This is a genomic window from Mycolicibacterium nivoides, assembly GCF_003855255.1.
GTDB classification, from domain to species: Bacteria; Actinomycetota; Actinomycetes; order Mycobacteriales; family Mycobacteriaceae; genus Mycobacterium; species Mycobacterium nivoides.
Genome location: NZ_CP034072.1, coordinates 3,510,298 through 3,564,770 on the forward strand (window position 1 = coordinate 3,510,298; position 54,473 = coordinate 3,564,770).

The 54,473-nt window shown below is 67.2% G+C and carries 60 protein-coding genes and 1 pseudogene (1 of these 61 running past the window's edge); 30 read left to right on the forward strand and 31 right to left on the reverse strand.

Going from position 1 to position 54,473, the window contains the following annotated elements:
- The 4 genes from EH231_RS16865 to EH231_RS16880 form a co-directional block, all read left to right on the forward strand.
- A partial coding sequence (locus tag EH231_RS16865) for a WYL domain-containing protein (protein ID WP_164480923.1) occupies positions 1–230 on the forward strand: 230 nt, incomplete at its 5' end.
- Between the two features lie 85 nt (positions 231–315).
- Complete coding sequence (locus EH231_RS16870; RefSeq protein ID WP_206429665.1) at positions 316–1,743, forward strand: alpha/beta hydrolase; 1,428 nt, start codon at positions 316–318, stop codon at positions 1,741–1,743.
- A 104-nt stretch (positions 1,744–1,847) separates the two neighbouring features.
- Positions 1,848–3,497, forward strand: a complete 1,650-nt coding sequence (locus EH231_RS16875) for a DNA repair helicase XPB (protein WP_090426839.1) — start codon at positions 1,848–1,850, stop codon at positions 3,495–3,497.
- Positions 3,494–3,844, forward strand: coding sequence for a VOC family protein (locus EH231_RS16880; RefSeq protein WP_124712825.1), 351 nt, complete (start codon positions 3,494–3,496; stop codon positions 3,842–3,844). The genes EH231_RS16875 and EH231_RS16880 overlap by 4 nt, the downstream gene beginning before the upstream one ends.
- Here the strand turns inward: EH231_RS16880 and EH231_RS16885 are convergent.
- The 4 genes from EH231_RS16885 to EH231_RS16900 form a co-directional block, all read right to left on the reverse strand.
- On the reverse strand, positions 3,828–5,351 hold the full coding sequence (locus EH231_RS16885; protein WP_124712826.1) for a cytochrome P450: 1,524 nt from the start codon (positions 5,349–5,351) through the stop codon (positions 3,828–3,830). The genes EH231_RS16880 and EH231_RS16885 overlap by 17 nt on opposite strands.
- An 88-nt stretch (positions 5,352–5,439) precedes the next feature.
- Positions 5,440–5,784 (reverse strand): cupin domain-containing protein, encoded by a 345-nt coding sequence (locus EH231_RS16890; RefSeq protein WP_090428738.1) that lies wholly within the window; start codon positions 5,782–5,784, stop codon positions 5,440–5,442.
- Between the two features lie 90 nt (positions 5,785–5,874).
- On the reverse strand, positions 5,875–6,174 hold the full coding sequence (locus tag EH231_RS16895; protein ID WP_205867274.1) for a hypothetical protein: 300 nt from the start codon (positions 6,172–6,174) through the stop codon (positions 5,875–5,877).
- A 74-nt stretch (positions 6,175–6,248) separates the two neighbouring features.
- Positions 6,249–7,055: a helix-turn-helix domain-containing protein gene (locus EH231_RS16900; RefSeq protein WP_090426834.1), complete on the reverse strand. Its 807-nt coding sequence runs from the start codon at positions 7,053–7,055 to the stop codon at positions 6,249–6,251.
- Between the two features lie 83 nt (positions 7,056–7,138).
- Here EH231_RS16900 and EH231_RS16905 point away from each other — a divergent pair, with 83 nt between their 5' ends.
- Genes EH231_RS16905 through EH231_RS16930 form a run of 6 tightly spaced genes read left to right on the forward strand, consistent with a single transcriptional unit; the run spans position 7,139 to position 12,340 of the window.
- Positions 7,139–8,047, forward strand: coding sequence for an alpha/beta hydrolase (locus tag EH231_RS16905; protein ID WP_124712827.1), 909 nt, complete (start codon positions 7,139–7,141; stop codon positions 8,045–8,047).
- An 11-nt stretch (positions 8,048–8,058) separates the two neighbouring features.
- The gene (locus EH231_RS16910; protein WP_170856286.1) at positions 8,059–8,898 is read left to right on the forward strand and encodes an MBL fold metallo-hydrolase; all 840 of its coding nucleotides are present in this window, start codon (positions 8,059–8,061) and stop codon (positions 8,896–8,898) included.
- Between the two features lie 13 nt (positions 8,899–8,911).
- Entirely contained in the window at positions 8,912–9,634 is a 723-nt protein-coding gene (locus tag EH231_RS16915) for a flavin reductase family protein (RefSeq protein ID WP_124712828.1), read from the forward strand.
- A complete protein-coding gene (locus tag EH231_RS34310; RefSeq protein ID WP_234940015.1) occupies positions 9,631–10,761 on the forward strand; it encodes an alpha/beta fold hydrolase in 1,131 nt (376 codons plus the stop codon). Before EH231_RS16915 ends, EH231_RS34310 begins: the two co-directional genes overlap by 4 nt.
- Positions 10,758–11,609 (forward strand): MBL fold metallo-hydrolase, encoded by an 852-nt coding sequence (locus EH231_RS16925; RefSeq protein ID WP_090426828.1) that lies wholly within the window; start codon positions 10,758–10,760, stop codon positions 11,607–11,609. The genes EH231_RS34310 and EH231_RS16925 overlap by 4 nt, the downstream gene beginning before the upstream one ends.
- A gap of 11 nt (positions 11,610–11,620) precedes the next feature.
- Positions 11,621–12,340: a hypothetical protein gene (locus EH231_RS16930; protein ID WP_124712829.1), complete on the forward strand. Its 720-nt coding sequence runs from the start codon at positions 11,621–11,623 to the stop codon at positions 12,338–12,340.
- Positions 12,341–12,343: 3 nt separating this feature from the next.
- Here the strand turns inward: EH231_RS16930 and EH231_RS16935 are convergent, their stop codons facing one another.
- Positions 12,344–13,582, reverse strand: a complete 1,239-nt coding sequence (locus tag EH231_RS16935) for a thiolase family protein (RefSeq protein WP_124712830.1) — start codon at positions 13,580–13,582, stop codon at positions 12,344–12,346.
- Positions 13,583–13,815: 233 nt separating this feature from the next.
- Between EH231_RS16935 and EH231_RS16940 the strand changes: the two are divergent.
- A pseudogene (locus EH231_RS16940) lies at positions 13,816–14,751 on the forward strand (YbfB/YjiJ family MFS transporter); the annotation flags it as partial.
- 42 nt (positions 14,752–14,793) lie between these two features.
- On the opposite strand, the gene EH231_RS34720 reads toward EH231_RS16940, so the two are convergent.
- Positions 14,794–15,726: a LysR family transcriptional regulator gene (locus EH231_RS34720; protein WP_090426822.1), complete on the reverse strand. Its 933-nt coding sequence runs from the start codon at positions 15,724–15,726 to the stop codon at positions 14,794–14,796.
- 116 nt (positions 15,727–15,842) lie between these two features.
- On the opposite strand from EH231_RS34720, the gene EH231_RS16950 reads away from it, so the two are divergent.
- Together EH231_RS16950 and EH231_RS16955 are read left to right on the forward strand one after the other, a co-directional pair.
- Entirely contained in the window at positions 15,843–16,556 is a 714-nt protein-coding gene (locus EH231_RS16950; protein ID WP_124712831.1) for an SDR family NAD(P)-dependent oxidoreductase, read from the forward strand.
- On the forward strand, positions 16,543–16,917 hold the full coding sequence (locus EH231_RS16955) for a YybH family protein (protein WP_241177750.1): 375 nt from the start codon (positions 16,543–16,545) through the stop codon (positions 16,915–16,917). The genes EH231_RS16950 and EH231_RS16955 overlap by 14 nt, the downstream gene beginning before the upstream one ends.
- 66 nt (positions 16,918–16,983) lie before the next feature.
- Here EH231_RS16955 and EH231_RS16960 read toward each other — a convergent pair whose 3' ends face one another.
- Positions 16,984–17,370: a hypothetical protein gene (locus EH231_RS16960; protein ID WP_124712833.1), complete on the reverse strand. Its 387-nt coding sequence runs from the start codon at positions 17,368–17,370 to the stop codon at positions 16,984–16,986.
- Positions 17,371–17,507: 137 nt separating this feature from the next.
- Entirely contained in the window at positions 17,508–18,497 is a 990-nt protein-coding gene (locus tag EH231_RS16965) for an LLM class F420-dependent oxidoreductase (RefSeq protein ID WP_090426813.1), read from the reverse strand.
- 56 nt (positions 18,498–18,553) lie between these two features.
- Between EH231_RS16965 and EH231_RS16970 the strand changes: the two genes are divergently transcribed.
- Both EH231_RS16970 and EH231_RS16975 read left to right on the forward strand, forming a co-directional pair.
- Entirely contained in the window at positions 18,554–18,979 is a 426-nt protein-coding gene (locus EH231_RS16970) for a pyridoxamine 5'-phosphate oxidase family protein (RefSeq protein ID WP_090426810.1), read from the forward strand.
- A gap of 4 nt (positions 18,980–18,983) precedes the next feature.
- Entirely contained in the window at positions 18,984–19,577 is a 594-nt protein-coding gene (locus EH231_RS16975; RefSeq protein WP_124712834.1) for a class I SAM-dependent methyltransferase, read from the forward strand.
- Between the two features lie 103 nt (positions 19,578–19,680).
- On the opposite strand, the gene EH231_RS16980 is transcribed toward EH231_RS16975, so the two are convergent.
- The 3 genes from EH231_RS16980 to EH231_RS16990 form a co-directional block, all read right to left on the reverse strand.
- Positions 19,681–20,703 (reverse strand): zinc-dependent alcohol dehydrogenase family protein, encoded by a 1,023-nt coding sequence (locus tag EH231_RS16980; protein ID WP_241177751.1) that lies wholly within the window; start codon positions 20,701–20,703, stop codon positions 19,681–19,683.
- Positions 20,704–20,834: 131 nt separating this feature from the next.
- On the reverse strand, positions 20,835–21,287 hold the full coding sequence (locus EH231_RS16985) for a hypothetical protein (protein ID WP_090426805.1): 453 nt from the start codon (positions 21,285–21,287) through the stop codon (positions 20,835–20,837).
- Positions 21,288–21,473: 186 nt separating this feature from the next.
- Complete coding sequence (locus EH231_RS16990) at positions 21,474–22,022, reverse strand: TetR/AcrR family transcriptional regulator (protein WP_164480925.1); 549 nt, start codon at positions 22,020–22,022, stop codon at positions 21,474–21,476.
- 76 nt (positions 22,023–22,098) lie between these two features.
- Here EH231_RS16990 and EH231_RS16995 point away from each other — a divergent pair, with 76 nt between their 5' ends.
- Genes EH231_RS16995 through EH231_RS17005 form a run of 3 tightly spaced genes read left to right on the forward strand, consistent with a single transcriptional unit; the run spans position 22,099 to position 24,222 of the window.
- Entirely contained in the window at positions 22,099–23,307 is a 1,209-nt protein-coding gene (locus tag EH231_RS16995) for an FAD-dependent monooxygenase (RefSeq protein WP_124712835.1), read from the forward strand.
- Positions 23,308–23,337: 30 nt separating this feature from the next.
- Positions 23,338–23,760 (forward strand): PPOX class F420-dependent oxidoreductase, encoded by a 423-nt coding sequence (locus tag EH231_RS17000; protein WP_124712836.1) that lies wholly within the window; start codon positions 23,338–23,340, stop codon positions 23,758–23,760.
- A gap of 9 nt (positions 23,761–23,769) precedes the next feature.
- On the forward strand, positions 23,770–24,222 hold the full coding sequence (locus EH231_RS17005) for a TIGR03618 family F420-dependent PPOX class oxidoreductase (RefSeq protein WP_124712837.1): 453 nt from the start codon (positions 23,770–23,772) through the stop codon (positions 24,220–24,222).
- 9 nt (positions 24,223–24,231) lie between these two features.
- Here EH231_RS17005 and EH231_RS17010 read toward each other — a convergent pair whose 3' ends face one another.
- From EH231_RS17010 to EH231_RS17020, 3 genes are all read right to left on the reverse strand, one after another.
- Positions 24,232–26,055 (reverse strand): S9 family peptidase, encoded by a 1,824-nt coding sequence (locus EH231_RS17010; RefSeq protein WP_124712838.1) that lies wholly within the window; start codon positions 26,053–26,055, stop codon positions 24,232–24,234.
- A gap of 103 nt (positions 26,056–26,158) precedes the next feature.
- Positions 26,159–28,306 (reverse strand): 3-hydroxyacyl-CoA dehydrogenase NAD-binding domain-containing protein, encoded by a 2,148-nt coding sequence (locus EH231_RS17015; RefSeq protein ID WP_090426790.1) that lies wholly within the window; start codon positions 28,304–28,306, stop codon positions 26,159–26,161.
- A gap of 15 nt (positions 28,307–28,321) precedes the next feature.
- Complete coding sequence (locus tag EH231_RS17020) at positions 28,322–29,533, reverse strand: acetyl-CoA C-acetyltransferase (RefSeq protein ID WP_044520379.1); 1,212 nt, start codon at positions 29,531–29,533, stop codon at positions 28,322–28,324.
- Between the two features lie 225 nt (positions 29,534–29,758).
- On the opposite strand from EH231_RS17020, the gene EH231_RS17025 reads away from it, so the two are divergent.
- Positions 29,759–30,226 carry a hypothetical protein gene (locus tag EH231_RS17025; RefSeq protein WP_090426788.1) on the forward strand — a complete coding sequence of 156 codons (468 nt, stop codon included), beginning with the start codon at positions 29,759–29,761 and terminating at the stop codon, positions 30,224–30,226.
- Between the two features lie 46 nt (positions 30,227–30,272).
- Here EH231_RS17025 and EH231_RS17030 read toward each other — a convergent pair whose 3' ends face one another.
- Positions 30,273–31,379, reverse strand: a complete 1,107-nt coding sequence (locus tag EH231_RS17030; RefSeq protein WP_090426786.1) for an alkene reductase — start codon at positions 31,377–31,379, stop codon at positions 30,273–30,275.
- Positions 31,380–31,534: 155 nt separating this feature from the next.
- Between EH231_RS17030 and EH231_RS17035 the strand changes: the two genes are divergently transcribed.
- Positions 31,535–32,701 carry a pyridoxal phosphate-dependent aminotransferase gene (locus EH231_RS17035; RefSeq protein WP_090426784.1) on the forward strand — a complete coding sequence of 389 codons (1,167 nt, stop codon included), beginning with the start codon at positions 31,535–31,537 and terminating at the stop codon, positions 32,699–32,701.
- Here the strand turns inward: EH231_RS17035 and EH231_RS17040 are convergent.
- Positions 32,698–33,069: a WhiB family transcriptional regulator gene (locus EH231_RS17040; protein WP_273545724.1), complete on the reverse strand. Its 372-nt coding sequence runs from the start codon at positions 33,067–33,069 to the stop codon at positions 32,698–32,700. The two genes, EH231_RS17035 and EH231_RS17040, sit on opposite strands and share 4 nt — an antisense overlap.
- 250 nt (positions 33,070–33,319) lie before the next feature.
- On the opposite strand from EH231_RS17040, the gene EH231_RS17045 reads away from it, so the two are divergent.
- Positions 33,320–33,691 carry a hypothetical protein gene (locus EH231_RS17045; RefSeq protein WP_124712839.1) on the forward strand — a complete coding sequence of 124 codons (372 nt, stop codon included), beginning with the start codon at positions 33,320–33,322 and terminating at the stop codon, positions 33,689–33,691.
- Positions 33,688–35,256 (forward strand): sensor domain-containing protein, encoded by a 1,569-nt coding sequence (locus tag EH231_RS17050; protein WP_124712840.1) that lies wholly within the window; start codon positions 33,688–33,690, stop codon positions 35,254–35,256. Before EH231_RS17045 ends, EH231_RS17050 begins: the two co-directional genes overlap by 4 nt.
- On the opposite strand, the gene EH231_RS17055 is transcribed toward EH231_RS17050, so the two are convergent.
- The 5 genes from EH231_RS17055 to EH231_RS17075 form a co-directional block, all read right to left on the reverse strand.
- Positions 35,253–36,170: a TIGR03564 family F420-dependent LLM class oxidoreductase gene (locus EH231_RS17055; protein ID WP_090426778.1), complete on the reverse strand. Its 918-nt coding sequence runs from the start codon at positions 36,168–36,170 to the stop codon at positions 35,253–35,255. The genes EH231_RS17050 and EH231_RS17055 overlap by 4 nt on opposite strands.
- An 88-nt stretch (positions 36,171–36,258) precedes the next feature.
- A complete protein-coding gene (locus EH231_RS17060; RefSeq protein WP_090426775.1) occupies positions 36,259–36,702 on the reverse strand; it encodes an SRPBCC family protein in 444 nt (147 codons plus the stop codon).
- A 63-nt stretch (positions 36,703–36,765) separates the two neighbouring features.
- Positions 36,766–37,644 (reverse strand): universal stress protein, encoded by an 879-nt coding sequence (locus EH231_RS17065; RefSeq protein WP_090426772.1) that lies wholly within the window; start codon positions 37,642–37,644, stop codon positions 36,766–36,768.
- A complete protein-coding gene (locus EH231_RS17070; protein WP_090428720.1) occupies positions 37,637–38,542 on the reverse strand; it encodes a universal stress protein in 906 nt (301 codons plus the stop codon). Before EH231_RS17070 ends, EH231_RS17065 begins: the two co-directional genes overlap by 8 nt.
- A 59-nt stretch (positions 38,543–38,601) precedes the next feature.
- Positions 38,602–39,684: a CaiB/BaiF CoA transferase family protein gene (locus tag EH231_RS17075; protein ID WP_090426769.1), complete on the reverse strand. Its 1,083-nt coding sequence runs from the start codon at positions 39,682–39,684 to the stop codon at positions 38,602–38,604.
- 17 nt (positions 39,685–39,701) lie between these two features.
- Between EH231_RS17075 and EH231_RS17080 the strand changes: the two genes are divergently transcribed.
- Both EH231_RS17080 and EH231_RS17085 read left to right on the forward strand, forming a co-directional pair.
- The gene (locus EH231_RS17080) at positions 39,702–41,369 is read left to right on the forward strand and encodes an alpha-keto acid decarboxylase family protein (protein WP_090426766.1); all 1,668 of its coding nucleotides are present in this window, start codon (positions 39,702–39,704) and stop codon (positions 41,367–41,369) included.
- A gap of 113 nt (positions 41,370–41,482) precedes the next feature.
- Positions 41,483–41,962, forward strand: a complete 480-nt coding sequence (locus tag EH231_RS17085; RefSeq protein WP_164480926.1) for an Hcp family type VI secretion system effector — start codon at positions 41,483–41,485, stop codon at positions 41,960–41,962.
- 25 nt (positions 41,963–41,987) lie between these two features.
- On the opposite strand, the gene EH231_RS17090 is transcribed toward EH231_RS17085, so the two are convergent.
- Positions 41,988–42,428: an SRPBCC family protein gene (locus EH231_RS17090; RefSeq protein ID WP_044520405.1), complete on the reverse strand. Its 441-nt coding sequence runs from the start codon at positions 42,426–42,428 to the stop codon at positions 41,988–41,990.
- A gap of 33 nt (positions 42,429–42,461) precedes the next feature.
- Between EH231_RS17090 and EH231_RS17095 the strand changes: the two genes are divergently transcribed.
- The gene (locus tag EH231_RS17095; RefSeq protein ID WP_090426761.1) at positions 42,462–42,809 is read left to right on the forward strand and encodes a UBP-type zinc finger domain-containing protein; all 348 of its coding nucleotides are present in this window, start codon (positions 42,462–42,464) and stop codon (positions 42,807–42,809) included.
- Here EH231_RS17095 and EH231_RS17100 read toward each other — a convergent pair.
- Both EH231_RS17100 and EH231_RS17105 read right to left on the reverse strand, forming a co-directional pair.
- On the reverse strand, positions 42,806–44,362 hold the full coding sequence (locus EH231_RS17100) for a phytoene desaturase family protein (RefSeq protein WP_090426758.1): 1,557 nt from the start codon (positions 44,360–44,362) through the stop codon (positions 42,806–42,808). The genes EH231_RS17095 and EH231_RS17100 overlap by 4 nt on opposite strands.
- A gap of 73 nt (positions 44,363–44,435) precedes the next feature.
- On the reverse strand, positions 44,436–45,041 hold the full coding sequence (locus tag EH231_RS17105) for a TetR/AcrR family transcriptional regulator (protein WP_090426744.1): 606 nt from the start codon (positions 45,039–45,041) through the stop codon (positions 44,436–44,438).
- An 89-nt stretch (positions 45,042–45,130) separates the two neighbouring features.
- Between EH231_RS17105 and EH231_RS17110 the strand changes: the two genes are divergently transcribed.
- On the forward strand, positions 45,131–45,607 hold the full coding sequence (locus EH231_RS17110) for a DUF2834 domain-containing protein (RefSeq protein WP_090426742.1): 477 nt from the start codon (positions 45,131–45,133) through the stop codon (positions 45,605–45,607).
- A gap of 16 nt (positions 45,608–45,623) precedes the next feature.
- Here the strand turns inward: EH231_RS17110 and EH231_RS17115 are convergent, their stop codons facing one another.
- From EH231_RS17115 to EH231_RS17150, 7 genes are all read right to left on the reverse strand, one after another.
- Positions 45,624–46,478 (reverse strand): SDR family NAD(P)-dependent oxidoreductase, encoded by an 855-nt coding sequence (locus EH231_RS17115; RefSeq protein ID WP_090426739.1) that lies wholly within the window; start codon positions 46,476–46,478, stop codon positions 45,624–45,626.
- On the reverse strand, positions 46,475–47,395 hold the full coding sequence (locus EH231_RS17120) for an alpha/beta fold hydrolase (protein WP_090426736.1): 921 nt from the start codon (positions 47,393–47,395) through the stop codon (positions 46,475–46,477). The genes EH231_RS17115 and EH231_RS17120 overlap by 4 nt, the downstream gene beginning before the upstream one ends.
- Before the next feature lie 82 nt (positions 47,396–47,477).
- Entirely contained in the window at positions 47,478–48,080 is a 603-nt protein-coding gene (locus EH231_RS17125) for a TetR/AcrR family transcriptional regulator (protein WP_090426733.1), read from the reverse strand.
- Between the two features lie 289 nt (positions 48,081–48,369).
- On the reverse strand, positions 48,370–48,939 hold the full coding sequence (locus EH231_RS17135; RefSeq protein ID WP_090426730.1) for a YdcF family protein: 570 nt from the start codon (positions 48,937–48,939) through the stop codon (positions 48,370–48,372).
- Between the two features lie 82 nt (positions 48,940–49,021).
- A complete protein-coding gene (locus EH231_RS17140) occupies positions 49,022–49,705 on the reverse strand; it encodes an NUDIX hydrolase (protein WP_090426728.1) in 684 nt (227 codons plus the stop codon).
- A 12-nt stretch (positions 49,706–49,717) separates the two neighbouring features.
- A complete protein-coding gene (locus EH231_RS17145) occupies positions 49,718–51,259 on the reverse strand; it encodes a nicotinate phosphoribosyltransferase (RefSeq protein ID WP_090426725.1) in 1,542 nt (513 codons plus the stop codon).
- A gap of 2 nt (positions 51,260–51,261) precedes the next feature.
- A complete protein-coding gene (locus EH231_RS17150; RefSeq protein ID WP_090426722.1) occupies positions 51,262–52,122 on the reverse strand; it encodes a phosphoribosyltransferase family protein in 861 nt (286 codons plus the stop codon).
- Positions 52,123–52,367: 245 nt separating this feature from the next.
- On the opposite strand from EH231_RS17150, the gene EH231_RS17155 reads away from it, so the two are divergent.
- The 4 genes in view from EH231_RS17155 to EH231_RS17170 are tightly spaced (each overlapping or abutting the next) and all read left to right on the forward strand, a layout consistent with a single transcriptional unit that may run on beyond the window.
- Positions 52,368–53,288: a TIGR04222 domain-containing membrane protein gene (locus tag EH231_RS17155; RefSeq protein ID WP_090428713.1), complete on the forward strand. Its 921-nt coding sequence runs from the start codon at positions 52,368–52,370 to the stop codon at positions 53,286–53,288.
- Positions 53,285–54,151 (forward strand): MbnB/TglH/ChrH family RiPP precursor modification enzyme, encoded by an 867-nt coding sequence (locus EH231_RS17160; protein WP_090426721.1) that lies wholly within the window; start codon positions 53,285–53,287, stop codon positions 54,149–54,151. The genes EH231_RS17155 and EH231_RS17160 overlap by 4 nt, the downstream gene beginning before the upstream one ends.
- A complete protein-coding gene (locus EH231_RS33875) occupies positions 54,148–54,372 on the forward strand; it encodes an SCO6045 C-terminal-like domain-containing protein (protein ID WP_164480707.1) in 225 nt (74 codons plus the stop codon). The genes EH231_RS17160 and EH231_RS33875 overlap by 4 nt, the downstream gene beginning before the upstream one ends.
- Positions 54,369–54,473, forward strand: the beginning of a protein-coding gene (locus EH231_RS17170) for a L,D-transpeptidase (protein ID WP_090426718.1). The gene runs 717 nt beyond the window's last position; only the first 105 of its 822 coding nucleotides appear in the window; its start codon is at positions 54,369–54,371; its stop codon lies off the right edge, out of view. The genes EH231_RS33875 and EH231_RS17170 overlap by 4 nt, the downstream gene beginning before the upstream one ends.

The following is a 54,473-nucleotide window of genomic DNA, read 5'->3' on the forward strand; positions in this document are numbered from 1 at the left end:
GTGTGCGCCTCGACCCGGCCATGGCCATCACCCAGCTGCAGGACGCCGCGATCAACCAGACCTCCGTCGTGATCGGCTATGTCGACCCCGCGGGGGTGGCCACTCAGCGGGTGGTCTCCCCCATCAACGTGCGCGGCGGTCAGTTGACCGCGTTCGATCCGGCTGCCGGGCGGGTGCGCGAGTTCGCCATCCACCGCGTCACGTCGGTGGTGTCGGCCGACAGCGACTAGCTGCGACACCGCCTCTCCTAGCTCGGGGAAACTGGAAACACAGCCCGCTCACAGAGCCGTTCACGAATATGGCCACGTGACAACGATGTTGACGGCGGCGGATCAGGTGCCTCCGGCGTACCGAGGCGTGTCTCTGCTGCACGGTTGGTTGCCCCCCACGTTGCAGGTGATCGCGGCCGTGGCGTTGATCGCGGCGATCGGCTGGCGCACCCGGCGCTGGCGCCTGATCTGGCTGCCGTGCGCGATCGCGGTCGGCCTGGGCCTGGCGGCGTGGGCCCGCTGGTTCGTCCATTCGCAGGGGCTCGCGGGTGATCCCGCACCGGCCGAACTGTGGATATGGATCGGGCTGACCGGATTGGCGGCGGCCGTGCTGGCGCTGGGCTGGCGCGGCAGCCACTGGCGCAGGCGCACCGCCTCGGTGGCCGCGGTCCCGTTGTGCCTGCTGAGCGTGGGCGTGGCGGTCAACCTCTGGGTCGGCTACTTCCCCACGGTCACGGCACTGTGGAACGAGGTGACCGCCGGGCCCCTGCCCGGCGAGACCGATCTGGCCACAGCGCTCGACCAGCGCCAACGAGGTGCCATCCCGTCCCGCGGAGAGCTGGTCTCCGTCACGATTCCCGCCGACGAATCCGGCTTCAAACACCGCGACGAACTGGTGTACCTGCCGCCGGCCTGGTTCGCCGCATCGGCACCCCAGCTTCCCGTGGTCATGATGATCGCCGGGGAATTCAACACCCCTGCCGACTGGGCGCGCAGCGGCAACGCGATCGCCACCATCGACGATTTCGCAGCCGGCCACGGCGGCAACACCCCGGTCTTCGTCTTCGTCGACGTCGGCGGCTCGTTCAACAACGACACCGAATGCGTCAACGGGCCGCGCGGCAACGTCGCCGATCACCTCACCAAGGATGTGCCACCCTTCCTGACCAGCACCTTCGGCGTTCGTGACGCCGGCTGGGGTGTCGTCGGCTGGTCGATGGGCGGAACCTGTGCGGTGGACCTGACCGTGATGCATCCCGAGCTGTTCAGCAGCTTCGTCGACATCGCCGGCGACACCGGGCCCAACGCCGGCACCAAGGATCAGACCATCGCCAGGCTCTACGGCGGGGATGCCGCGGCCTGGTCAACCTTTGACCCGGCCACCGTGATCGACAAGCACGGCAGGTACCAGGGAGTGTCCGGCTGGTTCGTGATCTCCTCGGACGCCCCGGTCAAGCGCGGGTCGCATCAGGTCAATCCGGACGCGGTCGGCCTCGGCGGACAGGACGCCGGGGGCAATCCGGGCGACCAGACCGAAGCCGCTCACACCCTGTGCGACCTGGGCCGCGGCCACGGCATCTCCTGTGCCATCACCGCCCTGCCGGGCAAACACGATTGGCCGTTCGCCGAAGCGGTCCTGACCAAGACACTGCCCTGGCTGGCCGGCGCCGTCGGAACCCCCGGAGTACCGCAGGTACCGCTGCCGTCCGGCGGTGCGGCCCCACCCGCACCCATGGCGGCGGCGCCGCGCTGACCCGACCAGGTGCTCCGACACACGGTGCCGAATGCGGATGTCGGCTCATTCGGAATAATGGACGGGATGAGTTTTCCCGCCGTGAGCGAATGGACCCCCCGCACATGACTGACGGCCCCTTGATCGTCCAATCCGACAAGACGGTGCTGCTCGAAGTCGACCATGAGCAGGCCGGGGCGGCCCGCGCCGCCATCGCGCCGTTCGCCGAGCTCGAACGTGCCCCTGAGCACGTGCACACCTACCGCATCACCCCGTTGGCGCTGTGGAACGCCCGCGCTGCCGGCCACGACGCCGAGCAGGTGGTCGATGCGCTGGTCAGCTTCTCGCGCTACCCGGTACCGCAGCCTCTGCTGGTCGACATCGTCGACACGATGGCCCGCTACGGCCGGCTCCAGCTGATCAAGCACCCTGCGCACGGGTTGACGCTGGTCAGCCTGGACCGTGCGGTGCTCGAGGAGGTGCTGCGCAACAAGAAGATCGCCCCGATGCTGGGCGCGCGCCTCGACGACGACACCGTGATCGTCCACAACAGCGAGCGTGGCCGCGTCAAGCAGATGCTGCTCAAGATCGGCTGGCCGGCCGAGGATCTGGCCGGCTACGTCGACGGCGAGGCACATCCGATCGAGCTGGCCCAGGACGGCTGGGCGCTGCGCGACTACCAGGAGATGGCCACCGACTCGTTCTGGGCGGGAGGCTCCGGTGTGGTGGTGCTGCCCTGCGGTGCCGGTAAGACCCTGGTCGGGGCGGCTGCGATGGCCAAGGCGGGCGCGACGACGCTGATCCTGGTCACCAACACCGTGGCCGGGCGACAGTGGAAGCGCGAACTGGTGGCACGCACCTCGCTGACCGAGGACGAGATCGGCGAGTATTCGGGTGAGAAGAAGGAGATCCGGCCGGTCACCATCGCGACGTACCAGGTGATCACCCGCCGGACCAAGGGCGAATACAAGCATCTGGAGCTGTTCGACAGCCGCGACTGGGGGCTGATCATCTACGACGAGGTTCACCTGCTGCCGGCACCGGTGTTCCGGATGACCGCCGATCTGCAGTCCCGGCGGCGGCTGGGCCTGACGGCGACCCTGATCCGCGAGGACGGCCGCGAGGGTGACGTCTTCTCGCTGATCGGTCCGAAGCGCTACGACGCGCCGTGGAAGGACATCGAGGCCCAGGGCTGGATCGCCCCCGCCGAGTGCATCGAGGTGCGGGTGACGATGACCGACAACGAGCGGATGCTCTACGCGACCGCCGAACCGGAGGAACGCTACAAGCTGTGCTCGACGGTGCACACCAAGATCGCGGTGGTCCGCTCGATCCTGGAGCGCCACCCCGGCGAGCCGACCCTGGTGATCGGCGCCTACCTGGACCAACTGGAAGAACTGGGCCAGGAACTGGACGCCCCGGTGATCCAGGGGTCGACGAAGAATTCCGAGCGCGAGGCCCTGTTCGACGCGTTCCGGCGCGGCGAGATCTCGACCCTGGTGGTCAGCAAGGTGGCCAACTTCTCCATCGACCTACCGGAAGCGTCTGTCGCGGTTCAGGTTTCAGGCACTTTCGGATCCCGCCAGGAGGAGGCGCAGCGTTTGGGCCGCCTGTTACGGCCCAAGGCCAGCGGCGGCGGTGCGGTGTTCTACTCCGTGGTCTCGCGTGATTCGTTGGACGCCGAGTACGCGGCCCACCGGCAGCGCTTCCTGGCCGAACAGGGATACGGTTACGTCATCAAGGACGCCGACGACCTGTTGGGGCCCGCGATATGACGGTGCGGCGGGTGATGCCCGTGCTCACGGTGTCCGACGCCGCCGCGACCGCCGCCGTGTACGCCCGGACGCTCGGGTTGGCCGAGGTGATGAACCACGGCTGGATCATCACCCTGGCCGATGCGGAGCGCCGCCATCAGGTGAGTCTGATGACGAAGGATGCCACCGCCCCGGTCAATCCGTCGGTTTCGATCGAAGTCGACGACGTCGACGCCGCGTATACGTCTGCAGTCGAGGCGGGCCTGGAGATCGTGCATCCACTGAGCGACGAGGACTGGGGTGTGCGTCGATTCTTCTTCGCCGATCAGTCAGGCAACGTCGTCAACGTCCTCAGCCACCGCGGATAGCCCGCTTTCGCACTGTCATCAGCAATTCACCGTCCGGGCCGCCGGTGAAGGTGAGCTCGCGGCGTAGCCGTTGACCCGGCACGAGGTCGAGCTCGAAACGCTGTGCGAGGGTGGCGATCACCAACGTCGCCTCGAAGCTGGCGAAACCTGAGGCGATGCACATCCGCCGGCCCGCCCCGAACGGCATCTGGGCGCGACGCTGCGGCCCGTCGAGGTTCTCCTTCAGGAACCTCTCCGGGTCGTATCTGTCGGCGTTCTCCCACACCCGATCGTTGTGGTGCACGCTGTGCGTGAGGATGGCGACGCTGGTTCCGGCCTTGATCGGGTAATCACCCAGCACGTCATCGGATTTCGCCACCCGAGCCATACCCATGATGGGGGGGTACACGCGCATCGCTTCAGCCACCACGGCCTGCGTCCACGGCAGGTTCTCCACGTCGTCCGCGGTGGGTTCCCGGCCACCGAGCACATCGTCGAGTTCACGTCCGAGCCGGTCGCGGGCATCGGGGTTCCGCGACAGCAGGTACCAGGTCCACGCCAGCGCCGCCGCGGTGGTTTCGAAGCCCGCACCGAGGAACGTCATGACCTCGTCGCGGATCTCCAGATCGCTGTAGCGGTAGCCGGTTTCGGGGTCCTCGGCTGCGATCAACAGGGCCAGCAGATTATCGGTGCGCTCGATCTTGCCGCTGCGGTGGTCGGCGATGAGCTGATCGATGAACCGTTCGATGCGCCGCAGTCCGCGCCGAGCCCGGGGCGCCACCAGCCACGCGCCGCGTCGCAACGCGTTGATCGAGAACCGTGGTGACGAAAACCCCTCGGCGATCCGGCGCAGCGGCCGGGCCGCCCCGAGAAGGAACCCGTAGCCGAAAAGCGTCAACAGACGGGCGAAGTCGGTACGCATCTGCTCGGCGAGCCGACCGTTGAGTTCGATGCCGAACATCGTGCGGGCGATGATGTCCAGGGTCACGTAGTTCATCTCGGCGGCGATGTCCACCGGTTGACCGGCGGCCAGGCTCGCCTCCCAGCGCCGGGCGGCGGCCACACTGGCCTCGGTCATCTGCGGCGCGAAGGCATCCACCTGCCGCTTGGCGAAGATCGGCTGGACCAAACGCCGATTGCGTTGCCACAGTTCATCGTTGAGGTCGGTGACCAGGCCCCGCCCGAACGCCACCGCCAACAGGTCGTACTCGGCATTCTTGGCGTAGTTGTCCTGATTGGAGACCAGCACGTGACGGGCGATGTCGGGATTGCGCACCACCACGAACTTGGCCAGCGGCGTGCGGGCGACGACGATGTCGTCCTGGCCCGGCAATTCGGTGGCGTACTCGTAGATGGTGTGTCGGTAGCCGGCCCGGATCGCTTTGAGGGCCAGCCACCACGATTTGAGGTACCCGACCTCGGTGTGCTGCCAGCGCACCGGCGTGGGCGCCCAGCGCGGCGGGTGCAGCGCCCCGGTCCCGCGAACTGGGCACGTGCTGTCTGCGGTTTGCGCGCTGGGCACAGTCATCCGGCCACCTCCCCGTGAGCGCCGGGAAGCCGACCCGGACTCGGGGTATACAGTACCGGCGGTATCGGGTTAAAGCCAGAGTCGACCTCTAGGTGTGCGGCCCCATGACCTTGACCACGGTCAGGAGCACCACCGAATCCGCGAGGGCCTGCAGACTGTGCCGCGTCCGCGGGATCACGATGTGATCGCCGGGTGAACCTTCCCAACTCGCTTCGGAATTGGCCAGCTTCACCCTGCCTTCGATCACCTGCAGCGTGGCTTCACCAGGGCTCTCATGCTCGTCGAGCCCGTTTCCCTCGGTCAGCGCGATCAGGGTCTGGCGCAGCTGGTGCTCATGGCCGCCGTAGACCGTGTGGGCACTGCGCCCGCTGCTGGCCGCGCGGGCTGAGGCCAACTGCTGACGGGCAATCGCGGTGAGCGAGATCTTCTCCATACCCACAGATCGTGCCACCTCAGGCGGCCGCCCATGGCCGATCCACGGCGGGTCCGAAGGAAGCCCGGATGAATCACCCCGCAGTGAATCTCACGTGACCGTGACGTCATCTATGTCGATTGTCACGGTGACCATGTCGCGCAGCGGTTGCCCGTCATCGTCGCGGGCGTAGACGATGCGGTTCATCGGCAACACGATGCCGTCCACCACCCGATGGTTGCGGGAATAGTGCGCAGCCGGTGAATCGGCAGAAATGTCGACGCTGTAGTCGCGGCGGCGGATGAGTCCGTCCGAATCGACGGCCTCCCCGTCCTCGCGCCAGTCACCGAGTTCCTCGGTATGGACCCCGGGAAACGTCAGAGCATACGGCTCGGACAGGTAGGTCCACATCGCATACCCCGCGAAGTAGGCCAGTTGAAGTGGCGTCCACGGCGTCTCCGCCGCGGCAGGAGCAGGCTCAGCAGCTATCCCGAACGGAGCTCGTCGAGCGCACGCGCCGAGTCGCTGCCAGGTTCTGCACGGAAGATGATCAGGTGCTGTCCGCCGGAGTGGGGCACATGCAGCCGGTTGCGGTGCAGGTGCAGCTCCCCCACCCGCGGATGGCGTACGTGGGTGATACCGGGGCGGTACCCGACGTCGGCCCGTGCCCATAGTTCACGGAACCGCTCACTGGCAGACGAAAGCTCCTCGATCATCGAGCGAAGCCGCGGATCGTCAGGGGTACTGCCCGCGACTTCGCGCAGCCCACTGACCGCGATGTCGGTGGCCTCCTCCCAGTCGACGAAGAACTCCCGCGCGGCGGGATCCAACAGGCGCCATTTCAGGAAGTTCTGTCCGGGCTGGAACGCCGGCGCGAGGGCTCGGGCCACCGGATTGGCGGCCAGCACGTCCTGGTACCGGTTGGCCACGATCGCCGGCATCGGAAACTGGTCGATCAGCTCATCGAGTCCGTCTGCGACATCTTCGAGATCACCCTGATCCCAGCGTGTTCCGGTCTGTCCGGCCAGCTGGTGCAGATACTCGGTGCCCTTGATGTCCAGCTGCAGAGCGCGAGCCAGCGCATCGAGCACCTGAGCGGACGGGTGCTTGTCACGACCTTGCTCGAGCCGCAGGTAGTAGTCGGCACTGATGCCGGCCAACAACGCGAGTTCCTCACGGCGCAACCCGGCAACCCGCCGGCGTGCGCCGCCTACCAGGCCGACGTCCTCGGGGCGGACCTGTTCGCGCCGCGATCGCAGGTAGTCGCCAAGGGCATTGTCCTTCGCCGCCACCTGTTGAGCGTAAGCCTGGTCCCGCCAATACCAGGATCAACGTGGCGTTCCCACCCGGTCTCGGCCGGTCGGAGGGTGGAGACATGGTTGAACGACACGACATCGAGTTCGCGGGCGAAGGCGCTGTGACACTGCGCGGATGGCTGTTCCGGCCGGAGGGGCCGGGCCCGCATCCCGGCATCACGATGGCGCACGGATTCGCCGGGGTGAAGGAGCACGGCCTGGAGCGGTTCGCTCGCTTCTTCGCCGATGCGGGGTTTGTGGTGCTGGTGCACGATCACCGGGGCTTCGGTGCCAGCGACGGTTCGCCCCGATTCGACGTAGACCCCTGGGCGCAGATCGCGGACTGGCGCCGGGCCATCTCGTTCCTGGAGAGCCGGCCGGACGTGGACGCCGAGCGGATCGGGCTGTGGGGTAGCAGCTACGCAGGCGGGCACGCCATCGTGCTCGGCGCCACCGATCGCAGACTCCGGGCGGTCGTCGCGCAGGTGCCCACCATCAGCGGCTACCAGCAGAGCCTGCGCCGGGTGCCGCCCGATCAGGTCGCCGACCTGCAGACCAAGTTCATCGAGGACGACCGCGCCCAGTTCCGCGGCGGGTCCCCGGCACTGCAGGCGGTGGTGAGCAGCGATCCGGCTGTCCCGGCCGCCTACCGCTCCCCTGATGCGATCGCGTTCTACACCCAGCCGACGATGCCGGACAACGTGTGGCACAACAGCATGACGGTCCGCTCGTCACGCGCGGCGCGGATGTACGAGCCCGGCATCTGGATCGACCGGGTTTCCCCCACACCGCTGCTGATGGTCGTCGGCCTTCAGGACACCGTCACCGTCACCGATCTGGCACTGGCCGCCTACGAACGGGCCCTGGAGCCCAAGAAGCTCGTGACCATCAGCGGAGGGCACTTCGATCCCTACCAGGGTCGGTTCGACCGGGCCGCGGGCGCGGCCCGGGACTGGTTCACCCAGCACCTCACCCAATCCGAATTGTGAAGGGAAACATCATGACTGCTCTGCGCTACGAGGTAATGGTCCATGACGGCCTACCCCGCCATCGCGAACAGCGACTGCCCGACGGCAGCCCCATCGTGTCGTCGCCGGTGGCGTCCACGCTCATCCTGGGCGAGCACGATGCTGCGCTCGTGGATCCTCCATTCACCCACGACCAGGTGCGCCGCACCGCCGAGTGGGTCGAGAAGTCTGGCAGGACACTGAAGTTCATCTACGCCACGCACGGCCACGGTGATCACTGGTTCGGCACCGACGCGCTCCTGCAGCAGTTCCCCGCAGCGGTCGCCTACGCCACCGAAGGCACCATCGCGAAGATGCACGAGCAGGCCGTCGAGGGGCGCGCCCAGATGTGGGACGTCGATTTCCCAGGCCAGATCCCACCGAGCCCGGTTGTCTACCAGCCTGTTCCGACCGAAGGCCTGCTATTGGAGGGCGAGCGTCTGGTGCCCATCGAGGTTGGGCACACCGACACCGACGACACCACGGTGCTGTACGTGCCCTCGATCGGGTTGGTGGTGGCAGGCGACGTCGCCTACAACGGCGTGCACCAGTATCTACTGGAAAGCGACCACGGCGGGATCAAGGCCTGGCTGCAGGCGCTCAACACAGTCTCGGCGCTACAGCCTCGCGCCGTGGTGGCGGGGCACAAGAACAAGGATCTCCCCGACGATCCGGCAATCCTCGCCGAGACCCGCGACTATCTGCTCGACGCGCAGCGGATCATCGCCGGAAAGCCGAGTCCCCAAGAGTTTTTCGACCACATGACACGGCTGTACCCGAACCGCCTCAATGTCGGTCCGGTCTGGTACAGCGCCGTAGCCCTGCTGTCCTGAAGGGAATACAGAAATGATCATCGATGCCGACGACCTCGATCCCACGTCGAGCTACAAGCTTCTCATCGGCAGCATCCTGCCCCGCGCGATCGCCTGGGTCAGCACCAAGTCGACCGAAAACGTGGGCAATATCGCGCCGGTCTCGTTCTTCACCGTCGTCGGCCGGATGCCACCGATCCTGTCCATCTCTCTTCAGCCGCGCTCTGACGGCGTCACGCTCAAGGACACCTTCGTCAACATCCGTGACACCGGGGAGTTCGTGGTCAACGTCGCCACGATCGCCCAGGCCGACGCCGTACACCGGTCCGCTTTCGAATTCGACTCCGGTGTTGACGAATTCGAAGCCCTGGGGCTGACCAAGGCGCCATCGGAAACCATCTCGGCGCCTCGCATCGCGGAGTCACCGATCTCGTTCGAATGCGTGGTGGACCGCATCATCCCGATGCCGCCGCTGCCCGACCACGTGGTGTGGGGCCGGGTGAAGCGCATCCACGTACGCGACGACCTGTACCTGTCGCGCGGGCGCATCGACGTCGGCGCACTCAACGCATTCGGCCGCCTGGCGGGCGAGTACACGATGGTCGACAACATCTTCACCACCCCGCTGCCAGAGGGACTTGCCGAGACACTGGCCGTACAGCGCGCGGAGCGGTTGGACGGCAAGGCAACTGACTACTCCCCCATCGACACCGCCGCGTGGTCACCGTCCGGCGCGACGAAGGCGGCGGCGAAATGATCACCTTGCTCCTCATCCATGGTTTCCTCGACGACATCAACGTCTGGGACGACCTGGTTTCCGAACTACCCGACGACGCACGCGTCATCCGTTGTCAGCTGCCCGGCTTCGGCACCCGGGCCGACGAGCCATCCCCGGATCTGGCCTTGCAAGCGCTGGCCGCCGAGGCCGGCCAACTGCTCGACGAAGTCGACTCAGATGTCATCGTCGTCGGCCAGAGCCTGGGCACTCAGGTCGCCGAACTGGTCGCCGCCGGTCACGCCGGCAAGGTCACTGGGCTGGTGTTGCTCACCCCGGTCCCGTTGGGCGGCACCCGACTCCCCGAAGACGCCCTGGGCCCGTTCCGGGCGTTGGGCGGCGATCCCGGTGCGCAGCGCGCTGCGCGGTCCACCCTTTCCCCGGCCCTGACCGACGCGCAGCTCGATCGACTGACCCGCACCGGAGCGTGGGCACGCCCCGACGTGGTGAGCCGCTATGTGGACGTCTGGAACAACGGCGTGGCGGATGCGCCATCGACCAGCGATTTCACCGGGCCCGTACTGGTGATCCGGGGCGGCGCGGACTCCTTCGTCACCGACCAACTGGTCTCAACGATCACGCCGCGCTTCCCGCAGGCCCGTGAACGGGTGATCGAACGCGGCGGGCACTGGGTTCACGTCGAGTTCGCCGCCGAGGTCGCTTCCGCCATCGTGGCGTTCGCCGACGAAATCGCCGGTCGTGCGACTTCCGCAGGCTGGCGCCGCGCATTCGCCGAGCAGTCGCGGGCCGGCTTCGCCGAGGCCTTCGCCGACGGCGTGGTGCTCGACGCCACGACCCTCATCGAACCCGTCGTCGGCCGGGATGCGGTCGCCACCGTACTCGGTGTCGCCAGCTCGATATACGAGGCGCTGGAGTTCACCGCCGAGACCACCGATGGATCGACCAGCTACGTCCAATGGCGGGCAACGGCTTTCGGCGGCATGGCGATCCGGGGCATCACGATCCTGGACCGCGATGCCGAGGGACGCATCGTCTCCGCAGCCATCCACCACCGACCGCTTGGCGTCGTACTGCGGTTCTCCGCCGAGATCCGTGACCGCCTCGCTGGAGTCATCCCGTCAACGCATTTCCTCCAGGAGACACGATGAGCGCGTTGGCACACCAGGTGTTCGTCACCGGTCAGATCCCCCAGTCCGGCCGCGGGCCACTCCCCGACGGCAGTCCGCGGATGTGGTCGCCGATCTCGTCGACGCTGATCACGGGTTCGGCCGACGCGGTGCTCGTCGATCCGCCGCTCACCCTCACGCAGGCAGCCGAAGTCGGTGACTGGATCGAAGCGTCCGGCCGACGACTGACCGGGATCTACCTCACGCACGGACACGGCGACCACTGGTTCGGCGCGATCCCGCTGCTGCAGCGGTTCGGCGATGCGGTGGTCTACGCCACGGCGGGTACCAGGCAGCACATGGCAGCCCAGAATTCACCCGAGTTCCGGGCCGGCTTCTGGGACAAGGTGTTTCCCGGGGAGCTGCCGACCGGAGATGTCGACGTCTGCATCGTCGACGAAGCCGGGTTCGGACTCGAGGGTGAGCGCCTGCTGCCGGTCGAGGTCGGTCACACCGACACCGATGCCACCACCATGCTGCACGTGCCGAGCACCGGACTTCTTGTCGCCGGCGATGTGGTCTACAACGGTGTTCACCTTTACCTGACCGAGTCGGGCGGGGTGGCAGGACTCGATGAGTGGCTCGCGGCCCTGGACATCGCCGAGGCTCTGCGGCCCACCACGGTGATAGCCGGGCACAAGAATCCCGACGCGCCAGACGGTCTCTCTCAGATCGACGCCACCCGCCGCTATCTGACCGATGCACGCAAGCTGCTCGAATCATCCACCGGCGCAGAACAGTTCTACACCGACATGCTGACCCGGCACCCCGACCGGATCAATCCGGGCGCGCTGTGGGGTGCGGCGACTACCCTGTTCTCACCGAAGTGACGAGGCCCGAGATGACCGATCTGCTTGCCGACGTGCTGGACGCCCACGGTGGACTGACCCGGTGGAATGAGTTCTCCCGGGTCGAGGCAACGATCGTCACAGCAGGCAAACTCTGGGCGCTCAAAGGTCAACCGCAGGACGACACTCCGCGCCGAATGACCGTCGCCCTCCGCCAGCAGTGGGCATCGGTGCAGCCGTTCGGTGCGCCCGACCAGAAAACCGACTTCACACCCGATCGCGTCGCGATCGAGAAGTTGGACGGCCGCGTGGTCGCCGAGTTGGGCAGCCCGCGGGACTCGTTCGGCGGCCACGCACTCGAGACCCCGTGGACTCCGTTGCAGCGCGCATACTTCAACGGCTATGCGCTGTGGAACTATCTGACCGCGCCGTTCCTGATGTCATTGCCGGGCTTCGCGGTCCACGAGATCGACCCGGTCACCGACTGCGGCGAGACGTGGCGGAGCCTGCAGGTGCACTACCCGTCGTACATCGCCAGTCATAGTCGAGTGGAGGAGTTCTACTTCGACGCCGACCACCTGATCCGGCGTCACGACTACCGGGTGGATGTGGCCGGCGGATTCGCCACCAAGCACTACACCGACGACCTCGTCGAATTCGACGGCATCAAGGTTCCGACGAAACGCCGTGCATACCGCTGCGATGCGAACGGCCAGATCCTGCCGGACGAACTCATGGTGGCCATCGATCTGACCAACATCGGGTTCGCCTGAGCGTCAGCTCGCCTCGGGATTCTCCAGAACGACGGCCACACCCTGGCCGGAGCCGACGCACACGCCGACGACGCCATAGCGGGCGTTGCGCTCGCGCAGCTCGGTGGCGAGCGTGAGTACGTACCGCGTGCCCGTAGCACCGAACGGGTGACCGATCGCCACGGCGCCCCCATTGGGCGTGAGCTTCTCGTCCGGCACGGTGAACCCGCCGAGCTGGTTGGGCAGTTCACGCAGCACGCCGAGTGCCTGCGCACTGAACGCCTCGTGCACCTCCCACACGTCAATCTGCTCGGGCTGCAGCCCCGCCCGCTTGATGGCCAGCGGTATGGCCCAGGCCGGGGCGATGCCCATCACCAGCGGGTCGATGCCGTACACGGCCGACGACACCACCCGTGCCAGCGGACGGACCCCCAGTTCGGCCGCGCGCTCGCCGGACGCCAGCAGCACAGCGCTGGCGCCGTCGGTCAGCGGAGTCGAGTTGGCCGCGGTCATCTGCTTGGTTCCCGGTTGCGGCGGCAGCTTGGCCAGTTGCTCGGCGGTGGTGTCGTCGCGGATGAACTCGTCGTGCTCGAACGTCCGTCCCGGTGCCTTCTTCGTCGCAGCGATCTCGACCGGCAGGATCTCCTTGGCCAGCCGGCCGGAGTCCCGTGTTGCCTTGGCGTGCTGCTGGCTGCGCAGCGCGAAGGCGTCGATCTCCTCACGGGTCAGGCCGTAGCGGTCGGCCACGTTCTGCGCCGTCTCGATCATCCCGATGTAGGCATTGCGGGCCAGCAGCGCCGGGTTGGGCGGACCGCCGGCACCCGCCCACATGGTGTCGAGCAGGATCACCGGACCGCGGGGCGAGAACGGTGCGTCGCCCTTCATGTAGGCCCAGCCCGAGCGCGACATCGACTCGACGCCGCAGGCGATCCCGACGCCCAGGTCGCCGGCCCGGATCGCGTGCGCCACATTGATCGTGGCGCTCAGCGACGAGGCACAGAACCTGTTGATGGTCGCCCCGGCGACGCTGTCCGGGAAGCCCGCTGCCAGGGCGGCCCACCGGCCGACATCACCCATGCCCTCGTGGGCAGGGTTGACGCAGCCGGCGACGATGTCCTCGATCTGGTCCATCGGTACGCCGACGCGCTCGCACGCGCCCTTCATGATCATCCCGAGAAGATCGTCGGCGCGGATGTGCGACAGCGAGCTGCCGTACCGGGCGAACGGTGTGCGAACACCGCCGAGCACAAATGCATCAGTCATGAGCGGCTCCCAGGGTCACCCGGAGCGTAACCCGCACAGAGGACATCGGGCCAGAAACGGCTGGGAGGTAACGCCTCACAGCTACAAGCCATTCGGTCGTGGCAGGCCAGACCTGGCCCGCACACCATGGACGGATGCGCAATCACCCCTGGATGCATGTCGCACGCACCGCCGCGATTCTGGCTGCAGCGATGGGGATCGGACGCTTCGTGTACACCCCGATCCTGCCGTTGATGACCGCGCACGCCGGACTCAGCACGTCGGCCGCGGGCCACCTGGCCACCGCCAACTATGTGGGGTATCTGGTGGGTGCGGTAGCCGGCGCATGCTCACCGCGGCTTGCCCGTTCAATCGCCGCATGTCGGGTGTCGATCGTCGTGCTGGTAGCCAGCCTGGCGGCGATGGCGTTGACCGACAACGTCTTCAGCTGGATGGTGCTCCGCCTGACCGCAGGGGTGGCCAGCGCCCTGGTGTTCGTCATCGCCATCAACACCGTCTTGGAACACCTTCACGATCACCCGCCGCATCTGCCCGGCTGGGCGTTCGGCGGTGTCGGTATCGGCATCGCCTTGTCGGCCGCACTGGTGTTCGGTCTGCCTGCGCAGACCGGGTGGAGGGCAGCGTGGTGGCTGGCCGCCGGACTCGCCGCTGCGCTTGGCGCCGCCGCCTGGTCGCTACGCCCGGTTCCACGTGCAGAGGGTGTCAAAATCACTGGTGGCCAAGGAAATGCCGCGCATCGCCCGTTCGCCTGGTTGTTCGGCAGCTACACCCTCGAGGGCATCGGGTACATCATCGCAGGCACCTTCCTGGTGGCCGCCATCGCGCAGCACTCGCCGGGCCGGCTGGGCACCGGGGCGTGGCTCGTGGTCGGACTGGCGGCGATTCCCTCCGCCGCATTGTGGGCACGGCTGAGCTCCCGCTACTCCCACCCCGTGCTGCTTGCCACCGCACTGCTGTTGCAGGCCGGTGGCATCGGCCTGGCTTGCACCGGAAACGGCCTTGCGGCGCTGATCGGTGCCGTCCTGTTCGGCGGCACATTCATCGGGATCAGCACGCTGGCACTGGCCGCCGGCCGGCTGCTGCAGTTTCCGGGAGCCGTCGCGCTGCTGACCGCCGGCTACTCCGTCGGCCAGATCATCGGACCAGTTGCGGTGTCCCCGTTTGTGCACAACGGGTTTCGGGCCGCGTTGGCGGCCGGGGCGATCGTGGTGCTACTCGCTGCCTTCGCCGCGATCTCGATACGGGTCGTCAGCGGGCAACCACGCTCCGGTGTCACGGATTCCGAGTTCCCCGACACCGCGGGTGAAGGCGTCGATCACGGCGCGCACGGCCGGACTGTCCTCATCGCGGCGCCAGACCAGTGACCAGGTCCACAGTGGTACGGGTGCCAGCACCGGCCTCCGGACCAGGTCCTTGGGCAGCGTTGCGTCCTGTCCCTTGGGGTTGTTGAGCACCGGCCGCCGCAGTTCCCGGACGTGCTCGAAGAAGGTCGGCCCCGTCACGCCGCCGTCGTCGGTGCGCATGACACGCGCCCCCGTGTCGGCCGCGAACTGCTCGCCGTACCGGTTCCACGAGGACCAACTGGCGGCGTCAGTATCCACCAGCACCAGCACATCGGCGGCTTTCACGGGCGTATCGTCCGGCCCCACGGACAGGGCGTACAACCGGTCGACGCCCATCAGGCGGGCGTCGAGACCCAATGCGTGCAGGTCGGAGGTCTGCACCCAGCAGATCGCGAGGTCCAGGCTGCCGTCGGCGACGCGGGCCGCCTGGGTGTGCGACGGCATCACCCAAGTGTCCACCCGCAGCTGCGCCAATCCGGCCACCCGCTCCGCCAGATCACCCGGACACCAGTTCACGTAGCCGACGCGCACCGGCTCCGTCGTCGCCATCCCCGTTGCGCTCCTGCGTAATTCGTCGGCCTGCTGAATCAGTGCCCGCGCGCCGGGCAACAGCGCGGTACCGGCCGCGGTGAGTGCCACAGAGCGCCGATCACGGTCGAACAGCTGCACCTTGAGGTCGCGTTCCAGCGCCTTGATCTGCTGGGACAGCGATGGGCCGGCGATCCGCAATCGCTCGGCCGCGCGCCCGAAGTTCAGCTCTTCGGCGACGGTCACGAAGTACCGCAGCTGGCGCAGTTCCACCGAACGAGCGTATTAGGCGGAACCTCTCAGCAACGAGCTATCCCGTCACATCAGCCGGACATCACCGCGACCAGGGATGCGTTGAGGTGTGCATCCAACGAGAAAGGACCACCCCCATGAGCACCACACCACACGTCGCGGTCATCACCGGCGCCTCCCAGGGAATCGGCGAGGCCCTGGTGACGGGCTACCGCAAGCTGGGCTACGCCGTCGTCGCCAACTCCCGAAACATCGGTGAGAGCGACGATCCGATGGTGCTGCCCGTGCCCGGCGACATCGGGCAGCCCGGCGTGGGCAAGCAGCTGATCGACGTCGCCGTCGAGCGCTTCGGTCGCATCGACACCATCGTCAACAACGCAGGCATCTTCATCGCCAAGCCCTTCACCGAGTACACCGACGAGGACTACGACGCCGTCACCGGAGTCAACCAGCGCGGCTTCTTCGAACTGACCCGCGCCGGGATCGCCGCGATCGAATCGCACGGCGAAGGCGGACACGTCGTCACCATCTCCACGAGCCTCGTCGACCACGCCAACTCCCAGGTCCCCTCGGTGCTGGCGTCCCTGACCAAGGGCGGGCTGAACGCCGCAACCAAGGCCCTGGCCATCGAGTACGCGTCGCGAGGTATCCGTGCCAACGCCGTCGCGCTGGGCACCATCCGCACCCCGATGCACTCGCCCGAGACCCACGAGTTCCTGTCGGCGCTGCATCCGGTCGGACACATGGGCGACATCGACGATGTGGTCGACGCGGTGCTGTACTTGGAACGGGCCGGATTCGTCACCGGCGAGATCCTGCACGTCGATGGAGGTCAAAGTGCCGGGCACTGAGGAGAACACAGCGGCGATACTCCGAGATGTCCTTGACGAGTGGCGGGCCAGCATCGCCGCCCACGACCCCCAGCGGGTGTCCTCGGTGTTCACCGAGGACGCGATCTTCCAGGGGTTACGTCCCTACAGCGTCGGCCGGCCGGGGGTGTTCGACTACTACGAGTCGCAGCCCGTCGGTCTGACCGTCGACTACCGGATCCACGAAACCCGCAGGCCCGCCGACAACGTCGTGCTCGGCTACCTGCGCGCAGACTTCACGCGGCCCGACGGCACGGTGATCCCGCTGAACCTCAGCGTCCTGGTCACCCGCGACGACGATTGGCGTATCGCCCACTATCAGGTGTCAGCCGTAACCAACTGAGGACAACTCCCACCACCGCCGAGGGCCCCGCCCGGGCATCAACACGATGCCCGAGCGGGCCGGAGATTAAATCACCCGGAGTGAATCTCCGTCGTAGCCGAATCGGGACCGCAGCTGGACGAGCAGACGCTCCGCCTCGGCGATCCTCGCGTGCAGGCGGACGAGTGCTTCCGGCATGGGCGCCTCGGTCACCCGGCTGCGTTCCCGGACGCGTCTCCACCGCAGCTCGGTGGCCGCGAGAAGGTCCCGCAGCTCGGCGATTTCGCCGACCAGAATATCCTCGAACAGCCGCGATTGGGCGATGTCGGCGCTGTGCACGGGCCGGGAACAGTCGATCGCGGCGGCCGCACGAGAAACCATGCGCGGCAGGGGGTTGAGCACCGCGGCCACATCGGCCCCGACTGTCGGGGCAGAGATGTTTCCACTCCCGAATTCCCGTGATATCAGCGTCACGTGGGGATCATGGAGCAGCCACCCGACTCACAGCGACAACACAGACGTAACCCAAGATGCCACCTCTGGTCATCTACCGGTCATCGGATGTACGTTTGACGGCCTTTGCGCGCGGACGGCGTCCGCGTTCGGCACGCCTAACTCAGCGCGGGGATGACCTTCTGCTCGAACAGTTCGATACCGGACCGGTCGTAGGCGGCCTCCGGGAAGTACAGGATCGCGTACTCACACCCGAGATCGCGCATCCGCTGCAGCTTCTCGATCACCTGCTCGGGTGTACCGCTTGCCGATTCGGGCGCGGTGACGTTGGCGAGCATGGCGTCGACGGTCGCCTCACCTGCCACCGGCGCCTGCCGGGCCCGCAACCGCGCGACCCGGTCGGCGACGTCTGCCTCGGAGTCGCCGATGACGGCGTTGAAGTTGGCCGACCGCACGATCGCGTCATAGTCGGTCCCGACATCGCGGCAGTGGCCGGCCAGCACCTGCGACTTGTGCGCGAAGCCCTCGGGTTCGGAGGTGAAGTTGGTGTACTGCGCATACTTGGCCGCGATGCGCAGCGTCACCTTCTCTCCGCCACCGGCGATCCACATCGGGATGCCAGTGTCCTGCAACGGCTTCGGGGCGACGATCGCACCGTCGACCTGGTAGTGCTTGCCGTCGAAGCTGACCCGCCCGTCGCGCCAGGCGTCACGCATGATCTGGACGCCCTCGTCGAGACGACCCAGCCGAACCCCGGCAGACGGGAAGCCGTAGCCGTAGGCCCGCCACTCGTGCTCGTACCAGCCGCCGCCGATGCCCATCTGCACGCGGCCACCCGAGATGATGTCGGTGGTGGCGGCGATCTTGGCCAGGTAGACCGGATTGCGATAGCTCATCGCGGTGCACATCTGGCCGAGCTTGATCCGCGACGTCGTCGCGGCATAGGCCGACATCAGCGACCAGGCCTCGTGGGTGGCCTCGTCGGTGGGGACCGGAACGGTGTGGAAGTGGTCGTAGACCCACAGCGAGTCCCAGCTGCCTGCGTCGGCGTAGGCAGCCAGGTCACGCATCACCGGCCAGTGGTCTTCGGTGGGAATGTCGACGAGGTCAAGGCGCCAGCCCTGCGGGATGAAGAGTCCGAAGCGCATGGACCCCGACTCTACGACGCCGACGTGTGTCGTGGCACCGGGCTAGCCTGAGTTTTATGGCCCTTTCCAAGGAAGAACGCGAACAGTTTCTTGCCGAGCCGCACATCGCCGCCCTGTCGGTATACGCAGGCGACAAGCGCGGTCCGCTGACCGTCCCCATCTGGTACCAGTACACCCCCGGCGGGGAGCCGTGGGTGTTGACCGGGGTGGGATCACGCAAGCACCGGCTGATCGAGGCGGCCGGACACCTGACGCTGATGGTCGAGCGGCTGGAGCCGACGGTGCGTTACGTGGCCGTCGACGGTGCGGTCTCGCGCATCGAACCGGGCACCGACGAGCAGCTCGTCGAGATGACCAAGCGCTACCTGGCTCCCGAGAAGGTGGAGCCGTATCTGGAGTTCGCCCGCCGTGAGCACGGTGAGAGTGTCGCGGTGTTCCTCAAGCCCGAGCACTGGCTGTCTTCAGACCTGGGGTCGCTGTGACGCCATGAGCTCGCGCCAACGGCTGTTCCGGTGGCTCTACCGGCTCGGGTTCACGCCCTGGGACGGCCATCCGTTGGCGCACAGCCTGACGAAGCTCGTCGAAGGAACCACTCACCCGTTGTCGCCCGGGACCGCGCTCGATCTGGGCTGCGGTACCGGGGACAACGCGGTGTACCTCGCCCGCCACGGTTGGCGGGTCACCGGCGTGGACTATGTGGTCAAACCGCTGAAGAAGGCTCGAGCCAAAGCCGGCGGTTTGCCCGTAGTCTTTGCCAAAGCCGATGTGACACAACTGAGTTCGTCAGGCATCGGCACGGGGTTCGACCTCATCATAGACAGTGGCTGCCTGCACGGCATGAGCGCCGCCGACCGCGATGCCTACGTACGGGAAGTCAGCGCGGTGGCTGCGCCCGGCGCGCAACTGCTGATCGTGGCTTTCATTCCGGGCGCGTCGATGGGCGTGCCCGGCATCGGATTCGAAGAAGTGCAGCGCCGATTCAAGGACGGCTGGACGTTGCTGTCCAGCGGAGATGAGCCCGCGATGGATCAGAACGGCACCAACCGGGCGCGGCACTACCTGTTCGCACGTTCGACATAGGGATTGGCACCGTGGCCGTCGAGCAGGCCCACACGGTTCGACGCGAGCAGGATCCGGGATCTCATGCCTGCGTTGACCCCTGTGTTTCGTCGGCGGCTCTGCGCTACTGCTCGAACATCAGCAGGGGTTTACCTCCGTGCTCGGGAGCTTCGGCCAGATGCACGGCATCACTGAACTTTTCGACCGGGATCGGCTGGCCCTCCGGAACCCGCAGGGCGCCGCCGGTGGCGAGTTGGACCGTCCGGTCGATCGTCGCGGCCATTCGGTCCTTTGGGGTCTCGGTGAACCAGCGAAACAGCCAGAATCCCCGAACGGACTTCGTTTCGTATATCAGCGAACGCGCGAAAATCGGGATGGTGAGTTTGGCGGGGTCGGTCTGGCGGTGCGTGGACAGGGCGCCGAAGACGACTAGCTCGCCGTGCGGCGCCAGTGCCCGCGACACGTCCGCGCCCACCTGACCGCTGACACAGTCAATGGCTTTGGCCACGCCACCCTCGCCTGCGATGGCGACCACGCGTTCACGCAGGTCCTCGTCCTCGGTGCAGATCACCGCGGTGCCACCTGAGACGACAATGTCCTCGACGGCGGATCGACGTCGCACCACATTGAGGGTCTTGAAGCCGACGTGTGTCCCGAGTTGGATGACCAACTGACCAACGGTTGATCCGGCCGCCGTCTGCAGCAGCCATTCACCGGGTCGGACATCGAGCACGTCACTGGTCAAGATCACCGCAGTGAGGGGATTGCTGAGCAGCTGCGCGGCCGTGGACGTGCTCATGCCGGCGGGAACCGGCAGGACCTGCTCGGCATCGGCAACGACGTATTCCTGCCACGTACCGGTGACCCCGATCGTCATGACGCGCTGCCCGACGGTCAGACCTTCTGTGTCGCTGCCGATTTCGTCGATGACACCGACAGATTCGATGCCAGGTACCGCCGGGAACTCCGGGGTGAATCCGTATCGGCCGCGGATCGTGTGCAGATCGCTGGCCTCGACAGGCACCGCAACCACCCGGATCCGAACCTGACCGGGACCGGGCTGCGGAATCGGACGCGCCTCCAGGCGCAGAACCTGGGACGGTTCGCCCACCGTATCGGCGACGACAGCCCGCATCGTTGCCATCATCCTGATGCTCCTTCAGTTCGGATCCCGATCTCAGGGTGGTTCGGTGTCCAGAGCGTCATCCCCAACTGATGATGCTGCCACCATGACAGCGTTGCCGGTGCAGGGACAGCGACGACGCTACGGAACGTCGCTCAGCTCTGGATGGCCGCGCGAGCCTCGATGGCCTTGACGCTGCTTTTGAAGGCCTTGGCCAGCGAGCGCTTTCCCACCGTGCCGAGCACAGCCGCGACGATTCGGCCTCGCAGATTCTTGCCCTCACGCACCAGCACGGCGTCGATCTCGGTCGTGCCGTCAGGCTGCGGCGTCAGCGTGTAGGTATGCCCCGACGCGCCACCGAACAGATTGGAATCGACGGTGGTGAGGACCACGTACTGCGGATGCGACCAGTCGTAGTGCAGACGTTCCCAGATACCTCCGGAGCCCTCCGTTACGTCAGCCTCATGCGGCCCCAGACTGTGCACTTTCAGGTAGCCGTCGGCGCTGTTCTTGAAGAGCTTCGATCGACCGGGTCCGAAGTCGGTGAGCCCGGCGATGAACTGCTCGGGTGTTGCGGTGGTCGTCTCGTGGAAACGGATGATGGCCATTTCACGGTCCTCTCAACATGTGTTCGTTATCGATGGACCCAACAACCACCTGGTAGCCGTCGCCGATTCCACGAACTGGGCCGTCAGCCTGGCCCTGTCGGGACTGGTATTGGCGGGAACTGTTTGTCGTCGCACTTCGAAGAAGCTCAGAAACTTCACCGGCGCTCTGCCGCAACAGAATTCGTGTCAGGACAAGCCCAACGCGGCCATGGAGCCGTCAACCGTCGCTGTACGCAGTCGCTCGTAGGGAACATCGGGGAACTGCAGGCAGCAGTCCTGCAGACCACCGAACGCGATGACCGCGCGGGTGGACTGTTCGAGCGTCGGGCGCCGGCCGAACACCAACACACCCAGCCTGGCCCGCCAGGCCAGCAGTTGGTCGATCAGCCCCAGATCGGCCAGGGTGGTCAGTTCGGAGACGATCAGCACGAGGTCGGCCAGGTGCCGGTAGTGGAAGTCGAAGTAGCCCTCGAGGAGTTCCCGCGCCGAGGCCCGGTCGGCGCCACGCTTGGCTTCCTGCTCGGCGATGAAGGCCTCACCCTCGTCGATCAGTGGTTGCACGATGCTGCGGACGAGGTCCTCACGTGACCGGAAGTGGTAGTACAACGCGGGTTTGGTGATGCCGAGGCGGTCGGCGATGTCCTGCAGACTCGTGCGGACAACACCTTTCTCGGTGAACAGCTCGCGCGCCGCATCCAGGATGCGTTGCCGAGTATCCAATGCAGGCTTGGCCACGTAGCCACCCTAACTTACTTAACGATAGGTAAGCTCACGGCAGAAGCACTTACCGACCGTTAAGTAAGGGGGCATCGTGAAGGTACTCATCTCCGGCGCCAGCATCGCCGGGCCCGTACTCGCCTATTGGCTGTCTCGACACGGAGTCGACGTCACCGTGGTCGAGCGCTCGCCCGCACTGCGCAAGACCGGCGGTCACGCCGTCGACCTGTTCCGGCCCGCCATGGAGATCTCCGAACGCATGGGCGTGCTGTCCGAGATCGAGGCGCACGCCACCGGGACCACCCAGATGGTCGTCCACCGGCCCGGCACGTCGCGCCCAGCCCGCCTGGACTACCTCAAGATCATCGGGGTCATGTCCGACCGGCACGTCGAGATCATGCGGGACGACCTCAGCGAGATCTACTTCCAGGCCGGACGTGACGACGTCGAGTATCTCTTCGGCGACACCATCACCTCCATCTCCCCCGACGGGGAGGTGACCTTCGAGCACAACCCGCCCCGGCGCTTCGACGTGGTGGTGGGAGCCGACGGGCTGCATTCGGGCGTGCGTCGTCTGACGTTCGGCGACAACGTCTCCGAGAGCTTCCTCGGTGGATACCTCTCGGTGGTGTCGGTGCCGAAAGAGCTGGCCCGTGACGGCGAGATGACCGGCTACTTCAAACCCGGGCACATGGCCGGGATCTACACCGCCGAACATCTCGACGATGCCCGCGCGGTGTACATCTTCCGCCCGAGCCGGCCGCTGGATTACGACTACCGCGATGCGGAGCGCCAAAAGGCGCAATTGCGCGCCGCGTTCGAGCACATGAGTCCCGAGGTGGACCGCTGGCTCGACGAGGTGCCGCGGACGCCGACGTTCTACTTCGACGCCATCACGCAACTGGAGATGACGACGTGGTCGCGTGGCCGGGTGACCCTTGTCGGAGATGCGGGCTATTGCCCCGGACCGGCCGTCGGCGGCAGCACCAGCCTGGCGGTGTACGGCGCCTATGTCCTGGCCGCCGAGATTGTGCGGGCCGGTGACGATTACGCCGCGGCGTTCGCCGCCTATGAACGCACGATGCTCGCGCCCGTTGTCGGCAGCCGGAAGCTGGCCCGCGTGAACGCGAAAACCGTGGTGCCCACCAGTGGTTGGGGCATCCGCGCACTGGTGGGCGTGGGACAGGTGGTCTCGCTGCTGCCGCTGGGCCTGGTCCAGGCGCTCGCCCGGCTCAACGCCAAGGGCGTGCGGCTCTACGACACCATGCCGCTGCCCAATTGGCCGGCGTCGCTGACGGGGTGAGCGGGCGCGGGCGCGGCGTAGCGTGGCCACATGGACGAACTCTCCGATGACGTGATCGCGTTCCTGTCCGAAGGCACCCGCACCGCGGTGCTGGGTTGGGTTGCGGCTGACGGCCGACCGCTGGCGGCGCCCGTGTGGTTCGTGGTCGACGATGGCGCGCTCGTCTTCAACACCGGCGAGGACACCGCCAAGGGCCGGGCGCTGGCCCGCGATCCGCGCGTGGTGCTGTGCGTCGACGATTCCAACCCGCCGTATGGGTTCGTCCAGATCCAGGGCGTGGCGTCGATCAGCGAGGATCCCGGCGAGCTTCTCGACATCGCCACCCGCACCGGCGGCCGCTACATGGGCGCCGACCGCGCCGAGGAATTCGGCCGGCGCAACGGGGTGCCGGGGGAACTCGTGGTGCGGGTCAAACCGACGAAAGTCCACGCCGCATTCGACGTGGCGGATTGAGGTGGCCCGATGACCGAGATTTCCGCCTTCGCCGACATGCTGTCTCGTGATCACGGGCTCTGTGTACTGAGCACCCTGCGCGGTGACGGCAGCATCCAGTCCTCGGTGGTGAACGCCGGCGTGATGGCGCACCCGCGCACCGGTGAACCCGTCGTCGCCCTCGTGGCGATCGGCGGTGCCCGAAAGCTGCGGCACCTGCGCGCCGATCCGCGGGCCACCGTTGTCGCCCGGGCCGGCTGGCAATGGGTGACCGTCGAGGGCACTGCCGAGATCATCGGGCCCGACGACCCGAGCCCCGACACCGACGCCGACGCCGAGAAGTTACGGCTGCTCTTGCGTGCGATCTTCGAGGCGGCCGGCGGCACCCACGACGACTGGGACACCTACGACCGCGTCATGCGTGAAGAACGCCGCGCCGCGGTCCTGATCACGCCGGTGCGGGAGTACTCGAACCCCAGCTGACGAGTCAGCTCACTCCGCGCGGCCACCCAGATGCTTGGCCAGGAAGCGGTCGACCCGGTGGTAGAAGTCCAACCGGTTCTCCGGCTTGGCGAAGCCGTGACCCTCGTTCTCGTACATCACGTATTCATGGTCGATGCCGTGCTCGGCCATCGCCGCGACGATCTGCTCGGATTCGGCCCGCTTGACCCTGGGGTCGTTCTCCCCCTGCCCGATCAGCATCGGGATCTTGATCGCGTCCACCCGGGACAGCGGCGAGCGTGACCACAGGAAGTCGGAGTTGTCCCCAACTCGCTTGTGCCACAACTGGATCATCGGCTTCCAGTACTCCGGGAACGACGCGATCAAGGTGTTCAGGTTGGACGGACCGACCATCGAGACCGCGCAGGCGAACACGTCCGGCGTGAACGTCGCCCCGATCAGTGCCGCGTAGCCCCCGTAGGAGCCGCCGTAGATGGCGACCCGCTTGGCGTCGATGTAGCCCTTGCCCACCAGATGGTCGACGGCGTCGAGCAGGTCGTCGTGCATCTTTGCGCCCCACTCGCGGTTGCCCGCGTTGAGGAACTCCTTGCCATAGCCGGCGGAGCCGCGAAAGTTGACCGACACGACGACGTAGCCGCGGTTGGCCAGCCACTGCGCCTCGGGGTCGAAGCCCCAGCCGACGCGGGCCCACGGCCCGCCATGCACGTTGAGCACGGCGGGTAACCCGGAGCGCGCAACGCCGGGCGGGAACGACAGGTAGCCGTGGACGGTGAGGCCATCGCGGGCCGTGAAACTGAACGGCTCCATGGGCACCAGCGGGTAGTCGTTGAGCTCCGGGCGATGGTCGAACAGGAACGTCGGGGTCTGCGAAGCCCGGTCCCAGGAGTAGAACTTCACCGGCCCGGCGTCCTGATCGAAGGCGACCAGCCAGGTGCCGTTGTCGTGGCTGCGGTCGGTGATCGACAGGTCGCCCGGGCTCACCCGCGTGAGCGCCTCGATGTCGCCGCGAATCGACTCGTCGAAGATGCGGTATTCCAACCGTTCGCCGTACACGGTCGCGGCCTGGACCTCACGGGTGTCCGGGTGCAAGATCACGTTGCTGACGTCGTACACCGGATCCTCGGCGAGCACCTCGACGGCACCGGTCGCGATGTCCATCGTCACCAGTCGGGTGGTGTTCGAGCCGACCGACAGCAGCAGGTACATCGCCGTGCCGTCGCGGTTGAAGGCGAGCGGGGCCGTCGTCTCGGCATCCTCTGGCGGAACGTCCAACAGGGTTCGCCAGTCAGAGTGTTCGTCGTCGCGCACCAGGATCGTCATCCCGCCCTCGGCGGTCGGCTGCATCGCGCCGCGGACCCGCAGTTCGTCGTCGACCAGCCAGCCCACGAAACCGGGGTTTTCCACCACCTTGCGCAACTCCCCGGTGGTCAGGTCGAGGTGGTAGACGTCGTGCAGCTGCGGGTTGTCCTTGTTCATCCCGACCAGCACATCGTTGGGAAACTTCTTGGGAAGTCTGATGATTCGGCACTGCACGTCATCGAACGGGGTGAGGTCACGTTCGATACCGGTTTCCGCGTCGACGTCGTAGAGCCGGAAGTTCTCACTGCCGTCGCGGTCGCGCACATAGAGGATGTGCCGGTTGTCGTGGGCCCACACATAGTTGGGGATTCCCCGGTCGGTGTCGTGCGTGACCGGCCGATCGTCACCCGCGCCGATGACCCCGACGAACACGTTGAGCACGCCGTCGAGCGGAGCCACGTACGACAGCCGCGTCCCGTCCGGTGAGATCTGTGCGCCCGCACGCTCGGGATTGCCGAGCAGCACTTCGAGCGGAATCAGCGTCGCGTCCGCCATTAGGCCCCCTTGTCGTCGGTATTTCTCAATACTGCCGCACCGTGGGCTGACGACCAGACGCAAAAGCCCCCGACTTGCGCCGGGGGCTTTTGACGTTTCGCGCTTAGCTCTCGAGCGATGCCGGCGGCAGGAAGCGGTCGCCGTACTTGGCGGCCAACTCCTTGGCGCGGGCGACGAACGCCGCCTTGCCGACGCCGAGCTCGCCCTGGTAACCGACGATGAACTGGGCCGAACCACCGGTGTACGGCGGGAAGCCGATACCCATGATCGAGCCGATGTTCGCGTCAGCGGTCGAGGTGAGCACGCCCTCGTCGATGCACTTCTGGGTCTCCAGCGCCTCGGCGAACAGCATGCGGTCGATCATGTCCTGCAGCGGCGGCTGCGAGGACCCGGAGTTGAAGGTCTCTCGCAGGCCGGGCCACAGCTGGGTCCGCTTGCCGTCGACGTACTCGTAGAAGCCGGCACCCTTCAGACGCGACGGGCGGCCGAGCTCGATCATCTTCTCCACGACGGCCTCGGCCGGGTGCGGCACGTAGGTGCCGCCCTCGTCTTCGACGCCCTTACGGGATGCCGTGGCGATCTTGTGCATGAGCTCCAGGTTGAGCTCATCCGACAGCTGCAGCGGCGCAGCCGGGTAACCGGCCTGCGAACCCGCCTGCTCGATCGACGCGGGCTCGACACCCTCGCCCAGCATGGCCAGCGCCTCGTTGACGAAGGTGCCGATCACACGCGAGGTGAAGAAGCCGCGGCTGTCGTTGACCACGATCGGGGTCTTGCGGATGGCCAGCGTGTAGTCGAACACCCGGGCCAGGGCCTCGTCAGAGGTCTTCTCGCCCTTGATGATCTCCACCAGCGGCATCTTGTCGACCGGCGAGAAGAAGTGGATACCGATGAAGTCCTCCTGGCGCTTCACGCCGGTCGCCAGACCGGTGATCGGCAGCGTGGAGGTGTTCGAGCCGAGCAGCGCGTTGGGCTCGACGATGTCCTCGATCTCCTGGAACACCTTGTGCTTGAGTTCCTGGTTCTCGAACACGGCCTCGATCACGAAGTCGACGCCCTTGAGATCCTGCGGATCGGCGGTCGGGGTGATCTTGGCGAGCAGCGCCGCGGACTTCTCCTCGGTGGTCTTGCCACGCTTGAGTGCCTTGGCCTCCAGGCCCTCCGAGTACGCCTTGCCCTTGTCAGCGGCTTCCTGCGTGACGTCCTTGAGCACGACGTCGTAGCCGGCCTTGGCCGACACGTAGGCGATACCGGCGCCCATCATGCCCGCGCCCAGCACACCGATCTTCTTGATCTCCTGCTTGGCGATGCCCTCCGGACGCGATGCGCCGCCGTTGATGGCCTGCAGGTCCAGGAAGAACGCCTGAATCATGTTCTTGGCGGTCTGGCCGGTGACCAGCGAGACGAAGTAGCGGCTCTCGATGCGGCTGGCGGTGTCGAAGTCGACCTGCGCGCCCTCGACAGCGGCGTCCAGGATGGCCCGCGGTGCGGGCATCGGGGCGCCCTTGAGCTGCTTCTTGAGCAGGGCCGGGAAGGACGGCAGGATCGCGGCGAGCGCGGGGCTGGACGGGGTGCCACCGGGGATCTTGTAGCCCTTGACGTCCCACGGCTGGGTGTGGGCCTCGGGGTTGGCCTTGATCCACGCCTTGGCGGCCGGGATCAGCTCCTCGACCGAGCCGACCAGCTCGTCGACCAGACCGGTGTCCTTGGCCTTGGCCGGGTTGAACCGGGTGCCCTGGCTCAGGACCTCCATGAAGGCCTTCTGGATACCGAACATGCGCACGGTGCGGGCCACGCCGCCACCACCGGGCAGCAGGCCCAGGGTGACCTCGGGCAGACCGATCTGGCTGCCCTTGACGTCGGCGGCGATGCGGTGGTTGGTCGCCAGCGCGATCTCCAGGCCACCGCCGAGCGCGGCGCCGTTGATGGCGGCCACGACAGGCTTGGGCAGGGTCTCCAGCTTGCGCAGGTCGGCCTTGATGGTCTCGACCATCTCGAACGCCTCAGCGGCGTCGTCGGGGCCGATATTCATCATGCCCTTGAGGTCGCCACCGGCGAAGAAGGTCTTCTTCGCGCTGGTGATGACCACACCGGTGATCGAATCCTGCTCGGCAACAAGGCGTTCCACGGCATTGTGCATGGATTCCTTGTAGTGCTCGTTCATCACGTTGGCCGAACCGGTCGGGTCGTCCAACGTCAGGGTGACGATGCCGTCGGCATCCTTGTCCCACTGAATGGTGTTCTCAGCCATTGTTTTTCAGACCTCTCAGACGCGCTCGATGATGGTGGCCACGCCCATGCCGCCGCCGATACACAGCGTGATCAGGGCACGCCGAGCGCCACGACGCTCGAGCTCGTCGACCATGGTTCCGGTGATCATGGCGCCGGTGGCGCCCAGCGGGTGGCCCATCGCGATGGCGCCACCGTTGACGTTGAGCTTCTCGTCCGGGATGTTGAGATCCTTCTGGAACTTCAGCACCACAGAGGCGAAGGCCTCGTTGAGCTCGAACAGGTCGATGTCATCGACGGTCAGCCCGGCACGGTCCAGCACCTTCTGGGTGGCCGGGGTGGGACCGGTCAGCATGATGACCGGGTCGGCGCCGCTGGTGGCGGTGGCCACGACGCGGGCGCGCGGGGTGAGACCCTGGCTCTGGCCGGCCTTCTCAGACCCGATCAGCACCAGGCCGGCGCCGTCGACGATGCCCGAGCTGTTGCCGCCGGTGTGGACGTGGTTGATCTTCTCGACGTAGTGGTACTTCTGCAGCGCCACGTCGTCGAAGCCGCCCATCGCGCCAAGGCCCTCGAACGCGGACTTCAGCTTGCCCAGGTCAGCCGCGGTGGTGCCGGGGCGCATGTGCTCGTCGTGATCCAGGACGACGAGGCCGTTTTGATCCTTGACCGGGACGACCGACTTGGCGAAGTAGCCGCCGGACCAGGCCGCCGCCGCGCGCTCCTGCGACCGCGCCGCGTAGGCGTCGACGTCGTCGCGGGAGAAGCCCTCGATGGTGGCGATCAGGTCGGCGCCGATGCCCTGCGGGACGAAGCCGATGCGGTAGTTGGTCTCCGGGTCAGACGCCCAGGCGCCGCCGTCGGAGCCCATCGGGACGCGGCTCATCGACTCGACACCGCCGGCCAGCACCAGGTCGTCCCAGCCGGAACGAACCTTCTGGGCGGCCAGGTTGACTGCCTCCAGGCCCGACGCGCAGAAGCGGTTGAGCTGGAAACCACCGGTGGTCTCGGGCAGCTTGGCCACAAGTCCGGCGGTGCGGGCGATGTCGCCACCCTGGTCGCCGACCGGGGAAACCACGCCCAGGATGACGTCGCTGATCAGCGTCTCGTCCAGGTCGGGGTAACGGCTGCGGATCTCTTCGATCAGACCGACAACCAGGTTGACCGGCTTGATCTCGTTGAGTGCGCCGCCGCGCTGCTTGCCACGGGGCGTACGGATCGCCTCGTAGATGAAGGCTTCTTCGGACATGTCTGCTCCCCTGCCGTATCGGCGTCCAGGTTCAGGTTGGGTTTTGGAACCGCCCAGCGAATGTGGGCAGCACGCTGACCGCAGCCTAACAGGCTCGCCCAACCCGTTGGTTGGGCCTGTGCTCAGCATCATCCTCGCCGGTGCTCCTGCACAAGGCGGACCCCGGTGACTGATCACGCTCCCAACAGCCGGAGGGTGCCGATCACCCTATGGTTGACTCGCCGCATGAACGACCTACCCGAGGAAATCGAGGTGCGGGGTACCGTGCTCGACCGCATCCCATTCTCGGAGGAGCTTGCCTGCTGGTCGGCCGCTCTGCCCGGTGACGAACCGCGCACCGTCAGCATCGTCATCGAACCGGCTGGGCCGCCGACGGATGCGGCCGTCGACTCCGCTGCGGAGGCGATCGCCGGATTCGACGGGCTCGCAGCCGCCGCTTCGCGTTATCTCGTCGCCGAGTTCACCGATCCTGCGTGGGCGCTCGACTCGGTGGACCGCGAACGGCTCGACGGGCCGGAGGCGCCGTTCGGCATGCCCGAGGCGATCATCTGGGCCGACGGTTCCTGGATGATCCGCTTCGCCGAGTGCGGCCTCGCAATGGGCGAGGAGTTCGGCATCGGCGTGCGTTTCGCCGGGTCGACGCCGGTCGCCATCGAGGACTTGTCTAGCGCGACCGAGGTCGAGACGGACTGACCACACTTTCCGCCTTCGCCGCGGAATCAACGTGCAGTAGAAGCCGTCACGCGGAGCGGGGCTCCTCGACCGCCGGCAGCGTCGGGTAGTCGGTGTAGCCGACCGGCCCGGGCGCATAGAACGTCGCCATGTCGGGCTCGTTGAGCTCGGCACCCAGGATCAGCCGGTCGATCAGGTCCGGGTTGGCCAGGAACGCCCGCCCCACCGCGTACGCGCTGATCGCGCCCCACTGCGCGTAACCCTCCAGCAGGGAGAAGTCGGTACCGCTGGCGCGGCCGGTGTTGAGCACGAATGTCCCCGACCAGAGGGCGCGGATGACACCGAAGGCCCGCGACGCCGGGTCGATGAGCACGTGCAGGTAGGCCAGCCCGAGCGGCGCGATGCGCTCCAACAACGCCTCGTAGGCGCCGACGGTGTCGTTCTCGTGCATGCCGCCGGCGGTGTTCCCGGGCGAGATGCGCAACCCGACCCGGCCTGCGCCGATCTCGTCGACCACGGCCTCGACCACCTCGGCGGCCAGGCGGGCACGGTTCTCCGGTGAACCGCCGTAGGCGTCGGTGCGCTGGTTGACCACATCGGACGCGAACTGGTGCAGCAGGTAGCCGTTGGCGCCGTGGATCTCGACGCCGTCCATGCCCGCGTCGATCGCGCGGCGCGCGGCGGCCCGGAACTGCTCGACGATCACCGGGATCTCCGCGGTGTCGAGCGCACGCGGCGTCTCCAGCGCCTTCTTGCCGGCGGGCGTGTGCGTGACCACATCGGCCGCGATCGCCGAGGGAGCGACGGCCTCGAACCCGCTGATGTCGGGGTGGGCCATCCGGCCGACGTGCCACAGCTGAACGAACATCTTGCCGCCCGCGGCATGCACCGAGTTGGCGATCTCGGCCCAGCCGTGCTGATGGCGGTCGGTGTAGATGCCCGGGGTGTTCATGTAGGCCCCGTTGGCGGTCTCGGCGACAGCCGTGGCTTCGCTGATGATCAGACCCGCACTGGCGCGCTGTGTGTAGTACTGCGCGGCCAGCGGTGACGGGGTGCCATCGGCGTCGGCGCGCGAACGCGTCAGCGGTGCCATGAACAGACGGTTGGCAGCGGCGGTGTCGCCGACCTGGATCGGCTGCAGCAGTGCGGCGTCGGCGTTCAGTTTGTAGGTCACGCCGCTTTAGAGCGTCGAGGGTGCGGCAATCATTCCCGGCGTCATGATCGCCGAACCTGCGTCCAGACCACCCAGCCTGCGTCCAGATCGCGGATTCGCCGAATTTCACGATCTCACCGCAGTCTCGGTGGGCAACCACATCTACTGTCGACGGCATGACCGTGCAGAGACTGCAGCCGTACGCGGTGACCATCTTCGCGGAGATGTCTGCGCTGGCCGGCCGCCTGGGCGCGGTCAACCTCGGCCAGGGTTTCCCCGACGAGGACGGCCCGGCCGAGATGCTCAAGGTGGCGCAGAACGCCATCGCCGAAGGCCACAACCAGTACCCGCCCGGCCTCGGCATCCCCGAGTTGCGCGACGCCATCGCCGCGCAGCGCAAGCGCCACTACGGCATCGATTACGACTCCGACACCGAGGTACTGGTGACCGTCGGCGCGACCGAGGCCATCGCCGCGTCAGTCCTCGGCCTGGTCGAGCCGGGCTCGGAGATATTGGTGATCGAGCCGTTCTACGACTCGTACTCCCCCGTGATCGCGATGGCCGGGTGCGTCCGTAGGGCCGTGCCGCTGGTCGCCGATGGCGCCGGGTTCGCGATCGACATCGAAGGTTTGCGCCGGGCCGTGACGCCCAAGACCCGCGCACTGATCCTCAACTCCCCGCACAATCCGACCGGCGCCGTGGCCTCCGATGCCGAGTTGCGGGCGATCGCGGCGCTGGCCATCGAGCACGACCTGCTGGTGATCACCGACGAGGTGTACGAGCAGTTGGTGTTCGGGGTCGAGCACCTGCCGCTGGCCCGCTACCCCGGCATGGCGGAGCGCACGGTGACCATTTCGAGCGCGGCCAAGATGTTCAACGTCACCGGCTGGAAGATCGGCTGGGCCTGCGGACCTGCCGATCTGATCGCCGGGGTGCGCGCAGCCAAGCAGTACCTCACCTACGTGGGCGGTAGCCCGTTCCAGCCCGCGGTGGCCCACGCGCTCAACAACGAGGACGGCTGGGTGGCCGACCTGCGCCAGTCATTCGAGGCCAAACGCGATCGGCTTGGCAGCGCCCTGGCCGACATCGGGTTCGAGGTGCACGACAGCCGCGGGACGTACTTCCTGTGCGCCGACCCACGGCCCCTCGGGTATTCGGACAGCACGCAATTCTGCGCCGAACTGCCGCACAAGGCCGGGGTGGCCGCGATCCCGATGTCGGCATTCTGCGATCCCGAGGCACCGCATGCGGACTTGTGGAATCACTTGGTGCGCTTCGCTTTCTGCAAGCGTGACGACACCATGGAAGAGGCGATCCGCCGGCTGGGCGTGTTGCGGGCCTAGCCTTTGTCGCTCAGTTTGACGGCGCGCTCCCTGGCCGTCATCGCACCCCAGATGCCGTAGGGCTCGGGAGCGGAGAGGGCGTGCGCGCGGCACCGGGCCAGCACCGGGCAGGCCCGGCAGATCGCCTTGGCCGCGTCCTCCCGCCTGCGCAGCGGGCGGCCCCGAACCTCTTCCGGGAAGAACACCTCTGCCGGATGGTCCCGACAGAGTCCGCGCAGCTGCCAGCTCCACTCGTCGAAGGCGGGCGGTGGCAGGTTGCGCGGGGAACGGTAGAAAGGCATCGCCGGACGGGTGGCGGCGGTACCGGATATCGCCTGTCGCGCAACGATTTCCAGCGGCGGCCGGCTGTCAAAAAGCGTGCGGGACATGGCGTTCACCCCTTTGAACGAAGTGGCGTGTGGCATGCCATGCTGCCAGCCCAGCCGGAGGCCGCACGTTGTCATCTTGTAAGGAATCGACCGCAGATCGCGACACTTTGCTGCCCCATTCCCGCACGCCACGGGCAATCGAGTGGTATGCCCGACTCGGCCACGGACGTCTGCGATTCGAGTAGTCCGATACTCGCGCGCAACCTCACCGGATTTGCCACCATCGTAAAAGACACTGGTGGGAGGCGTAATGAACCTCGGATCGACGACGACTGGACGCGTTGCCGGGCTCACGGCGATCGCCGCTTCGGCAGTGCTCGCGGTGGCCTGTGGCGGACAACAGGACCAAACCGACGAGACGCCCAAGGCACCGACAAGTGTGAGTGTGCCGCTGCCGTCGTCGACCCCGAGCAGCGCCACGTCCACCGCATGGAGCGACCCGACCACCACCGGTTACGGCACCGGTGGGTATACCCGCACGACAACGTCCACCACAACGACGCTTCCAGTTCCGACCGAAACCACGACCCTTACCACCACGACGCTGCCATCCACCACCACAACCACCCCGACAATCACGAATCCGGTCCCTGCTCCGTCCTCGCAGGTGCCTCCCACGTGAGCGACGAAGCGAAGTCGCTCACCCAGTCCGCGGAGCGGTGGCTGAGCCTGGCAGCGCTGGTCGTGGCGCCGACCTCACTGATCACCGGCCTGTGTTATTTCTTCGGCCTGCTCTCCATCCGGAACCGGCTGAAGTACTTCGCTGTGGACCCGTCCATGCTCGGGTACACCTCGGCCGACTACGCCGTCACCACAGTGGGTCTCTTCTTCTTCGCGGCACTGCGCGTGTTGATCGTCCTCGCGGCGGTGGCAGTTCTGGCTGTGGCCGCCCGGCATTGGGCTGCCACTGGACGGCGAATCACGTTGCTACGCAACATCGCATGGCTGTTGGCGGGGCTTGGCGCCGTGAGCCTGACCACAGCCGTCATCTGGCTGGTATCCGGGCACAGCCTGATCGACAAGGTCGTCAAAGGCGCCCCACCCATGTACATGGCGGGCACGATCGTGGCCGGCATCGCGTTACTCACCGCCGGCTATTGGGTGCTGGCCATCACCGGCGGATTCGGCGCACTGGGCCGCCTACCCAAGCTGGCCGAGCGAGCACTGCTCGTACTGGCTACCACCGGGATGGTGGTGGCACTGTTCTGGATCACCGATATGTATGCCGTCGAGCAAGGCAAGGCCAACGGTGCGTACACCGCGAGCAAGCTGTGGGCCGCCGACGGCGATTACACCGCAATACAATTGGATACCACCGAAGCCCTGAGCATCCCGGGCAACCTGGTCAAGACGACGACGCTCCCAGCTGAAGGACCGGCTGCGCCACCGGTCTATCGCTATCAATGCCTGCGCGTCATCGAGGCGCACGGCGGCCGCTACGTGCTGGTGCCGGCCAAGTGGTCCAGGGAGCGCGGCTACGCGATCACGGTGGCGCCGGACGCGACGCACCGCATCACGGGTGTCGTGAACTCGACTCCTGTCGGGCGGGGACCCAACATCGACCCGTACTGGCAGTGCCCGGAGGTGGTGCGGGTCTTTCAGCAGCCCGACCTCGAACCCGTCCTGATCGGACCCGACGCCGCGCAGACGATGGTAGGCGCCGTCGGCCTCAACACCACCGGGCCCGACACCAACACCGATTCCACACCGGCCACCGGCAATTCCACATCGCCGAAAGGTTGTGCCCCCGAGGACGATCCATCGGCGATCCCGTCCGCACTGCCGCCCTATCCGGCGACCGTACCGGCCACACGGGAACGCCAGTTTACCGCTGACGGCCCTTCCGGTCGGGTGTGGATGCGGCAACGTGCCATGACCTTCTCCGACCCGGCCGAGGCCGAAGATTTCATGGCCTCCGTCCAAGATCACTGGGGCTACTGCGCGGGAAAGGTGGCCTCGGCGAACCGGCACGGCGAGATGCAGCCCCGGGCACTCGGTACGCCAGGACTGCAGGAAGGTGTTCTGACGGTGTCCGATTCGGCGCCGTCGGCCAACGCGGCGGACTGCGCCCAAGCCCTGGCCGCCAAATCGAACATCGTCGTCGCGGTCGATGTGTGCGGAACAAAGGAACCATCGCGTGCCGTCGCAGTCGCCTATGCGATGCGCGACCGGATACCCACCGACTAGGGCAGTGTGGCGGCCACCGCCCACAGCGCGGCCAGATCCTCCGGCTCGGTCCGGATCGGGCTGAGCGCCACATCGGTGGCCCCGGCGTCGAGGTAGCGCTGCAACTGCTCGCGAACTTGCGCCGCCGACCCGACGGCCGCCAGTTCAGCGACACTGGAAACCTGTTCGCGGGCAATGACTTTCTGATACGACGGAATGGTCTCGTAGAACGCCAGTTGCTGCGCGGCGGCGCTACGGGCGGCGTCCGCGTCGTCGGCGACAAGCGCCGGCACCATGGCCACCACCCGGGGTTGTGGCCGGCCGACCGCCGTAGCCGCCGCGGTGATCGTCGGGACGATAAATTCCCCCACCGTGCGCGGCCCGGCGAGATACGGCAATGTTCCATCGGCCAATTCACCGGTCACCCGAAGGGCTTTCGGCCCCATCGCGGCGACATACACCGGGACTGGGGTACCACCGGGCACGTGCACCGGCCACTCGGGGTTCGCGGTGAACGCGCTGCCGTGGAAGTCGACGGTGCGTTCATCGAAAATCGCCCGCAGCACCTGCAGGTGTTCACGTAGCCGGCCCACCGGATCAGGCCAGACGGTGCCGAAGGCCTGGTGCTCAGGTGCGTGCGAGCCCAGACCGAGTCCCAGCGTGAAGTTGCCGTGCGCCGCGGCCTGCGCCGTCTGCGCGGCAGACGCCACCAGCAGTGGGTGACGGGGATTGACCGGCACCACCGATGTGCCCACGCCGAGACCGGGCACCGCGGCCCCGATCAGCGCGGCCAACGTGATGGCGTCGACGTCGAACTGCTGGGCCAGCCAGATCTGACGGACCCCGGCCGCGTACGCGGTGCGGGCCTGTGAGATCGCGGCATCGACGACGTTGGGGGCGGACGGGTTCAGGGTGAGGACGACTCCGGTCGGCATACCGGCACCAACCGGCGCGGAGGTCCGGGCTATTCCGTTCTGCTCACGATGCGCCATACCCGCGACACGGCAGGTCCTGCTGCTAGACCTACCGCTGGCGTGAACTACTCATGACACGCTGACGCAACCGCTCGATGGCGACGTCGAGGACGATCTTCCTCGCGCGCTTGATGAGGAACTCCGGGATCGGCATCGCGAGGTCGACGATGATGTCGAACCGGACCCGCGTCTTGTCCACCTCGGGTGTCAGGTTGTATTCGATGTGCTGCCCGCGTTGCTGCAGGTTGGGTTCGGCATCCCACACCATCCAGTAGTCGCCCCAGTGATATTCGAGTAGCTCTTTGTCCGTGATACCCAGCAAGCGCATCGTTGCCTTGACGTGGTGGGGCCTGCCGTCCGGATAGCGATCGATGACCTCGACGTTGCGGTGCACCGCAGACCAGGTCGGCAGCGCGTCGACATCGGCGAGCACCTCCATGATCGCCTCCGGCGAGGCGTCGAAGACCACCTCGCGTGATGCCTGAACCGCCACGTCTCCGAATCTAGCGAAGCGTGCCGCCCATGGCGGTGGTTCTGCGATGCAAACCAGGGACGGTTAGCTGGGTTGCCGGGCGACGATCACCGGAGCGGTGGCGGAATGCACCACCGCGGAACTGACCGAGCCGAGCAGCAACCCGGTGAAACCACCGCGTCCGCGATTGCCGACAACCACCAGCTGCGCGGTTTCGGCCTGGGCCAGCAGCTGCCGGGCCGGCTTGTCGGGCATGACCACCCGTCGCACCGCCACATCGGGATAGCGCTCGCACCACCCGGCCAACTGCTCGGCGAGCGCACGCTCGGCCTCAGAGCTCAGGTCTTCCCACTTCACGTCGGGAAACTCGAAGTTCAGATCGGTCCAGGTGTGCACCACCACGAGCTCCACACCGCGGCGTGACGCCTCATCGAAGGCGATTTCGGTGGCGTACTCGGACGCACGCGACCCGTCGACACCGACCACAACGGGCCCGTCCGCCGGATGGTCGTTGTCGGGGATCACCGCGACCGGTCCGTGGGCATGAGCCGCGAGGCTCGAGCTGACCGAGCCGAGCAACCGGCGACCCCATTTGCTCAGACCGCGGGAACCCACGACCACCAGATCGGCATTCCGCGAGTAGTCGATCAGTGTGGCCACCGCGTGCCCGGGAACCGCCTTCGCGATGATCCGGGGCTCCTGGTGGCCGGCGATGGTCTCAACCGCAACGCGGCGCGCATCGTCGAGGACCTCCTGGCCGCGCTGATCCTGATAATCCCAATAGTCCTGGGGCAACGCGACATCCAACCAGACCGGTGACGCAGCGCCGGGGAGCGCGTGCACCAGAGTGAGCCCGACGCCCCGCAACACGGCGGCTCGAGCCGCCCAGGCCACGGCGGCGTCCGACGAGGGCGACCCGTCGACCCCGACGACGATGCCGTGGCGGACGTCATGTTCACTCATGCGAATCTCCTTGTGGCTCAGCACGGCAGATCAGCACCGGCACCGGGCTGTGGTGCAGCAGGTTCAGGCTGGTCGACCCGAGGAACACACCGGCCAGGGCGTTGCGGCCCCGAGATCCGACCACCACGAGTCCCGAGTCGCCGACATGCTTCAGCAGCGCCTTGCCGGGCGACTCCGGCTCGACGAAACACTTGGCGTCGACGCCCGGGTGGCGCTTGTTGTGGACGTCGACGACCTCAGTGAGATCGGCCAGTTCGGCGGACTCGATGCCGTCCCAGTCGATCAGCAGCGGGATGGTCACACCGGTCTCGGCCGGTGCCGCCAGAGACAACGAGCGCACGGCGTTGACCGCCAGCCCGAACTGATCGGCGAACTCGAATGCCGTCTCCAGCGCGGCCTGGGCGGCAGGGCTGTCGTCGACCCCGACGACGACGGGGCCGTCACCCGGAGCCACCTTCTCGCCACGGAAGGCGACCACCGGGCACGCCGCCCGGGTCGCCACGGACAGCGCCGTCGACCCGAGCAGCAGCGCCGCGGCCGGGGTCACCTTCTTACCGCCGAGGACGACGAGACGCGCGTCGGCGCTGGCGTCGATCAGCACCTGGTCGGCGGGCTCGTTGAACGAGACCGTGGACACCGACAGGTCGGGATGATCGCCACGCACGGCTTCATCGGCGGCCTTGAGGAACGCCTCGGCCATGTCGCGCTGATAGGACATCATCGCCGCGGTGAACGCGGCCGCGGTCTGCGTCAGATTGCGGCCGACGGACGGTAGTGCGTGCACGATGCGCAGCGGTACGCCGAACCGCGCGGCGACCGCACCTGCCCACCGGGCCGCATCAAGCGCGCCATCACTGCCGTCGATTCCAACCACTACGGGAGCGTTCGAGGAAGTCACTCCTTCATCGTGGCCGCTGAGCGTCACTATGGCCAGGGACCAAAGACTCTAAGTGCCAATCAGGTCCAGCCGATGTCGGCGATGTCGGTGCTCGACTGCGGCGGTTGGCCTGGTGTTCCCGGCGCGGTCCGGGAGAACCGCGGAGCCGGAGCGGCCTGCGCGACACCGTCGACGGTGATCAGCGTCGACCGGTCCAGCAGATGCTCACTCTCGGCCGCCTCGCCCCAGGTGAGCACCGGTGTCACGCAGGCGTCGGTGCCCGCGAAGATCGCGGTCCACTCGTCGCGGGTCTTACTGGCGAACCGCTCGGTGAAGATGGCGCGCATCTCGTCGTAGCGGGCCAGCTCGAACTGCCCGGGGATCTCGCCGGCGTCCAGGCCCAGACCGGCAACCAACTGCGCGAAGAACTGAGGCTCGATCGACCCGACCGCCATGTAACCGCCGTCGGAGGTCTCGTAGGTCCGGTAGTACGGGGCACCGCCGTCGAGCAGGAAGGACTCGCGTTCGTCACGCAACGATCCGGTGGCCCGCATGGTCCACATCATCTGCGACAGCATGCTGACCCCGTCGACCATCGCGGCATCGATGACCTGGCCCTTGCCGGAACGCTCCCGCTCGTACAGCGCGGTGACGATACCGATGACGACGAGCATCGAGCCACCGCCGAAATCGGCGACGAGGTTCAGCGGCGCCACCGGCGGGCGGTCGCGGTAACCGATCGCCGACAAGGCGCCCGTCTGCGACAGGTAGTTGATGTCGTGGCCGGCCGTGGTGGCCAGCGGCCCGTCCTGGCCCCAGCCGGTGATCCGGGCGAAGACCAGCCGCGGGTTGACGGCCTCGCACTCCGCCGGGCCGATGCCGAGGCGCTCACAGGTGCCGGGCCGGAAACAGTCCAACAGCACATCGGCTTTGGCGACCAGATCCAGCAGCTTGCCGGGTTCGCTCTTCACGTCGAGATCGACGATGCGCTTGCCGCGGTGCAGCAGGTCGACGTTCTCGGCGGGCATGGTCAGGCCACCCGGTCGGCGCACCCGCACCACGTCGGCGCCCAGGTCCGACAGCATCATCGCGGCGTGTGGCCCGGGGCCGATGCCGCCGAGTTCGATAACTCGCACTCCGGCGAGCGGTCCGGTGTTGGTCATGCGAGGCACACTAGGGGATGGGCGAAAACCTCTACACCGTCGGTGACTATCTGCTGGACCGCCTCGCGGAACTCGGGGTGACCGAGGTCTTCGGCGTCCCCGGCGACTATCAGCTGGAATTCCTCGACCACATCCTGGCTCACCCGCAGATGAACTGGATCGGTGGCGCCAACGAGCTCAACGCCGGCTACGCGGCCGACGGCTACGGCCGGCTGCGCGGGATGGCCGCCCTGGTCACCACATTCGGGGTCGGCGAATTGTCAGCTGCCAACGCGGTCGCGGGCAGTTACGCCGAACACGTCCCGGTGGTGCACATCGTCGGTGCACCGTCGAAGGATTCCCAGGGCGCACGGCGCATCGTGCACCACACCCTCGGCGACGGTGACTTCGAACATTTCCTGCGGATGAGCCGCGAGATCACCTGTGCACAGGCCAATCTCGCGCCCGCGACGGCGACCCGCGAGATCGACCGGGTGCTCTCGGAGGTCCGTGAGCAGAAGCGGCCCGGCTACCTGCTGATCGCCACGGATGTGGCCCGGTTCCCCACCGAACCTCCCGCCGCACCGCTGCCCCGCTACACCGGTGGCACGAGTCCGCGCGCCCTCTCCATGTTCACCGCGGCGGCCGCCGAGCTGATCGGTGACCACCGGCTGACCGTGCTCGCCGACTTCCTGGTACACCGGCTGGACTGCGTCGACGAACTCAGCGCACTGCTGGCGGCCGACACCGTCGGCCACGCGACGCTGATGTGGGGGAAGAGCCTGGTCGACGAGAGCTCGCCGAACTATCTGGGCATCTACGCCGGTGCGGCCAGCGAGGATTCGGTGCGCGAGGCGATCGAGGACGCGCCCGTGCTGGTGACCGCGGGAGTGTTGTTCACCGACATGGTCAGCGGGTTCTTCAGCCAACGTATCGACCCGGCGCGCACCATCGACATCGGCGTCAACCAGAGTGTGGTGTCCGGGCAGGTGTTCGCCCCACTGGACATGTCGGCCGCACTCGACGCCATCACCGCCATCCTCACCGAACGCGGCATCACCTCACCGGCTCTGCCTGCGGTCCCGACGCGTACGCACGCCGACCCACCGGCACAGGAGGCCGCCCTGACCCAGGAATACCTGTGGGACAGGCTTTCTGAGGCGCTGACGCCGGGCAACGTGGTGCTCGCCGATCAGGGCACGTCGTTCTATGGGATGGCCGGGCACCGGTTGCCCTCCGGGGTGACGTTCATCGGCCAACCTCTGTGGGGCTCGATCGGCTACACCCTTCCTGCCGCGCTCGGCGCCGGGCTGGCCGACCGGGACCGCCGCACGGTGTTGCTCATCGGTGACGGCGCCGCCCAGTTGACCATCCAGGAGTTGGGGGCCTTCGGCCGCGAGGGCCTGGCACCCGTCGTGGTGGTGGTCAACAACGACGGATACACCGTCGAACGCGCAATCCACGGCATCACAGCCGAATACAACGACATCACCGGATGGCGCTGGACCGAACTGCCCGCGGCACTCGGCGTCCCCGATGCGCTCACCTTCCGGGTCAGCACCTACGGCGAACTGGACGACGCGCTGACGACGGCGGCGGCCACTCCCGACCGCATGGTGTTCGTCGAGGTGATGCTGGGCCGGATGGACATCCCGCCGCTGCTGACCGAGTTGGCACAGTCCGCCTCGGACGCCAATTCGAGCTGATCCGGGCGGTCCGGCTGGAAACGCCGGAATCGAGTAGGCCGCTACGCTATCCGCGGCGCTCCCACCCGGATGGAATGGCAGTTGTAATCGCTGACCTCACAGGGAGACGTCCGATGGCCACAGAAATCTTCGCGAAAATCGGTGACATCAAGGGTGAATCGGTCGATGCCAGGCATCCGGACGAGATCGACGTGGTGTCGTTCTCGTGGGGCGTCGCCAACACCGGATCCGCGGCACCGGGCGGCGGCGGGGGTGCGGGCAAGGCGACGTTTCAGGATCTGCAGATCGTCCACACCATCGACAGCGCCACACCAGCGCTGCTGCTGACCTGCGCCACCGGGCGGCATCTCGCGCAGGCGACGATCAGCCACCGCAAGGCCGGCGAGAATCAGCAGGACTATCTGACGATCAAGCTCAGCGACGTGACGATCACTGCCGTCACCCAGAACGGCGCCGAGGTCCAGCCGTATACCGAAACGGTGAGCATTCGATTCGGGAAGGTCGACCTGCTCTATCGGCGAAGGCGTCCTGACGGATCCTTCGACGAGGGCCAGCATTTCATCTTCGACGTGCGCACCAACCAGCCCGGCTGACATCGACGGCGAACACGCCGGGCGCTCAGCCCTTCTTGACCTTGAGCACCTGCTTGCGAAGGCCTTCCGTGGCGGTCTCCACGCCGCCCTTCATGGTCCGCTTCAGGATGAAGCCCGGCAGCGGCACCGACAGATCGATGGTGATGTCGAACCGGACCTTGGTCTTGTCGCCTGCGGGAGTCAGGGTGTAGCTGGCGTCCTGCGCCTTGAGCTGACCGGCGCGCACGAGTGTCCAGCTGACCTTGTTCTCGCTCCAGGTGTATTCGATCACCTGCTCGTCGGTCAGGCCGGCGGCCTTGACCGTCATCTTGACCTGCTTGGGCCGGCCGTCGTCGTAGGTCTCGAGGATCTCGGCGCGCTGGTACTGCGGGGACCAGCTGGGAGTCGCCTCGACATCGGCGACAACGTCGAGAATCTCCTGCGGGGTTGCCTCGATGACTACTTCACGGGAATCGCTGGTTGCCATGCGGTGAGATTACTCGGGGCTAGGCTCACGAATATGAGCAATGCCGTCGATCCCACTGCTCGACCCAGCGGAACCGGATGTGCGGAGTGCACCGCGGCAGGTGGCTGGTGGGTGCATCTGCGACGCTGCGCGGCGTGCGGCCACATCGGGTGCTGCGATGATTCGCTGGCGCGTCATGCGTCGGCGCATTGGCGCGAGACGGGACATCCGATCATCCGTTCGTTCGAGCCGGGCGAGGACTGGTTCTGGAACTTCGAGACCAACCAGTACTACGACGGTCCCGACCTCGCGCCGCCCCAGCATCATCCCGAAGACCAGCCGGTGCCCGGACCCAAGGGGCACGTGCCCAAGGATTGGGTCGACCAACTGAGCAACCGCTAGTCGCCCAGCACCGCCTTGGCGGCGTTATAGCCGGGGATGAACGTGATACCCGGGCCGCCGTGACAACCCGCGCTGCCCAGATAGAGCCCGTCAAGGGGAATCGGTTGACCGACGTACCCTTTGGGGCCGGGACGGTTGGGACCCATCTGCTCGGGATGGATCAGGCCATGGCAGTAGTCACCGCCCGGTGCGCCGAACATGGTTCCCATGTGTCGCGGGGTGAAGGTGGTGTGGCGGATGATCCGGCGCTCGAAATCCGGTGCCAGCCTGGCGATCTTCTCGATGACACGCCGGCCCATCTCGGCCTTCAGCTCACCGTAGCCGGTTGCCGACTCCTCGACCGGGAACCACAGCGCGAACGCCGAGGCAGCGTGTTTGCCTGCCGGGGCCAGCGTGGGATCGTGAGCCGACGGGATCTGGAAGGCGATCGCGGGATCGGCGGGCACGATTCCGTGGCGGGCATCCTGCCATTGCTGCTGGAGCTCTTCCGGCGTACTGAAAAGGCCGATGGCCGCCTGCATTTCAGGATCGTTGAGCATTTCGTAGGGAGCCTCGAAGGTGGGGGCTCCGTCGAGGGCGAAATGCATCTGTAGGTAGCTTCCGCGGTGATCGATGTGGGTGAACCGCTCACGCACCTCGGACGGCAGCGCCTCGGGATCGATCAGCTTGGTGACCGTGGTGTCCGGGGCGATCGCCGACACCACGACGGGTGCGGTGATCGTCGTACCGTCCTCCAGCCGTACTCCGGTGATCCGGCCGCCGTCGACCGATATGCGATCGACGCTGCTGCGCAGCCGCAGCTCACCGCCGGCGTCGGTGAGCATGGTGTGCAGGTGTTCGGTCAGGGCGCCGATCCCGCCGACCAGCTTCTTCATCAGCATGGCGTTCTCGTCGGGCACCGCCAGCCCATAGGCGAGAGCAGCTGCGCTGCCCGGTGTCTCGGGCCCGCGGTAGGTGGTGTTGACCGCCAGGAAGGCCAGCATGCCGCGCAATGCACCGTGCTTGTCCCGGTCCGGCAGATACCGGTCGAGGACTTCGCTGACCGATCCGAACAGCAGGTCATCGATCGCCGCGCGCTCGGATTCCGTTGTGGCGCAGGCATACATCTCGTCGAGTGTGCGGGGTGGGCGCCCCGCGTCGAATCGACCCAGCGCCCGGGTGGGCGCCAGGCTCCAGGCCATCAGGCCGGCCATCCCGGCCACCGCGTCGGCGCCGTGGACCTCAGCGAGGTGGCCGAGCATTTTCATCGGGTCGGCGTAGTAGACGACCGGCGGGTCACCGATTCCGCGCAGAGACACCGACATGACCTCCAGGTCCACTGTCGGCAAGGTGTCCAGCCCGAGTTCGGTGCTGACCACCGCCGAGGTGGGGAACTGCAGCGACCCGGCGATCTCGAACCGGTAGCCGTCGAAAAGTTCGACGGTGGAGGCCATGCCGCCGGCGTACCTCTTGGCTTCCAGGCACAGGGTGCGCATTCCCGCCCGCGCCAACAGGGCCGCAGCGGCCAGCCCGTTGTGCCCGGCGCCGATCACGATTGCGTCGTAGTCCGCCATCGATCGAGGCTGACACTGCACCCGATGTTTTGTCAATAATGACAAAACATCGGGGGCCGACTGACCGAGGCCGTCAATCCAGGCCGGTTCGCAGCGCTTCCAGCCCGGTCCGGCACATCCGCGCCAGTTCGGGCAGTGAACGCTCCCCGGCCTCGTCGCCGACCATCCACAACTCCATGGCACCGAACACCGCGGCCGCGACAGCTCTGGCCGTCACCACGATCTTCAGCCGGTCGTCCCCCTGCGGCACCTGGCCCCGGCGTACCACCAGCTGTTCGGCCACCGCGTCGGCGAAGTCGGATTCCACCTGGCGGATGTGCCGCACGATCCGGTCGGGGTCGAGTTCGACCGCGCGCATGCTGGCGATCTTGGTAACCGCGTCGACGTCGTACGGAAACGCCAGGACCGCGGACTGCACCGAATCGAGGATCGATTCGGTCGCCGGACGCTCGGCCAGCGCGGCCCGGAACCAGTGCAGACCCGCGTCGTAATCGGCGAACAACAGATCATGTTTGGACGTGAAGTGCCGGTAGAAGGTCCGCAGGGACACGCCGGCGTCCGCCGCGATCTGTTCGGCCGAGGTGTCCTCGACGCCCTGGGCGAGGAACCGGACCAGTGCGGCCTGGCGCAGCGCCTCGCGCGTGCGCTCACTGCGCGCGGTTTGTGCGGGCCTGGCCATGGCAGTGAAGTTACCGCACGGCCGAGGATCCCCGGGGCACGCGGAATGTCAATATTGACAAAACTTCGGAACGCGAGTGTGCTCACGCCATGGTGTCGCTCATCGTTCATGCAATTCTGGGCGTGGCCGTCGTCGCGCTCGTGATCCGTCTCAACCCGCACGTCTTCTCGCGCCCACCCGGGCCGGCGCTGTCCCGCGTCGAGCTGGCGTACTACCTCGTCGGGCTCGCCTCGATCCCGATCTGCTGGTACTTCAACATGCAGTTCGTCGCGCAGTACGCCCAACCGGACGGCAACCCGATCTGGGGACCGGGAAGTTGGCAGGAGTTCATCGCGCTCGGGTACACCAACCCCGCGGCCGGATCAGCCAGCGCCGACTACACGATCGCCAATGTCATTCTGCTGCCGCTGTTCACAATCATCGACGGACTGCGACGTGGCATCCGCCATCCCTGGCTGTTCTTCGTGACGAGCCTGTTCACCAGCTTCGCCTTCGCGTTCGCCTTCTACTTCGCCACGATCGAGCGCCAACGCCGTCACCAGCAGGCCGAGGTCGCGGTCAGCTGAAGCAGCGGGTTGCGTGTTACCGCGCCGCCTGAGCCTCGGCGCGGCCACGCAGCCGGGATTGGGCCCACCCCAGCACGTCGTAGTAGCGGGTGGGCGCGATGCGGGCCAGCATGTCGAATGCGTACGCGTCCGGGCCGATCAGAACCCGGGCCTTACCCGCCTCGACCCCGCGGTGAATGATCTCGGCCGCCTTGTCGGGTTGGGTCATGGTGATGGCGGCGAACTCCTCGGCCATCTGGTCGTGAGTACGGCCGCGACCTTCGGGATCCTTGCGGAACCGGGCATTGCGCACGATGTTGGTGTTGATGCCGCCGGGGTGGACATTGACCGCCGTCACCCCGGTTCCGCGCAACTCTTGGCGCAGCGAGTCAGTGAACCCGCGCACCGCGAACTTGGCTGAACAGTAGGCACTTTGGTTCGGCATCCCGACCAATCCGAACACACTGGAGGTGTTCACGACGACCCCTTCGCCCTGCTCCACCAGGGTCGGCAGGAATGCCCGGGTGCCGTTGACCACACCGTGAAAGTTGATGTCCCACAACCAGTTGTCATCCTCAGGCACAGCATCCAGCACACTGGAGGACACCGCGACACCGGCATTGTTGAAGACTGCGCCGATCGGCTGCGGAGCCCAGGCCCGGACCTCACCGGCGAAAGCACGCTGGTCTTCGGCATCGCGCACGTCCAGCACTCGGGTCAGTACCGGGCCGGACAAACCTGCCTCGGTTTCCTTCAAGCCGGTCTCGTCGACATCGGCGATGGCCACGGGGCACGAGTGCGACGACAACCGCTGCGCCAGAGCACGACCGATACCCGACGCCGCTCCGGTGATGACCACGGTGCGGCCGCTGATGGTACGGCGCCTACTCATTGCTGCTCCTTCAGTTCGGTGTCGATGACACGGGTCGAGGCTGTGTGCCGGGTGATCAGGTCCAGCAGTGCGTCCCATGCTCCGGCGGGCAGATCGTGCCCCATGCCGGCGATGGTCTCCAGCCGGGCGCCGGGGATGGCCCGCGCGGTGGCGGCACCGCCGCTGGCGTTGACCATGCGATCGCGGTCGCCGTGGATCACCAGGGTCGGCACGTCGATCTGGCCGAGTTCGACGGTGCGGTCCCCCGAGGCGAAGATCCCTGCCAGCTGCCGCGCCACCCCGGTCGGTCTGGGATCGCGATCCCAGGCGACCCCGGATTTCTCCCGGACCCAAGCCTCGTCGAACGGGTATCCGTGAGAGCCGATATGGCGGAACATCTTCACATCGGCGTCCATCGCCTCGGCACGCGACCTTGGTGGTCTCGCGGTGGCCATCCGCCACCACGTCGAAGGGGCCGGCCTGCCGATCCGCGGCGCACCCGTGTTGGACATGATCGAGGTCAGCGTCGCGACGCGGCCCGGATAGTGGGCGGTGACCGTCTGGGCGATCATGCCGCCCATCGACACCCCGACCAGGTGCGCCCGGTCATAGCCGAGCGCGTCCAGCAGCCCCACGGTGTCGCGCGCCATGTCTCCGAGGTGGTACTGGTCGGCGTGGCTGCCGCCCCGCAGGATCGCGAGCGGACCCGGCGGCGGAAACGGCATGTGCGTGGACCGCCCCACATCGCGGTTGTCGAACCGCGTGACACGGTAGCCACGGCCAGCCAGGCCCGTGACGAGTCCGTCCGGCCAGGAGTGCAACTGCTGCCCGAGGCCGGCGATCAGCACGACCGGCGGATCACCGGGATCACCAAACTGCTCGTAGCACAACCGGATTCCACGGCCGACGTCGACCACATTCTGTTTGGCCTGTCCCATATCCACCCCTAACTGGTACCCAGCGGTACCGATCACGGTACTGCGCGGTACCAGCCAGGGCAAGGGGAAGGGCCCTGGAGCGTCAGGAGGCCCGGGGTTCCAGCAGTGCGGTGCAGGCCAGCACCGCGTCCTCGGTGACCTCCCCCACCTGGTCGCCGCTCTCCACGGTGATCGCGATGAGTTCCCGCAACCCGCCGAGCAGCATGATGGTGCGACGCCGCGAGATCGACACCCCGGCCGAGCGGAACACTTCGCTTTGCGTCAGGGCCTGCACCATCGCGATGAAGTTCTCCATCGACTCACGCTGAAGCGCCCGCGCCGCGGTACCCAGCGTCGGGAGATCGCGGATCCAAGCCAGCATCAGCTCGGGGTGGGCCTCATAGGAGGCGATCCACGCCTCGACCGCTTGGCGGACCTGATCCCGCCAGGGAACACTCCGGTCGACGCCTCGGGCAACCTCGCGCACATGCTTGGTATTCACACTGGTCAGCAGTGCGACAAAGCAATCCTCGCGGCTCGCGAAGTGTTCGTAGAAGGTGCGGCGGGACGTCTTGGCCCGCCGCACGATGTCGGCGACCGTGGTGTTCTGATAGCCGTCTTCGACGATCGATTCGTTCATGGCGTCGAGCAGGCGCGACCGGAACGCGCTCTTGTCGGCCTCAACCGACGTCGTGGGACTGTTCATCTCGGGCTGTCATCGTAATGCCGATCAGCGGCGCACGGTCGGGCTGTGCCCGACGACCGATCGAGCGCCCGGGCTGGCAGCCGGGGGGCGGTTCTGCCGGAAACTCAAGCAGACGCCGAGGTTGCCTCCGACGCACGGCACCCCGTTGACCGTGGGGACCGGCCCGCCCGACCGATTCCCGGTCGGGTCAAGGGCTGCCGGTTCAGCATTCACCGACGGCGCGAACACCACCGCCAATGCGCAGAGACCGATCACCATCCGGCGCATACCGGCAGCGTAACTCCCGCGGTCAGCCGATCGGCGTCAATGGGCTGAGCACATCACGCACGAATTGGGCGATGTTCACCGACGGATTGCCGTCGGGGAAGCTCACCGTGGCCAGCACAGTGCCACCGGCATCGGCGAAGTTCTGGTCGGCGCGGCCCTGATGTGTCGAGGACGTCACCACGATGATGCCCGTGGCACCCGCCTTCTTCGCCAGCGGAACCGAGAACTGCGCGTTCTGCACGGTGCTGTTGGCCCGGTCCTCCACGATGATGCGGCTGGCCGGAAGGCCAAGCATGACAAGCAGATTGCGCATCTGCGCGGCCTCGGTTTGACCGTTCTGCGGGTTGCCGCCGGTGACGATGACGGGAGCCTGCGGAAACGCCTGGGCGATCGCCAGGCCGGTGAGGACGCGGTGATACAGGATGGCCCGCATCGAGCCGTCGGGCTTGAGCCCGTAGCCGAGGATGACGATGGCGGGTTTGGTGAAATCCTTGCCCGCCACGGGTGGGACGGCGTGTGCGGTCACCGGGCCGACGGTCGGCGTCAGTACGCACGCCAGCGCAATGACGAGAATCCTCAGGCAGTTACGCATCTCACCCCTAACGGCTGCGACGCTTGTGAATGTCGTTGCCAATGGGGTCGATGTTACCGATCTGGCGGATGTGGCGGCGGCGTCAGCCGGGCACGGTACTCACATAAACCGTCTCGGGCCGGGTCACCGCCGCCACCTTGCCACCCGGCACCAGCACCGTCGTCCGCGACCGACGGCGGCGCACCGCCTCGGCAGTGGGTGCCTGCTCGGGGTCCCGCCCGGCCAGGTGGTGCAACAGCCGCAACGTGGACCACAGCCCAGCCCCGGTGATTCCCTGTTCAGCGTCGGCCGACACCAGCGCACGAGCCACCGCGCTGTCGGTGAACAGCCCGTCGAACGCCCGCCCCGCGGCTGCGGCGAGCATCGGACCGTGGCCGAACGGCATCGCCGCCGGGATGGGGTCTTCGGCCCGAACCAGCACTGCGTCCGCAGCGGGCTCAGGAGTGTGCAACCGAGCCAGACACACCAGCGACACGGTGTGACCACGCTCGTCGCGGCCGGGATCGGAGACGACGGTGATCGGGAAAGGCTCAGTGCCGCTGAGCACCTGGGCATGCGCCCGATCGGCGGCGATCCACGTAGCCGTCTGCGCGACCGTCTGTCCCCGGGCCGGATCCATCACCGCGCCGGGCAGCGACAGCTGCCCGGCGTGGGGGTCACGTTCACGGCGGTAGAGCACCAGGGCCGGGTCGTCCGGATCGTCGGTGATCGCCACGAGGTCCACCGACAGCCACATGCGCTGATCGTCTGCGGGTTCGGCGGGCACGATCCAACTCTGTCACGCCGCGTCCTCTCGGCGGGCCTTCGCCGCCAGGAACCGCGCCCAGCTGGCGCGGAGCTCGGCGCGCACTCCGGCGAATGTCACGGCACCGACGAACATGCCGTCCTCGAAGACCGTGCGCAGCCGTGAGTTGGCCTCCTGGTCGGCGGTGGCCTGCTGCACCAGCGCCAGTGAGCCGTCCATGCCGCCCAGCACCGCGAGCCGGCCACGCGCCGAACGCTTGGTGCCCGAGTCGGTGACCGGGTCCTTGAAGATGTCGCGGCCCCGACCGTCGACCTGCACCCACGTCGCCTTGACCGCCAGGGAGAAGGTATCCCGGGTGACGAACTGGTACGTGTACGAACCGAATCCGAATACCGGAACCGTGGACACATAGCCCTGGCGCATCAGGTTCGTGGTGATCGCGTCAGCTCGCTCGAAGTTGATCGAGTCGCCGTAGATCACGCCGACGTGCGGGTCCAGCTCGCGGTAACCGGCGGCGTTTTCGGTGGTTCCGAATGTCTCGGCCAGCAGGTTCACCACCCCCTTGCGTTGCGGGCTGCCGGCCGGGGCCTGCGGGTCGCCGCACAGGATCAGCTCGGGATCACCGGAGTCGGGACGGATCACCAGCTTTCCGTCACGCGCCATGATCGAGTCCTTGAGCGCGGGCAGGAACTCCGTCATCACCTGCCATAGATCCCAGCTGTCGCTGACCACCGAAACGATCCCCGACGGGTACAGATCCAGCAGCCGCTCGAACGTGGCCAGCTCCCCCTCGGGCCCGTTCGCCGTCATCACCGAGTGCTCGGTGGCAGGGACGGATCCGCCCAGCACGGCCCCCTCCGGCGATCCGGGGTAGAACCGGTCGATCCAGCCCAGCGATGACAGCGAGTCGGTTCCGGTGAAACTCAACAGGTGCGCGGCACCGCTGACCGACGCCGCACCCATGCCTGCCATGCCACGGGCCGAGAAATCGTGCCCCTGCCAGTTGACCGCGGCCTGGTCGGCGCCGGAGGCTTCGGCGCGCTCGTCGAGCAGGCACCGGTTGCGCCAGGCCGTGGTGGCCGAGGTGATGGGTTGCCACAACGCGGCCGACAGATCGGTCTCGATGTAGTTGGTCAGCCAGAAGAACCGAGGCTCGGTGTTCTCCACCGTCAGGTAGGGGATCCCCAGCGGGGTGACCGTCCCCTCCGGCAGCGCCCGGAACCGCAGCGGCAGCCGGCCGTAGCCGTGCAGCTGCCGGATGTGTTCGGACCCAACGTCGTTCGGTCCCAGAATGTCGGTGACCCGCTCCTCGTACGCCCGGCACACCTCGTCGATGTCAGCGTCGAAGAATGCCTGCCAGCGGACCGCGAGATCGGCCAGGTACGCCTGCAATCCGAAGAACACCGTCCAGTCGACGCCCGCCACCCGGCTGCCGCGCGCGGTCAGGTTGGAGTACACGACCTCGGTGCGATCCGGGTACTGCCTGCGGTGATCGAGCTTGTACGCGTCAGTCTCCATCAGCACGGTCAGCGCATCCAAGGCCGTGCGGGTGTAGTCGCGGGGGTTGAAGCTCATGATCAGTTCTCCTTTTCGGTCAGCACGGACAAGACGTGCCCGATCAGCGGCACCTGACGGACTTCCGCCGGCAGGGCATCCGGATCGACACCCGCGCTGGTGTTCGCGGCGGTGATCGACGCGAAATGAGGCAGTAGGTTCTCGCGCCACCGCCCGGTGAACAGCCCGTGCGTCACCCACAGGTGCAGTTCGGCCGCGGGCTCTGACGCGCCGATCGCTTGAGCGAGACCGGCGAAAGTGCCCCCGCCGTCGCAGATGTCGTCCACCAGCAGGAACCGGCCCGCGCCCAGTCCGTCAGGCGCGGTGAACCCCGACAGGGCCCCCGTCTTCGGGTTACGCGTCTTGCCGGCGGTCAGCAACGTCACACCCAGCACGTCCGCGACCGCGCCGGCGCGGTCGACGGCACCCTTGTCGGGCGCGATCACACCGTCCCAGGCGATCTCGGCGAGCGGCGAGGCCATGATGATCTCGTGGGCGCTGATGGAGTGGACTGTCGCTCCGTGGGCCGAGGCGGCCGCGGCCCAGGCGCCGGAGTGCGGATCAGCCGCGATCACGTCGCGAATCCCGGTCGCCGCGGTCAGACGAGCGACACCCTGCGCGTCGTATGTCGCATCGTGATCACCACGCGCCGACGGCAGATACGGCATCACCAGGACCGGGTCCGCGTCCTCGTGAAAGGCGACCCATTGGGCCAGGGCGGCGAAATCCAGTGCGCCACCGGTATTCCAGGCGATCGGGCGCCGACCGGATACCGGTTCCAGGCGACGGACGGCGACGTCACCGCCGGGGTAGGCCTCGACGGCTCCGGGTGCGGCGTCCAACCGCCGGGTGACGGGGTCGTAGGTGTGGAAACTCAGGCTCATGACCGAAGCGTACCAGAGATACGGGCATATTTGCCCATATCTTTCCCATGGCGCTGTTCGGCCCGTCGACGACACGAATTTTCCTCAGACAACAGCCATCAAGTCCTCACCGACTCCTGTCCATGACCGTGCACGCTGACTGGTTCAGCGGGGCCGCACACCTGCGGTTTCGCCCGAAAGTTGGGACCGGTAAGGAGCTTTACGCACGCAGGGTGATCTGAACCGAACACCAGGAGGTGGATGTGATGTCGATGGACAAGCTGATCGACAGGTACGCCGAGGCGATAACCGCAGAGGGGTACGGATATCTGGCCGCATTGGCAACGACGGTGGTCTTCGCGGTGCTCTGGCGGATCGCGACGACTCCCCGGCGCCCGGCGGTGACCGAGCCGATCAGCGCTACCGAGCTGGCGTTCCTGCGGTCGGACATCGCCCCGGTGGTCGCCTCGCTCGCAGGTCTGCGCGCCAGTGGACGGATCAGCGCCGACGGACGGGTGGACCACGCCGTCCGCAGCCCGGAGATCGACCGGTTCACCGGCCAGGTGCTGGAGCGGGCCGGCGCCGACCCGGGACACACCGTGCCGGGTCTGTATGCGGCATCCCGGGACGAGCTCGCGGCGCTGGAAGAGGAGTTGGGCCGGCGCGGCCTGGCGCGAACCAGGGCCGAACGGGCCCGCATGCGCTGGGGCACAGCACCGTCGATCGCGGTGATGGCAGTCGGCATCGGCTACGGCATCTATCTGCTGACGTCGTTGTCGGACCACCCGATCCACGCGGTCACGTTCACCGCGGTGGTGCTCGCCACGGTCCTGTACGGGATCTTCGTGCTCCCCCATCTGCTCGGCGTGGACCGCCTGACCCGCGCAGGCCGTCGCCTGCTCGCCGCCCGGCAGAAGGAACTGGCTTATCTGGAACCTGCGAAACAGCCCGCCTTCGGCACCTACGGTCCGGCCGCGGTGGCGCTCTCGGCGGCGTTGTTCGGAACCGGCGCGCTCTGGGCGATCGACCGCGACTACTCGTCCTCTGTGGAACTCGCCGGAGGTGACTCCGGTGGTGGCGCCGACGGTGCCGGCTGCGGGGGCGCCTCCTGCGGGGGCGACGGCGGCGGCGGAGGTGGCTGCGGGAGCGGTTGCGGAGGTGGCTGTGGCGGAGGTTGCGGCGGATGAGCGCCACGACCCGTACCGTGTCCGCCCTGGGCGATGTGGGTATCGGTTGGCGACGTGAGATCGCCGGGGTGGTCGCCGATCTGCGGCCCGGGTTCTGCGAGGTGATCGCCGAGTCGATCCCGATCCGCCGCAGTCAGGCCCGACCGGACCCCGCCCTGGCGGATCTGGCCGCCCGCGGCGTTCCGGTGGTCCCGCACGGCGTCGCACTCTCTCTGGGCGGCGCGGAACCCGTGCAGCCCAAGCGAGTCCGGCGGCTGGCCGCCTGCGCGCAAGCACTCGGCGCTCCGGTGGTCAGCGAGCACATCGCCTTTGTCCGGGCCGGCGGGATCGAGGCCGGACATCTGCTGCCGGTGCCACGCACTCGGGAGGCCCTCGACGTGTTGGCGGCCAACATCGAACGCACCCGGCGAGAACTGCCGGTGCCGCTGGCTCTGGAGAACATCGCCTCCTTCGTCGAGTGGCCGGAGTCCGATCTCACCGAATCGGAGTTCCTCACCGAACTGGTGGAACGGACCGGCGTGCTGCTGGTCCTCGACGTGGCGAACGTGTACGCCAACGCCCGCAACCGCGGGCGCGATCCGCTCGGGGAGCTCGCACGCCTGCCGGTGGAACAGGTGGCCTACAGCCACGTCGCCGGCGGTCGGGAGGGCGCGGATTTCTACCACGACACTCACACCGATCGGACTCCGTCGGAGGTGCTCGACCTGGTCACCGCGCTGCGGGAGCGGGTCGACACCCCGTTCATGCTGGAGCGCGACGGCCGGTTCCCGCCCGCTGCAGATCTTTTCGACGAGTTGGACGCGATCTCCGCGGCCGCGGGGGCCGCTCCGATCACCTCCCGTGCACGAAAGGCGTGGGCATGAGAGACACGTTGGCGCAGCGTCAGAAGGCCTTGGTGCGGGCACTGGTGGCCGGCGGTCCGGTGCCGCCGGGCTTCGATCCGGCGGCGGTGGCCGCAGCCGGCGAGGTGTGCCGTCACAAACGCGACGCGCACTCGGGTACCACCACTCGCCGACGCTGGTGGTGGTCGTTGTGCCGCCGAAGCACGGACCGGGCTGAGCAGCGTGACACCATGGTCAGATGAGTGACTGGACGAGGGGAAGACTTTTCGGCGCTGTGAAAGCGGCCGGAGCGGCTTCGATGGTGGGCTGTGCGTTGATGCTGGGTGCTGGTGCCGCGCAGGCG

What these genes read in the sequence shown, in the direction of transcription:
- EH231_RS16875 (WP_090426839.1), top strand. Translation starts at nt 1,848, where the DNA reads ATGACTGACGGCCCCTTGATCGTCCAATCCGACAAGACGGTGCTGCTC.
- EH231_RS17040 (WP_273545724.1), bottom strand. Translation starts at nt 33,069, where the DNA reads ATGTCCCGCACGCTTTTTGACAGCCGGCCGCCGCTGGAAATCGTTGCG.
- EH231_RS17145 (WP_090426725.1), bottom strand. Translation starts at nt 51,259, where the DNA reads ATGAGCTTCAACCCCCGCGACTACACCCGCACGGCCTTGGATGCGCTG.
- EH231_RS16890 (WP_090428738.1), bottom strand. Translation starts at nt 5,784, where the DNA reads ATGGAGAAGATCTCGCTCACCGCGATTGCCCGTCAGCAGTTGGCCTCA.
- EH231_RS17155 (WP_090428713.1), top strand. Translation starts at nt 52,368, where the DNA reads ATGTCGATGGACAAGCTGATCGACAGGTACGCCGAGGCGATAACCGCA.
- EH231_RS17105 (WP_090426744.1), bottom strand. Translation starts at nt 45,041, where the DNA reads ATGGCCAGGCCCGCACAAACCGCGCGCAGTGAGCGCACGCGCGAGGCG.
- EH231_RS17120 (WP_090426736.1), bottom strand. Translation starts at nt 47,395, where the DNA reads ATGGGACAGGCCAAACAGAATGTGGTCGACGTCGGCCGTGGAATCCGG.
- EH231_RS17055 (WP_090426778.1), bottom strand. Translation starts at nt 36,170, where the DNA reads ATGCCGACCGGAGTCGTCCTCACCCTGAACCCGTCCGCCCCCAACGTC.
- EH231_RS16895 (WP_205867274.1), bottom strand. Translation starts at nt 6,174, where the DNA reads ATGTGGACCTACCTGTCCGAGCCGTATGCTCTGACGTTTCCCGGGGTC.
- EH231_RS17020 (WP_044520379.1), bottom strand. Translation starts at nt 29,533, where the DNA reads ATGTCCGAAGAAGCCTTCATCTACGAGGCGATCCGTACGCCCCGTGGC.
- EH231_RS17125 (WP_090426733.1), bottom strand. Translation starts at nt 48,080, where the DNA reads ATGAACAGTCCCACGACGTCGGTTGAGGCCGACAAGAGCGCGTTCCGG.
- EH231_RS16885 (WP_124712826.1), bottom strand. Translation starts at nt 5,351, where the DNA reads ATGACTGTGCCCAGCGCGCAAACCGCAGACAGCACGTGCCCAGTTCGC.
- EH231_RS17080 (WP_090426766.1), top strand. Translation starts at nt 39,702, where the DNA reads ATGGGCGAAAACCTCTACACCGTCGGTGACTATCTGCTGGACCGCCTC.
- EH231_RS17115 (WP_090426739.1), bottom strand. Translation starts at nt 46,478, where the DNA reads ATGAGTAGGCGCCGTACCATCAGCGGCCGCACCGTGGTCATCACCGGA.
- EH231_RS16925 (WP_090426828.1), top strand. Translation starts at nt 10,758, where the DNA reads ATGAGCGCGTTGGCACACCAGGTGTTCGTCACCGGTCAGATCCCCCAG.
- EH231_RS17010 (WP_124712838.1), bottom strand. Translation starts at nt 26,055, where the DNA reads ATGGCGGACGCGACGCTGATTCCGCTCGAAGTGCTGCTCGGCAATCCC.
- EH231_RS17025 (WP_090426788.1), top strand. Translation starts at nt 29,759, where the DNA reads ATGAACGACCTACCCGAGGAAATCGAGGTGCGGGGTACCGTGCTCGAC.
- EH231_RS17035 (WP_090426784.1), top strand. Translation starts at nt 31,535, where the DNA reads ATGACCGTGCAGAGACTGCAGCCGTACGCGGTGACCATCTTCGCGGAG.
- EH231_RS17160 (WP_090426721.1), top strand. Translation starts at nt 53,285, where the DNA reads ATGAGCGCCACGACCCGTACCGTGTCCGCCCTGGGCGATGTGGGTATC.
- EH231_RS16915 (WP_124712828.1), top strand. Translation starts at nt 8,912, where the DNA reads ATGATCATCGATGCCGACGACCTCGATCCCACGTCGAGCTACAAGCTT.
- EH231_RS16930 (WP_124712829.1), top strand. Translation starts at nt 11,621, where the DNA reads ATGACCGATCTGCTTGCCGACGTGCTGGACGCCCACGGTGGACTGACC.
- EH231_RS17000 (WP_124712836.1), top strand. Translation starts at nt 23,338, where the DNA reads ATGGACGAACTCTCCGATGACGTGATCGCGTTCCTGTCCGAAGGCACC.
- EH231_RS16905 (WP_124712827.1), top strand. Translation starts at nt 7,139, where the DNA reads ATGGTTGAACGACACGACATCGAGTTCGCGGGCGAAGGCGCTGTGACA.
- EH231_RS17015 (WP_090426790.1), bottom strand. Translation starts at nt 28,306, where the DNA reads ATGGCTGAGAACACCATTCAGTGGGACAAGGATGCCGACGGCATCGTC.
- EH231_RS16965 (WP_090426813.1), bottom strand. Translation starts at nt 18,497, where the DNA reads ATGCGCTTCGGACTCTTCATCCCGCAGGGCTGGCGCCTTGACCTCGTC.
- EH231_RS16910 (WP_170856286.1), top strand. Translation starts at nt 8,059, where the DNA reads ATGACTGCTCTGCGCTACGAGGTAATGGTCCATGACGGCCTACCCCGC.
- EH231_RS17100 (WP_090426758.1), bottom strand. Translation starts at nt 44,362, where the DNA reads ATGGCGGACTACGACGCAATCGTGATCGGCGCCGGGCACAACGGGCTG.
- EH231_RS16950 (WP_124712831.1), top strand. Translation starts at nt 15,843, where the DNA reads ATGAGCACCACACCACACGTCGCGGTCATCACCGGCGCCTCCCAGGGA.
- EH231_RS17095 (WP_090426761.1), top strand. Translation starts at nt 42,462, where the DNA reads ATGAGCAATGCCGTCGATCCCACTGCTCGACCCAGCGGAACCGGATGT.
- EH231_RS17085 (WP_164480926.1), top strand. Translation starts at nt 41,483, where the DNA reads ATGGCCACAGAAATCTTCGCGAAAATCGGTGACATCAAGGGTGAATCG.
- EH231_RS16935 (WP_124712830.1), bottom strand. Translation starts at nt 13,582, where the DNA reads ATGACTGATGCATTTGTGCTCGGCGGTGTTCGCACACCGTTCGCCCGG.
- EH231_RS34310 (WP_234940015.1), top strand. Translation starts at nt 9,631, where the DNA reads ATGATCACCTTGCTCCTCATCCATGGTTTCCTCGACGACATCAACGTC.
- EH231_RS16975 (WP_124712834.1), top strand. Translation starts at nt 18,984, where the DNA reads ATGAGCTCGCGCCAACGGCTGTTCCGGTGGCTCTACCGGCTCGGGTTC.
- EH231_RS17005 (WP_124712837.1), top strand. Translation starts at nt 23,770, where the DNA reads ATGACCGAGATTTCCGCCTTCGCCGACATGCTGTCTCGTGATCACGGG.
- EH231_RS16980 (WP_241177751.1), bottom strand. Translation starts at nt 20,703, where the DNA reads ATGATGGCAACGATGCGGGCTGTCGTCGCCGATACGGTGGGCGAACCG.
- EH231_RS17135 (WP_090426730.1), bottom strand. Translation starts at nt 48,939, where the DNA reads ATGCGTAACTGCCTGAGGATTCTCGTCATTGCGCTGGCGTGCGTACTG.
- EH231_RS17110 (WP_090426742.1), top strand. Translation starts at nt 45,131, where the DNA reads ATGGTGTCGCTCATCGTTCATGCAATTCTGGGCGTGGCCGTCGTCGCG.
- EH231_RS17045 (WP_124712839.1), top strand. Translation starts at nt 33,320, where the DNA reads ATGAACCTCGGATCGACGACGACTGGACGCGTTGCCGGGCTCACGGCG.
- EH231_RS17090 (WP_044520405.1), bottom strand. Translation starts at nt 42,428, where the DNA reads ATGGCAACCAGCGATTCCCGTGAAGTAGTCATCGAGGCAACCCCGCAG.
- EH231_RS33875 (WP_164480707.1), top strand. Translation starts at nt 54,148, where the DNA reads ATGAGAGACACGTTGGCGCAGCGTCAGAAGGCCTTGGTGCGGGCACTG.
- EH231_RS17150 (WP_090426722.1), bottom strand. Translation starts at nt 52,122, where the DNA reads ATGAGCCTGAGTTTCCACACCTACGACCCCGTCACCCGGCGGTTGGAC.
- EH231_RS16870 (WP_206429665.1), top strand. Translation starts at nt 316, where the DNA reads ATGTTGACGGCGGCGGATCAGGTGCCTCCGGCGTACCGAGGCGTGTCT.
- EH231_RS16970 (WP_090426810.1), top strand. Translation starts at nt 18,554, where the DNA reads ATGGCCCTTTCCAAGGAAGAACGCGAACAGTTTCTTGCCGAGCCGCAC.
- EH231_RS16880 (WP_124712825.1), top strand. Translation starts at nt 3,494, where the DNA reads ATGACGGTGCGGCGGGTGATGCCCGTGCTCACGGTGTCCGACGCCGCC.
- EH231_RS16985 (WP_090426805.1), bottom strand. Translation starts at nt 21,287, where the DNA reads ATGGCCATCATCCGTTTCCACGAGACGACCACCGCAACACCCGAGCAG.
- EH231_RS17065 (WP_090426772.1), bottom strand. Translation starts at nt 37,644, where the DNA reads ATGAGTGAACATGACGTCCGCCACGGCATCGTCGTCGGGGTCGACGGG.
- EH231_RS17075 (WP_090426769.1), bottom strand. Translation starts at nt 39,684, where the DNA reads ATGACCAACACCGGACCGCTCGCCGGAGTGCGAGTTATCGAACTCGGC.